General features: G+C 65.9%; 49 protein-coding genes and 2 pseudogenes (1 of these 51 running past the window's edge). 33 read left to right on the plus strand and 18 right to left on the minus strand.

Annotation, left to right across the window (positions count from 1 at the left end; all coding sequences use genetic code 11):
* Positions 1-122: 122 nt before the first annotated feature.
* Positions 123-2390 carry a TPR repeat region-containing protein gene (locus QSJ18_RS15300; protein WP_286327430.1) on the minus strand — a complete coding sequence of 756 codons (2268 nt, stop codon included), beginning with the start codon at positions 2388-2390 and terminating at the stop codon, positions 123-125.
* Between the two features lie 23 nt (positions 2391-2413).
* Positions 2414-2764 carry a type VII secretion target gene (locus QSJ18_RS15305; RefSeq protein WP_286327431.1) on the minus strand — a complete coding sequence of 117 codons (351 nt, stop codon included), beginning with the start codon at positions 2762-2764 and terminating at the stop codon, positions 2414-2416.
* A 212-nt stretch (positions 2765-2976) separates the two neighbouring features.
* Between QSJ18_RS15305 and trpC the strand changes: the two genes are divergently transcribed.
* The 9 genes and pseudogenes from trpC (at position 2977) to QSJ18_RS15350 (ending at position 16472) form a co-directional block, all read left to right on the plus strand.
* Entirely contained in the window at positions 2977-3795 is an 819-nt protein-coding gene (gene trpC, locus QSJ18_RS15310) for an indole-3-glycerol phosphate synthase TrpC (RefSeq protein ID WP_286327432.1), read from the plus strand.
* 20 nt (positions 3796-3815) lie between these two features.
* Positions 3816-5168 (plus strand): tryptophan synthase subunit beta, encoded by a 1353-nt coding sequence (trpB, locus tag QSJ18_RS15315; protein WP_462476093.1) that lies wholly within the window; start codon positions 3816-3818, stop codon positions 5166-5168.
* On the plus strand, positions 5165-5974 hold the full coding sequence (trpA, locus tag QSJ18_RS15320; RefSeq protein WP_286327434.1) for a tryptophan synthase subunit alpha: 810 nt from the start codon (positions 5165-5167) through the stop codon (positions 5972-5974). The genes trpB and trpA overlap by 4 nt, the downstream gene beginning before the upstream one ends.
* Positions 5975-6003: 29 nt before the next feature.
* Positions 6004-7146: pseudogene (lgt, locus tag QSJ18_RS15325) on the plus strand (prolipoprotein diacylglyceryl transferase); the annotation flags it as partial.
* Positions 7147-7412: 266 nt separating this feature from the next.
* The gene (gltB, locus tag QSJ18_RS15330; protein WP_286327435.1) at positions 7413-11984 is read left to right on the plus strand and encodes a glutamate synthase large subunit; all 4572 of its coding nucleotides are present in this window, start codon (positions 7413-7415) and stop codon (positions 11982-11984) included.
* A complete protein-coding gene (locus tag QSJ18_RS15335) occupies positions 11977-13479 on the plus strand; it encodes a glutamate synthase subunit beta (RefSeq protein WP_286327436.1) in 1503 nt (500 codons plus the stop codon). Before gltB ends, QSJ18_RS15335 begins: the two co-directional genes overlap by 8 nt.
* Before the next feature lie 92 nt (positions 13480-13571).
* Positions 13572-14996, plus strand: a complete 1425-nt coding sequence (gene pyk / locus QSJ18_RS15340; RefSeq protein WP_286327437.1) for a pyruvate kinase — start codon at positions 13572-13574, stop codon at positions 14994-14996.
* A gap of 49 nt (positions 14997-15045) precedes the next feature.
* Positions 15046-15924 carry an acyl-CoA thioesterase gene (locus QSJ18_RS15345; protein WP_286327438.1) on the plus strand — a complete coding sequence of 293 codons (879 nt, stop codon included), beginning with the start codon at positions 15046-15048 and terminating at the stop codon, positions 15922-15924.
* Between the two features lie 20 nt (positions 15925-15944).
* A complete protein-coding gene (locus QSJ18_RS15350; protein ID WP_286327439.1) occupies positions 15945-16472 on the plus strand; it encodes a hypothetical protein in 528 nt (175 codons plus the stop codon).
* Here QSJ18_RS15350 and QSJ18_RS15355 read toward each other — a convergent pair.
* Complete coding sequence (locus QSJ18_RS15355) at positions 16426-17175, minus strand: DUF998 domain-containing protein (protein WP_286327440.1); 750 nt, start codon at positions 17173-17175, stop codon at positions 16426-16428. The two genes, QSJ18_RS15350 and QSJ18_RS15355, sit on opposite strands and share 47 nt — an antisense overlap.
* A 203-nt stretch (positions 17176-17378) precedes the next feature.
* Between QSJ18_RS15355 and QSJ18_RS15360 the strand changes: the two genes are divergently transcribed.
* Both QSJ18_RS15360 and QSJ18_RS15365 read left to right on the plus strand, forming a co-directional pair.
* Positions 17379-17810 (plus strand): DUF6325 family protein, encoded by a 432-nt coding sequence (locus QSJ18_RS15360; RefSeq protein ID WP_286327441.1) that lies wholly within the window; start codon positions 17379-17381, stop codon positions 17808-17810.
* A 36-nt stretch (positions 17811-17846) separates the two neighbouring features.
* The gene (locus QSJ18_RS15365; RefSeq protein ID WP_286327442.1) at positions 17847-18161 is read left to right on the plus strand and encodes an SHOCT domain-containing protein; all 315 of its coding nucleotides are present in this window, start codon (positions 17847-17849) and stop codon (positions 18159-18161) included.
* A 12-nt stretch (positions 18162-18173) separates the two neighbouring features.
* Here the strand turns inward: QSJ18_RS15365 and eutC are convergent, their stop codons facing one another.
* The 3 genes from eutC to QSJ18_RS15380 are packed head-to-tail and all read right to left on the minus strand — an operon-like array spanning position 18174 to position 20969.
* A complete protein-coding gene (eutC, locus tag QSJ18_RS15370; protein ID WP_286327443.1) occupies positions 18174-18929 on the minus strand; it encodes an ethanolamine ammonia-lyase subunit EutC in 756 nt (251 codons plus the stop codon).
* Entirely contained in the window at positions 18926-20335 is a 1410-nt protein-coding gene (locus QSJ18_RS15375; protein ID WP_286327444.1) for an ethanolamine ammonia-lyase subunit EutB, read from the minus strand. The genes eutC and QSJ18_RS15375 overlap by 4 nt, the downstream gene beginning before the upstream one ends.
* Positions 20336-20348: 13 nt before the next feature.
* Positions 20349-20969, minus strand: a complete 621-nt coding sequence (locus QSJ18_RS15380) for a TetR/AcrR family transcriptional regulator (RefSeq protein ID WP_286327445.1) — start codon at positions 20967-20969, stop codon at positions 20349-20351.
* A 62-nt stretch (positions 20970-21031) separates the two neighbouring features.
* Here QSJ18_RS15380 and QSJ18_RS15385 point away from each other — a divergent pair, with 62 nt between their 5' ends.
* On the plus strand, positions 21032-21901 hold the full coding sequence (locus QSJ18_RS15385; RefSeq protein ID WP_286327446.1) for an alpha/beta fold hydrolase: 870 nt from the start codon (positions 21032-21034) through the stop codon (positions 21899-21901).
* Here QSJ18_RS15385 and QSJ18_RS15390 read toward each other — a convergent pair.
* Both QSJ18_RS15390 and QSJ18_RS15395 read right to left on the minus strand, forming a co-directional pair.
* Positions 21883-22728, minus strand: coding sequence for an MBL fold metallo-hydrolase (locus tag QSJ18_RS15390; protein WP_286327502.1), 846 nt, complete (start codon positions 22726-22728; stop codon positions 21883-21885). The two genes, QSJ18_RS15385 and QSJ18_RS15390, sit on opposite strands and share 19 nt — an antisense overlap.
* A gap of 38 nt (positions 22729-22766) precedes the next feature.
* The gene (locus QSJ18_RS15395) at positions 22767-22985 is read right to left on the minus strand and encodes a dodecin (RefSeq protein ID WP_286327447.1); all 219 of its coding nucleotides are present in this window, start codon (positions 22983-22985) and stop codon (positions 22767-22769) included.
* Between the two features lie 183 nt (positions 22986-23168).
* Between QSJ18_RS15395 and QSJ18_RS15400 the strand changes: the two genes are divergently transcribed.
* The 3 genes from QSJ18_RS15400 to QSJ18_RS15410 are packed head-to-tail and all read left to right on the plus strand — an operon-like array spanning position 23169 to position 25455.
* Positions 23169-23576, plus strand: a complete 408-nt coding sequence (locus tag QSJ18_RS15400) for a YchJ family protein (RefSeq protein WP_286327448.1) — start codon at positions 23169-23171, stop codon at positions 23574-23576.
* Complete coding sequence (locus QSJ18_RS15405; RefSeq protein ID WP_286327449.1) at positions 23573-24196, plus strand: TetR/AcrR family transcriptional regulator; 624 nt, start codon at positions 23573-23575, stop codon at positions 24194-24196. The genes QSJ18_RS15400 and QSJ18_RS15405 overlap by 4 nt, the downstream gene beginning before the upstream one ends.
* 32 nt (positions 24197-24228) lie before the next feature.
* Positions 24229-25455: an oxygenase MpaB family protein gene (locus QSJ18_RS15410; protein WP_286327450.1), complete on the plus strand. Its 1227-nt coding sequence runs from the start codon at positions 24229-24231 to the stop codon at positions 25453-25455.
* Positions 25456-25734: 279 nt separating this feature from the next.
* Here the strand turns inward: QSJ18_RS15410 and QSJ18_RS15415 are convergent, their stop codons facing one another.
* On the minus strand, positions 25735-26361 hold the full coding sequence (locus QSJ18_RS15415) for a DUF2461 domain-containing protein (protein WP_286327451.1): 627 nt from the start codon (positions 26359-26361) through the stop codon (positions 25735-25737).
* A gap of 149 nt (positions 26362-26510) precedes the next feature.
* Here QSJ18_RS15415 and QSJ18_RS15420 point away from each other — a divergent pair, with 149 nt between their 5' ends.
* The 4 genes from QSJ18_RS15420 to QSJ18_RS15435 all read left to right on the plus strand — a co-directional run bounded on the left by QSJ18_RS15420 (position 26511) and on the right by QSJ18_RS15435 (position 30871).
* Entirely contained in the window at positions 26511-27575 is a 1065-nt protein-coding gene (locus tag QSJ18_RS15420; protein WP_286327452.1) for a DUF6670 family protein, read from the plus strand.
* The gene (locus tag QSJ18_RS15425; protein WP_353507217.1) at positions 27547-28419 is read left to right on the plus strand and encodes an SDR family NAD(P)-dependent oxidoreductase; all 873 of its coding nucleotides are present in this window, start codon (positions 27547-27549) and stop codon (positions 28417-28419) included. Before QSJ18_RS15420 ends, QSJ18_RS15425 begins: the two co-directional genes overlap by 29 nt.
* 88 nt (positions 28420-28507) lie before the next feature.
* Positions 28508-29257, plus strand: a complete 750-nt coding sequence (locus QSJ18_RS15430; RefSeq protein ID WP_286327453.1) for a hypothetical protein — start codon at positions 28508-28510, stop codon at positions 29255-29257.
* Between the two features lie 33 nt (positions 29258-29290).
* Positions 29291-30871 carry an HD domain-containing phosphohydrolase gene (locus tag QSJ18_RS15435; RefSeq protein WP_286327454.1) on the plus strand — a complete coding sequence of 527 codons (1581 nt, stop codon included), beginning with the start codon at positions 29291-29293 and terminating at the stop codon, positions 30869-30871.
* Positions 30872-30878: 7 nt separating this feature from the next.
* On the opposite strand, the pseudogene QSJ18_RS15440 reads toward QSJ18_RS15435, so the two are convergent.
* Positions 30879-32292: pseudogene (locus QSJ18_RS15440) on the minus strand (amino acid permease).
* Between the two features lie 235 nt (positions 32293-32527).
* Here QSJ18_RS15440 and QSJ18_RS15445 point away from each other — a divergent pair.
* From QSJ18_RS15445 to QSJ18_RS15470, 6 genes are all read left to right on the plus strand, one after another.
* Positions 32528-33337 carry an enoyl-CoA hydratase-related protein gene (locus tag QSJ18_RS15445; RefSeq protein WP_286327455.1) on the plus strand — a complete coding sequence of 270 codons (810 nt, stop codon included), beginning with the start codon at positions 32528-32530 and terminating at the stop codon, positions 33335-33337.
* Positions 33338-33371: 34 nt separating this feature from the next.
* On the plus strand, positions 33372-34121 hold the full coding sequence (locus QSJ18_RS15450) for an SDR family NAD(P)-dependent oxidoreductase (RefSeq protein ID WP_286327456.1): 750 nt from the start codon (positions 33372-33374) through the stop codon (positions 34119-34121).
* A gap of 33 nt (positions 34122-34154) precedes the next feature.
* Positions 34155-35837 (plus strand): class I adenylate-forming enzyme family protein, encoded by a 1683-nt coding sequence (locus QSJ18_RS15455; RefSeq protein ID WP_286327457.1) that lies wholly within the window; start codon positions 34155-34157, stop codon positions 35835-35837.
* Positions 35838-35839: 2 nt separating this feature from the next.
* Positions 35840-37063, plus strand: coding sequence for an acyl-CoA dehydrogenase family protein (locus QSJ18_RS15460; RefSeq protein WP_286327458.1), 1224 nt, complete (start codon positions 35840-35842; stop codon positions 37061-37063).
* A 26-nt stretch (positions 37064-37089) separates the two neighbouring features.
* On the plus strand, positions 37090-38235 hold the full coding sequence (locus QSJ18_RS15465; RefSeq protein ID WP_286327459.1) for an acyl-CoA dehydrogenase family protein: 1146 nt from the start codon (positions 37090-37092) through the stop codon (positions 38233-38235).
* A gap of 78 nt (positions 38236-38313) precedes the next feature.
* Positions 38314-38988, plus strand: a complete 675-nt coding sequence (locus tag QSJ18_RS15470; protein WP_286327460.1) for a TetR/AcrR family transcriptional regulator — start codon at positions 38314-38316, stop codon at positions 38986-38988.
* Between the two features lie 15 nt (positions 38989-39003).
* Here the strand turns inward: QSJ18_RS15470 and QSJ18_RS15475 are convergent, their stop codons facing one another.
* The gene (locus tag QSJ18_RS15475; protein ID WP_286327461.1) at positions 39004-39852 is read right to left on the minus strand and encodes an aldo/keto reductase; all 849 of its coding nucleotides are present in this window, start codon (positions 39850-39852) and stop codon (positions 39004-39006) included.
* Positions 39853-39976: 124 nt separating this feature from the next.
* On the opposite strand from QSJ18_RS15475, the gene QSJ18_RS15480 reads away from it, so the two are divergent.
* Together QSJ18_RS15480 and QSJ18_RS15485 are read left to right on the plus strand one after the other, a co-directional pair.
* Positions 39977-40585, plus strand: coding sequence for a maleylpyruvate isomerase family mycothiol-dependent enzyme (locus QSJ18_RS15480; protein WP_286327462.1), 609 nt, complete (start codon positions 39977-39979; stop codon positions 40583-40585).
* 46 nt (positions 40586-40631) lie between these two features.
* Positions 40632-42992, plus strand: a complete 2361-nt coding sequence (locus QSJ18_RS15485; protein WP_286327463.1) for a LuxR family transcriptional regulator — start codon at positions 40632-40634, stop codon at positions 42990-42992.
* Here the strand turns inward: QSJ18_RS15485 and QSJ18_RS15490 are convergent.
* Both QSJ18_RS15490 and QSJ18_RS15495 read right to left on the minus strand, forming a co-directional pair.
* Complete coding sequence (locus QSJ18_RS15490) at positions 42920-45688, minus strand: helix-turn-helix transcriptional regulator (RefSeq protein WP_286327464.1); 2769 nt, start codon at positions 45686-45688, stop codon at positions 42920-42922. The two genes, QSJ18_RS15485 and QSJ18_RS15490, sit on opposite strands and share 73 nt — an antisense overlap.
* A 106-nt stretch (positions 45689-45794) precedes the next feature.
* Complete coding sequence (locus QSJ18_RS15495; RefSeq protein ID WP_286327465.1) at positions 45795-47198, minus strand: hypothetical protein; 1404 nt, start codon at positions 47196-47198, stop codon at positions 45795-45797.
* Positions 47199-47393: 195 nt separating this feature from the next.
* Here QSJ18_RS15495 and QSJ18_RS15500 point away from each other — a divergent pair, with 195 nt between their 5' ends.
* Complete coding sequence (locus QSJ18_RS15500; protein ID WP_286327466.1) at positions 47394-47900, plus strand: flavodoxin domain-containing protein; 507 nt, start codon at positions 47394-47396, stop codon at positions 47898-47900.
* 19 nt (positions 47901-47919) lie between these two features.
* Here QSJ18_RS15500 and QSJ18_RS15505 read toward each other — a convergent pair whose 3' ends face one another.
* Complete coding sequence (locus QSJ18_RS15505; protein ID WP_286327467.1) at positions 47920-48597, minus strand: DUF1345 domain-containing protein; 678 nt, start codon at positions 48595-48597, stop codon at positions 47920-47922.
* A 131-nt stretch (positions 48598-48728) separates the two neighbouring features.
* Here QSJ18_RS15505 and QSJ18_RS15510 point away from each other — a divergent pair, with 131 nt between their 5' ends.
* Positions 48729-49574, plus strand: coding sequence for an esterase/lipase family protein (locus QSJ18_RS15510; protein ID WP_286327468.1), 846 nt, complete (start codon positions 48729-48731; stop codon positions 49572-49574).
* Between the two features lie 28 nt (positions 49575-49602).
* Here QSJ18_RS15510 and QSJ18_RS15515 read toward each other — a convergent pair whose 3' ends face one another.
* Positions 49603-50298, minus strand: coding sequence for a M23 family metallopeptidase (locus tag QSJ18_RS15515; protein WP_286327469.1), 696 nt, complete (start codon positions 50296-50298; stop codon positions 49603-49605).
* A 257-nt stretch (positions 50299-50555) separates the two neighbouring features.
* Here QSJ18_RS15515 and QSJ18_RS15520 point away from each other — a divergent pair, with 257 nt between their 5' ends.
* Genes QSJ18_RS15520 through QSJ18_RS15535 form a run of 4 tightly spaced genes read left to right on the plus strand, consistent with a single transcriptional unit; the run spans position 50556 to position 54397 of the window.
* Positions 50556-50846 carry a hypothetical protein gene (locus QSJ18_RS15520; protein WP_286327470.1) on the plus strand — a complete coding sequence of 97 codons (291 nt, stop codon included), beginning with the start codon at positions 50556-50558 and terminating at the stop codon, positions 50844-50846.
* Positions 50843-51667, plus strand: a complete 825-nt coding sequence (locus tag QSJ18_RS15525; RefSeq protein WP_286327471.1) for a hypothetical protein — start codon at positions 50843-50845, stop codon at positions 51665-51667. Before QSJ18_RS15520 ends, QSJ18_RS15525 begins: the two co-directional genes overlap by 4 nt.
* Positions 51668-51720: 53 nt before the next feature.
* Entirely contained in the window at positions 51721-53649 is a 1929-nt protein-coding gene (locus QSJ18_RS15530) for a fumarate reductase/succinate dehydrogenase flavoprotein subunit (RefSeq protein ID WP_286327472.1), read from the plus strand.
* Position 53650: 1 nt separating this feature from the next.
* Positions 53651-54397, plus strand: a complete 747-nt coding sequence (locus QSJ18_RS15535) for a succinate dehydrogenase/fumarate reductase iron-sulfur subunit (protein ID WP_286327473.1) — start codon at positions 53651-53653, stop codon at positions 54395-54397.
* Positions 54398-54411: 14 nt separating this feature from the next.
* Here the strand turns inward: QSJ18_RS15535 and QSJ18_RS15540 are convergent, their stop codons facing one another.
* The 3 genes from QSJ18_RS15540 to QSJ18_RS15550 all read right to left on the minus strand — a co-directional run.
* Positions 54412-55302: an NAD(P)-dependent oxidoreductase gene (locus QSJ18_RS15540; RefSeq protein ID WP_286327505.1), complete on the minus strand. Its 891-nt coding sequence runs from the start codon at positions 55300-55302 to the stop codon at positions 54412-54414.
* Positions 55303-55325: 23 nt separating this feature from the next.
* Positions 55326-56147 carry a hydroxypyruvate isomerase family protein gene (locus QSJ18_RS15545; RefSeq protein ID WP_286327506.1) on the minus strand — a complete coding sequence of 274 codons (822 nt, stop codon included), beginning with the start codon at positions 56145-56147 and terminating at the stop codon, positions 55326-55328.
* An 82-nt stretch (positions 56148-56229) separates the two neighbouring features.
* On the minus strand, positions 56230-57671 hold the 3' portion of the coding sequence (locus QSJ18_RS15550; protein WP_286327474.1) for an HNH endonuclease. Its footprint extends 160 nt past the window's final position; 1442 of the gene's 1602 nt are visible here — the last part of the coding sequence; its start codon lies off the right edge, out of view; it ends in the stop codon at positions 56230-56232.

Raw genomic sequence — 57671 nt, forward strand, 5'->3', positions numbered from 1 at the left:
GTCGGAGCCACCGGAGCAGGCAGCGAGCAACACTGACAGCACGGCGGTCAGGATCAACACCGTCATTGGGCGACGCTCAAACTCGACGCGAAACGGAGTGCTTTGCATATTCATCCTCACCTTCACCCAACTGGAGCGGTGGGGTCTTTAGGCATTTGAGGGCCAGGCTGTCCAGGAATGTCAGGGGCGCGCCTTCCGTCGTCATAACCCTGGCTCCACGAATCGGAGATTCTCAGCATTAAATATTTCCAATCGGGATCACCGTGGACTGCGTTCCAATCGGGTTTTCCGTCGGTGAACCATTCTGGGTTTTCTTTGGCAATCTCCGGATGGATCTGTGAATATCCAACAAACTGGCTGAACTTCAGCACCTGCGGGTCATTGAGTGTGTCCACCCACGTGGCACTGTTTCCCTGAACAGCTCCGGATTGTTGACCTGGTGCTGTTCCTGCCAACGCATCGCTGAGGGGTGACAATCCCAGTGCAATCAGAGCGCCTGGCGGGAAAAGGCTGGCGGCATCTTTGGCTGTTCCGATGGCTTTCAAGCGATTTTCGTACTCGGCCATGCGGTGTGCATTCTGATCGTCAGAAAGTTGGTGGACTGCCAGTTGATTTCCATCGACCATTGCTTGAGCTAACACGCCCGTATATTGGCCGTAAACCCCATTGCCGGTGAGTCCGTAGCGATAAGCGAACTCATTCTCCAGACGTGATGCGGCCAAGTTTAGATTCGCCGCCGCAACACCGTCAGTATTCAGTGCACGAAATATGTTCTGGAGCTCCCCGGGGGTTCGAGTGTTAATATCGTGGCCTGGCAATGTTTGCAGATCGCCTTCAAGAACGAAATCGGCCAGATAAGGTTCGATAGCCTTCTCGACAATTCGTGCGGCATCAGCGTTGAGGACCTCAATTCTTCCGCCATCGCCGATGTTTGCACTGGTGCCGAGGTAGTGACCGAGCGCGTTGGCTGCATCATGTGCGAGTCCGGCGGAAGCCGGGTTTGGTGAATTGGCCTCCGCACCCACCCAGTCGTACAGCCCATGAAGGCCTGCGGTGTGCTTGCCGAAGGACTGCGAATTGAGGTCGTTCAGATGCGACCAGGCATTATAGTGTCCGCCATTATCGCAAGTGACGTCCATATTCTTGCCTGTAATGAAGTCATGCGTAGCGATGTGGTCTTGTGACGCTGTTACCAGTGCATCACTGAGGAGCTTATCGAGCTGATCTGTACCGAGCTTCATGCCAGGTGACATCGCACGACCGCTCTCTGCGGTGGCACCGTTGATCTCGGCAACTTGTTTCTCGATTCCTCGATTTATGTCCGATCCCTGTAATCCGGCATCTCCGTGAGAAATAAAGTCTGAGAGGGCTCGGAGATCACTTAGTCCATCAATATTATAGTAGTGATGGTAGGTTCCGGGGGCCTGCTCGTTCTCGTCAGGCAAGGCTTGATAAGCATTTGAAGTGAGATTTCGTGTCAACAACGAACGGATCTGATTCGGCACCTGCGCCATGCCTCCTCGGTCGCCGTCGGCTGTTCTGAGGTTGGGGATACCCATCATTTCGACTGCGGCTGCGAGGTTGTGTTGAATCTGTTTGTGATGGGGTCCTTCGCCGATCTTGAGAATATCGGACATCGACTTTCCGTCGAGTCCGCGATTGATCTTGGTGAGAAAGTCGAACTGACCCTGGCTTAATTCGAAAGGCTTCCCCGTTCGCATAGCCTGGAGTTGTTCTGGCGTGAGCATTGCGCCTGCCGCGAGTGCGCGGCGCTCGAAGTCTGTCAGGGCCGTACCTGCGGAGAGCTTCTTGGCGATCGTTTGGCCGAGGCCGCCGCCGAGTGCGGCACGTGCGGGAGCCAATCGATTGATATCTTGTGTCGCGGCATCGATCGCGCGGGCGCATGCTGTGTCTGCCGCGTCGAACTCGTGTGCGAGCCGGGTCAGCTTCGTCGTCGCGGTCTTGGCCTCGTTCAGACGCCTCGCCTTGAGGTCCGCGAGCAGTTGCATTCCGTTGGGTACGTCAAGCCCGTTGACTAGCAGTTCCGCGACCGCGTAGTTATAGCCATCGGTGACCGCCCAATTTTGTGCGACATCGAAGCCGTCGGCCACGTAGCCGCTCGTAAGCGACTTGAGCTTGCCCGTCAACCGCGACATGTCGTCCTTGCCTGCCGTGATTGCTGCGGCAAGGTCCTCCATTGCGAAGGCGGTACGGCGGAACTCTTGATTCTCGTCGACGGCGCGGATCTCGGCGGCGCTGTGGGTTTGGCCGGTCCAGTCCAATGCGGTGATGGTCTTCACGACATTCTTGCCGTCGTATTTTATCTGCGTCGCCAGTCGCGTGGCCTCGGTCGCGGCCTTCTCCATGTTGTGGAAATGAAGCGCTTCCACTTGCGATCGTGTGGGGGTAGCCATCAGCGGCGGCGTTGTGACGGATCCCAGGAACCGTTGAAGTCGCCCAGTGAGCCGACCCTCACTGAGGCGCGCTCATCGGTGTCTTGGAATGTGTCTGCGGCCTTCTTCAACACCGTCTCCCAGGCGCCGAGCCGTCCCCGAACGACCTCAACGGCGGTTTCCGCGGCGACCGAAGCCGCCCGGATCTTGGCGGCTGTATCGGTTCCCTTGATGCCGGCGGCGCCGAAATGAAGTGACATGGTCGCGCTTGACGCGCTCTGGTACATGCCTAATGCGTCGGCTCCGGTGGCCGGCAAGGTGGAAATGGTATTTGCTGCGGAACGCAGCGAATCTGGACTTACCTTGAGCACGTCAACTCCCCCTGTTAACTCACGCCTAAGCTCCACTGGAACCTCAAGGGTCACTTGGGTCACCGAGTGCAGCGATTGTAGCCGAGATCACTGAGATGGTCGGCAGCCGTCTCAGGGTGCCCTCTGGCGTGGTGTGACCCAGCCCGGTCGGATGTCGTGTTCACCACCCGTCTACCCTGATATCCACCGTCACGGAAAGGGGACCATTCGCCGTGAGTACGCCCACCGTTCTCGATTCCATCATCGAGGGAGTGAAAGCTGACGTCGCTGCTCGTGAAGCCGTGCTCGATTACGAGGCGGTGAAGGCAGCGTCTGCCAAGGCCCCCGCCCCCAGAGATGCCATGGCCGCGCTACGCCAGCCCGGCATCGGCGTGATCGCCGAGGTCAAGCGCGCCAGCCCGTCCAAAGGTGACCTGGCCACCATCGCCGATCCGGCCGAGCTGGCCAGTGCCTACGAAGCCGGTGGTGCGCGCATCATCAGTGTGCTGACCGAGGAACGTCGCTTCCGTGGTTCGCTCGCCGACCTCGACAGTGTGCGTGCCGCGGTCAACATCCCGGTGCTGCGCAAGGACTTCATCGTCGGGCCGTATCAGATTCACGAGGCTCGGGCGCACGGTGCGGACGTCATCCTGCTGATCGTCGCCGCGCTGGAACAGAATGTGCTGTCCGCGTTGCTCGATCGCACCGAGAGTCTGGGTATGACGGCCCTCGTCGAGGTGCACACCGAGGAAGAGGCCGACCGTGCGCTGGAGGCCGGGGCCTCCGTCGTCGGCATCAACGCGCGCAACCTCAAGACCCTTGAGGTGGACCGGGATTCGTTCGCGCGGATCGCTCCGGGGCTGCCCACCGAGATCATTCGGGTCGCCGAGTCGGGGGTGCGCGGCACCGCCGATCTGCTGGCCTACGCCGGTGCGGGCGCCGACGCGGTCCTCGTCGGTGAGGGCCTGGTCACCAGCGGTGACCCCCGTGCTGCGGTGAGTGAGCTGGTGACCGCCGGCGCTCACCCATCTTGTCCGAAACCTGTTCGCTGACAACGGGCATGGGCATGCCCATGTCGTGTGAACCCGATCGTGTGGGAGTTTTCGTGTCCTCTGCATCCCTGCCCGCGGCGAGCGTCGGTCTGACGACCCGCACCTCGGTCGAACCCGATGAGGGCGGCCATTTCGGCGTCTACGGCGGACGCCACGTGCCCGAGGCGCTGATGGCGGTCATCGAAGACGTGACCGCCACCTACCTCAAGATGCGCGCCGACGACGATTTCCTCAACGAACTCGACCGGCTGCAGCGGCATTACACGGGGCGGCCGTCACCGCTCTACGAAGCTGCTCGGCTGAGTGAATTCGCGGGTGGGGCACGGATCTTCCTCAAGCGTGAGGATCTCAACCACACCGGATCGCACAAGATCAACAATGTGCTCGGTCAGGCGCTGTTGGCCCAGCGGATGGGTAAGACCCGCATCATCGCCGAGACCGGAGCCGGTCAGCACGGGGTCGCCACCGCCACCGCGTGTGCCCTGCTCGGCCTCGAATGTGTCATCTACATGGGACGGGTGGACACCGACCGGCAGGCGCTCAACGTGGCCCGGATGCGGCTGCTCGGTGCCGAGGTGATCGCCGTGGACAACGGCTCGGCCACCCTCAAGGACGCCATCAACGAGGCGATGCGGGACTGGGTCACCAACGCGCACAACACTTATTACGCCTTCGGCACGGCTGCCGGACCGCACCCGTTCCCGATGATGGTGCGCGACCTGCAGCGTGTCGTCGGCCTGGAATCGCGGGCGCAGATCCTCGATCAGGCGGGACGTCTGCCCGATGCGGTGGTCGCCTGTGTCGGCGGCGGTTCCAACGCGATCGGCATCTTCCACCCGTTCATCGACGACGAGTCGGTGAAGCTGGTCGGTTACGAGGCGGCCGGCGACGGTGTGGAAACCGGCCGGCACGCCGCGACCTTCACCGGTGGCACGCCGGGTGCCTTCCAGGGCGCCTACTCCTACCTGCTGCAGGACGAAGACGGTCAGACCATCGAATCGCATTCGATCTCGGCGGGTCTGGACTATCCGGGTGTCGGTCCTGAGCACGCCTATCTGAAGGACATCGGCCGCGCCGACTACCGTCCGATCACCGATACCGAGGCGATGGATGCGCTCGCCCTGCTGAGTCGTCGCGAGGGCATCATCCCGGCCATCGAGTCGGCACACGCCGTCGCCGGTGCGCTCAAGCTGGGTGCCGAGCTGGGGGAGGGCGCCATCATCGTGGTGAGCCTGTCCGGCCGTGGCGACAAGGATGTGGATACTGCGGCCCGCTGGTTCCACTTGTTCGACCCGCCGCCCTCCCAAGACGAGGCCGCCGCCGAACACACCGCCGCCGCCGACAACGCCGCACAGACAGGAGCCGACGCATGACCGCGACCACCGGGCCGTCGAAGCTGGGGCCGGTCTTCGCCGGATGCCGGGCCGAGGGTCGTGCCGCGCTGATCGGTTACCTGCCCGTCGGTTTCCCGACCGTCGAGGATTCGGTGACCTCCTTCCGCACCATGGTCGACGCGGGCTGCGACATCATCGAGGTCGGCGTGCCGTATTCGGACCCGGTGATGGACGGCCCGACCATCCAGGCGGCCGCCGACACCGCTCTGCAGAACGGTGTCCGGGTGCGCGACGTCTTCACCGCGGTCGAGGCGATCGCCGCGGCCGGTGGCCAGTCGGTGGTGATGAGTTACTGGAATCCGGTGTTGCAGTACGGCGTCGACAAGTTCGCCCGCGACCTCGCCAACGCGGGCGGCGCGGGTGTCATCACCCCGAATCTGATCCCCGAGGAGGGTGCCGCCTGGCACGCCGCCTCCGACGACTATGGCCTGGACCGGATCTATCTGGTGGCGCCGTCGTCGACGCCCGAACGCATCGCCCTGACCGTCGACGCCTCGCGCGGCTTCGTCTACGCGGCGTCGACGATGGGTGTCACCGGCGCCCGCGACGCCGTCTCCGACATGGCACCTGACCTGTGCGCACGCGTGCGCGCCTACTCCGACATCCCCATCGGTGTCGGGCTCGGCGTCCGCAACCGTGAGCAGGCCGCCGAGATCGCCGCCTACTCCGACGGCGTGATCGTCGGTTCGGCACTGGTCACTGCGGCCCACGCCGGTCAGGACCGGTTGGCCGAACTGGTCGCCGATCTGGCCGAGGGTGTACGCGGCCGACACGCCACCGTCTGACCAAGGCGCCGGCACGCTAGGGTGGCTGCGTGACGCTGCCGACGACGACGCTGGCCTATATCCCGAGTCCGCCGCAGGGCGTGTGGGACCTGGGACCGTTCCCGCTCCGCGCCTACGCGCTGTGCATCATCGCCGGGATCGTCGTCGCCGTCTGGTGGGGAAACCGCCGGTGGGTGGCCCGCGGTGGCCAGCCCGGTGAAGTGCTCGACGTCGCCATCTGGGCGGTGCCGTTCGGTCTGATCGGTGGCCGGATCTATCACCTGATCACCGACTGGAAGACCTACTTCGGTGATGTTCCGGGCGGCAAGGATCCCATCGACGCCATTAAGATCTGGGACGGTGGTCTCGGTATCTGGGGTGCGGTCATCTTCGGCGCCCTCGGTGCCTGGATCGGTGCCCGCAGCCGCGGGATCCGGCTGCCGGCCTTCGGCGATGCGATCGCGCCCCCGATCCTGCTCGCCCAGGCGATCGGTCGGCTCGGCAATTACTTCAACCAAGAGCTCTACGGTCGGTCCACCGATCTGCCGTGGGGTCTCAAGATCTACGACCGCGTCGATGACAACGGGTATCGCGACCCCGGACTGATCAGCGGTGTCTCCAATGGGCACGTGGTCGACATCGTGCACCCGACATTCCTGTACGAACTGCTGTGGAACCTGCTCATCGTCGTGCTCCTGGTGGTCGTCGACCGCCGGTATCGGATCGGGCACGGCCGGCTCTTCGCGCTGTACGTCGCCGGCTACTGCCTGGGGCGCTTCGGTGTCGAACTGCTGCGCGACGACCATGCCTCGCTGATCGCCGGGGTCCGCGTCAACGTCTTCACCTCGGCCTTCTTCTTCGTGTGCGCGCTGATCTACTTCTTCCTGGCCACCAAGGGGCGTGAACAGGGGCTGAGCATCTACCACCCCGACCGTGCCGCCGAACTGGAACAGCAGGGTTTCGTCGGCTACATCGACGACCGCTACGACGACTACCCCGACGACACCGAGCTCGACGACACCGAGACCGAGCCCGACGAGGCTGAATCCGACGACACCGAGCCCGACGAGGCCCAGCCCGACGAGGCCGAGCCCGACGACACCGAGCCCGACGACACCGAGCCCGAAGCAGAAGCAGATGCCGAGGCGGACATCGCCGAGCCCAGCCCGGACACCCCAGACGCCTCCGACACCCCCGACGACTCCGACACGTCCCGTTCCTGACCCGACGCCCGTCGGATTTCTCACACCACCACCTGGGGATACGTCCATTTATGCAGCCGCGGTGTGACGGCGGTTCAGCTAGACTTGAATTTCGCGAAGTGCGGTCCGGCCACGCCGATCAGCCCCGGCGGTGAATCGACCTGGTTGCCGTGTTTCGCGCATTGTGCTCCACGGGCCAGCGCTGTCCCAGCGGACATCCAGCATGAGATTCGTCAGCGAATCGAGTGGAGGTAGAGATGTTGTTTTCTGCGCTTCCGGTCAAGCAGGGCCTGTACGACCCCGACAATGAAGTCGATTCGTGCGGTGTGGCGATGGTCGCCGATATCCATGGCCGACGCTCCCATTCGATTGTGGCCGATGGCCTTCTCGCGCTGGAGAATCTGGAGCATCGCGGGGCGGCCGGTGCGGAAGTCAACAGCGGTGACGGTGCGGGCATCCTGATCCAGCTCCCCGACGAGTTGCTGCGGGCGACGACCGACTTCGCCCTGCCTGCCCCGACCGCCGCCGGGGACAACACCTATGCGGCAGGCACCTGCTTCCTGCCCACCGACCCGGCTCTCCGTCGGGAGGCGATCGCCCGGGTGACGGCGTTGGCCGACGCCGAGGGCATCACGATCCTCGGCTGGCGGGAACTGCCCGTCGACGCCGCACGGGCCGACATCGGTCAGACCGCGGTCGACTGCATGCCGCAGATGACCCAGCTCTTCGTGACCGTGGATCCGCCGGCAGGTGGCGAGCGGATCGGCGGCATCGACCTCGACCGGTACATCTATCCGTTCCGCAAGCAGGCCGAGCGCGTGACCCCGGAGATCGCCGACGCCGGTACCGGCCTCTACTTCCCGTCGCTGTCGAGCCGGACCATCGTGTACAAGGGCATGCTCACCACGATGCAGCTGCCGCTCTACTACGACGACCTGCGCGACGAACGCTGCCTGAGTGCCGTCGCCATCGTCCACTCCCGGTTCTCGACCAACACCTTCCCGTCCTGGCCGCTGGCCCATCCGTTCCGCTTCGTGGCCCACAATGGTGAGATCAACACGGTGCGCGGCAACCGGAATCGGATGCGGGCGCGGGAGGCATTGCTCGAAACGGATCTGATCCCCGGCGACCTCAAGCGCGCGTTCCCGATCTGCACTCCGGAGGCCTCCGATTCGGCCTCCCTCGACGAAGTCCTCGAATTGCTGCACCTCGGCGGTCGCAGCGTGTCGCACGCGGTGATGATGATGGTTCCCGAGGCGTGGGAGAACGTCCCCGACCTCGAACCGAATCGGCGGGCGTTCCTGCAGTTCAACGCTTCGCTGATGGAGGCGTGGGATGGTCCGGCCTGTGTGACCTTCACCGATGGAACCGTGGTCGGTGCGGTGCTCGACCGCAACGGTCTGCGTCCGGGCCGCTGGTGGCAGACCCGGGACGGCCGCGTCATCCTGGCCTCGGAGGCCGGTGTACTCGGGGTGCCGGTCGACGAGGTGATCTCCAAGGGTCGGCTCGAACCGGGCCGGATGTTCCTGGTGGACACCGCGCAGGGCCGCATCATCCCCGACGAGGAGATCAAACGCGATCTCATCGGGGCCGAACCCTACGACGAGTGGCTGCACGCCGGGCTGCTCGACATCGCCACGCTGCCGCCGCGGCCGGTGTTCAAGCCCAACCACGACACGGTGATCCGCAGGCAGGTGTCCTTCGGTTACACCGAGGAGGATCTGCGCGTGCTGCTGACGCCGATGGCGGCGTCGGGGTACGAGCCGCTCGGATCGATGGGCACCGATACCCCGATTGCGGTGCTGTCCAAGCGTTCCCGGCTGCTCTACGACTATTTCGTCGAACTGTTCGCACAGGTGACCAACCCGCCGCTGGACGCGATCCGTGAGGAGATCGTCACCTCACTGGCGCGGGTGATGGGACCGGAACAGAATCTGCTGGCGCCGACGGCGGCGTCGTGCCGTCAGATCCTGCTGCATGCGCCGGTGATCGACAATGCCGACCTCGCCAAACTCGTGCATATCAACGACGACGGCGACAACCCCGGCTTGTCGGCCACGGTGCTGAGTGGCTTGTACGAGGTCTCGGACGGTGGTGCGGGTCTGGCCCGCGGTCTGGAGGATCTGCGTGCGCGCGCCACCCAGGCGATCGCCGAGGGGCACACGACGCTGGTCATCTCCGACCGGCACACCGATCGTGATCATGCGCCGATCCCGTCGCTTCTCGCGACGTCGGCGGTCCATCACCACCTGGTGCGGACCAAGGAGCGCACCAAGGTGGCGCTGGTGGTCGAGTCCGGCGACGCCCGCGAGGTGCACCACATCGCGCTGCTGATCAGCTTCGGCGCCGCCGCGGTGAACCCGTATCTGGCGCTGGAGTCCATCGAGGACCTCATCATCGAACGCGAGCTGATCGGCGTGCGGCCGTCGAAGGCGTTCCGGAACTACATCGAGGCACTGAGCAAAGGTGTGCTGAAGGTGATGAGCAAGATGGGCATCTCGACCATCAGCTCCTATACCGGTGCGCAGGCCTTCGAGGCGGTCGGGTTGTCGTCGGAGGTGGTGCGCGAGTACTTCACCCGCACGGTGTCGCGAATCGAGGGCGTCGGACTCGACGAACTCGCGCGCGAGGTGGCCATCCGTCATCATCGGGCGTTCCCGGAGAATCCGACCGAGCAGGTGTATCGGCGCCTGGAGATCGGTGGTGAATACCAGTACCGCCGTGAGGGTGAGTTGCATCTGTTCACCCCGGAGACGATCTTCCTGCTGCAGCATGCGACGAAGACCGGCCGCGAGGACATCTTCCAGAAGTACTCCGACGAGGTCGACGCACTGTCGGCCAAGGGCGGCACGCTGCGGGGTCTGTTCGAATTCGATCTCGATGCCCGCGAACCCATCCCGATCGAGGAGGTGGAGCCGGTCGAGGACATCATGAAGCGGTTCAACACCGGTGCCATGAGTTACGGGTCGATCTCCGCGGAGGCTCACGAGACGATCGCTATCGCGATGAATCGGATTGGTGCCCGGTCGAATTCGGGAGAGGGCGGCGAGGACGTCGACCGGCTCTACGACCCGGCCCGACGCAGCGCGGTCAAGCAGGTGGCGTCTGGGCGTTTCGGCGTGACCAGCGACTACCTCATCAACGCCACCGACATCCAGATCAAGATGGCGCAGGGCGCGAAACCCGGTGAGGGCGGACAGCTGCCCGCGTACAAGGTGTATCCGTGGATCGCCAAGACCCGGCATTCGACGCCCGGGGTCGCACTCATCTCGCCACCGCCACATCACGACATCTACTCGATCGAGGACCTGGCGCAGCTGATCCACGATCTGAAGAATGCCAACGCCGACGCCCGCATCCACGTGAAGCTGGTCAGTGCGGTCGGGGTCGGCACGGTCGCGACCGGTGTGTCGAAGGCACACGCCGACGTGGTGCTCATCTCCGGGCACGACGGTGGCACCGGTGCGTCGCCGCTGACTTCGCTCAAACATGCGGGGACACCGTGGGAGATCGGGCTGGCCGACGCGCAGCAGACGTTGATGCTCAACGGACTTCGCGATCGGATCACCGTGCAGTGCGACGGTGCGCTGCGCACTGGCCGCGACGTCATCATGGCCGCCCTGCTGGGCGCCGAGGAGTACGGTTTCTCGACCGCGCCGCTGATCGTGGCCGGCTGCATCATGATGCGGGTGTGTCACCTCGACACCTGCCCGGTGGGCGTGGCCACCCAGAATCCGGTGCTGCGCTCGCGCTTCACCGGGCAGGCCGATCATCTGGTGAACTTCTTCCGCTTCATTGCAGGCGACGTCCGTAAATACCTGGCGCAGTTGGGATATCGGACCCTCGACGAGGCGATCGGGCAGTCCCAGCGGCTGCGCACCGACACGGCGCTGGCGCACTGGAAGAGCAAGGGACTGGATCTGTCGCCGATCTTCGCCAAGGTCGAGGACAAAGGACCCAGTCGTCGCATCCGCGGCCAGGACCACGGACTGGACAAGGCGTTGGATCAGACGATGATCCAGCTGGCCGAGGGAGCGCTGGAGGACGCCCATCCGGTGACCTTGGAGTTGCCGGTGCGCAACGTGAACCGGACGGTCGGCACGCTGCTCGGGTCGCAGGTCACGCGCCGCTACGGTGCGGCCGGTCTGGCCGAGGACACGATCATCGTGCGGCTGAGCGGTTCGGCCGGGCAGTCGTTGGGTGCCTTCCTGCCGCCGGGCGTCACCATCGACCTGCGCGGCGACACCAACGACTACGTCGGCAAGGGGCTGTGCGGCGGAAAGATCATCGTCGCGCCGGATCCCGACGCGCTGTTCGTCGCCGAAGATCAGGTCATCGCGGGCAACACCATCCTCTACGGTGCGACCAGTGGTTCGGTGTACCTGCGCGGGCGGGTCGGTGAGCGGTTCTCGGTGCGCAACTCCGGGGCGACGGCCGTCGTCGAGGGCGTCGGCGACCATGCCTGCGAGTACATGACCGGCGGCCGGGTGGTCATCCTCGGCCCGACCGGACGCAACCTGGCCGCGGGTATGTCCGGGGGAATCGCGTTCGCCTACGACCTCGATCCGGCGAAGGTGAACATGGCGCTGGTCAAGCTGATGGTGCCCGACCCCGACGACCTGGCGTGGCTGCACGAGACGATCGCCCGGCACACCGAGTTGACGGGTTCGGCGATCGGGGCGTCGATGCTGGCCGACTGGCCGCGTCGCTGCCTCGGTTTCACCAAGGTGATGCCCACCGATTACAAACGCGTTCTGGATGCCGCCCGGATGGCCGAGGCGGAGGGACGCGACGTCGATTCAGCGATCATGGAGGCGGCTCGTGGCTGATCCACGCGGGTTCCTGGAGGTCCCGAAGAAAGAGGCGAAGTACCGTCCGGTCGGCGAGCGGGTGCAGGACTGGGATGACGTCTATCTGCACGATGAACCGTTGAAGGTGCTGGGGGAGGTGTCCACCCAGGCTCGACGGTGTATGGACTGCGGTATCCCGTTCTGCCACTCCGGTACCGCCGGGTGTCCGCTGGGGAATCTGATCCCGGAATGGAACGACCTGGTGCGGCGCGGCCGCTGGGAGGCGGCCAGTGCCCGCCTGCATGCGACGAACAACTTCCCGGAGTTCACCGGCGCGGTCTGCCCCGCACCCTGCGAGGCGGCCTGCGTGTTGTCGATCTCCGAGCAGTCGACCGGCGGTGCCGTGACGATAAAACGGATCGAGAAGACGATCGCCGACGAGTCGTGGGCGGAGGGCATCCTCGGCCCGGAGGCGCCCGGTGCACGGTCGGGGCGCTCGGTGGGCGTGGTCGGATCGGGGCCTGCCGGTCTGGCGGCTGCTCAGCAGCTGACCCGGGCCGGCCATGAGGTCACCGTCTACGAACGCGACGACCGGCTCGGTGGTCTGCTGCGCTACGGCATCCCCGAATATAAGTTGCAGAAGTCCGACATCGACCGCCGGATCGCCCAGATGCGTTCGGAAGGAACACAATTCGTCGTCAACTGCGATGTCGGGACCGATATCTCGGTGGCGCAACTGCGGTCCCGGCACGAAGCGGTGGTCCTCGCGATCGGGGCCCTGGAGGCACGTGACAACCCGGTGCCGGGACGGGATCTGGCCGGTGTGCATCTGGCGATGGAACATCTGGTGCCCGCCAACCGGGAATGTGAGGGCGACGGGCCGTCGCCGATCACGGCTGCGGGCAAACATGTCGTGATCATCGGCGGTGGCGACACCGGCGCGGACTGTCTGGGCACCGCGCACCGTCAGGGTGCGGCGTCGGTCGTCCAGCTCGATTACAACCCGGAGCTGCCCGGCGACCGCGACGACGTGCGGTCGCCGTGGCCGACCTGGCCGCTGATCATGCGGACCTCCAGCGCGCACGCCGAGGGTGGCGAGCGCAAGTATCAGGTGGCCGTGCAACGGTTCACCGGTGACGGCGCGGGCAACGTGACCACGATGGTGCTCGCCGAGGTGGAGGTGACCCGTGAGCCCGACGGCAGGCGGGTCGTCAGTCCGGTCGGCGAAGAGTTCGAAATCCCCTGTGAACTGGCGCTTTTCGCAATCGGTTTCGCTGGGGTGCAGCCGTCGGTGTTGCTCGACGACCTCGGGTTGGCGACAAACCGGCGCGGGGTGCTCGGCTGCGGCAGTGACTGGCAGACCGACACGCCCGGTGTGTTCGTCTGCGGTGACGCACATCGGGGTGCATCGCTGGTCGTGTGGGCGATCGCCGAGGGACGCTCGACCGCCCGCGCGGTCGACGAATTCCTCATGGGTGCTTCCGATCTGCCGTCGCCGGTACGACCGTCCGCGTTGCCGCTGTCGGTGCTGTGACGGCTGACATCGGGACGAACATCGGATGGCCGATCGGTGCGCACCGGTTCGGGGGGTCAACGTCGGATTCGGGACGGGACTAAGGTGGGTTTGTGACTCGGCGAACGAAGATTGTCTGCACCATGGGACCGGCGACCAACTCTGACGAGCGGGTCAAGGAGCTTGTCGAGACCGGAATGGATGTCGCTCGACTGAACTTCAGTCACGGCGCCCACGAGGACCACGCCGACGTGTACGCCAAGGTTCGGCGCGCGTCGGACGAGGCGCAGAAGGCCGTCGGTGTGCTCGCCGACCTGCAGGGACCCAAGATCCGACTCGGCCGTTTCGACGGCTGCGGCGGTTCGACGCAGTGGGAGACCGGTGACGTCGTGCGTATCACCGTCGACGATGTCGAGGGCACCCACGATCGGGTCTCGACCACCTATCCGCATCTGGCCGAGGATGCCACCCCCGGGGATCGCCTGCTCGTAGACGACGGCAAGGTCGGGTTGGTCGTGTCGTCGGTGGACGGCTCGGACGTGGTGTGCACCGTCACCGAGGGCGGCCCGGTCAGCAACAACAAGGGGCTGTCGCTGCCCGGCATGAAAGTGTCGGTGCCCGCACTGTCGGAGAAGGACATCGCCGACCTCGAGTTCGCACTCGAACTCGGCGTCGACATGATCGCGCTGTCCTTCGTGCGCAGTCCCGCCGACATCGAACTGGTCCACGAGGTGATGGATCGGGTCGGACGGCGGATCCCGGTGATCGCGAAGCTGGAGAAGCCCGAGGCCATCGAGAATCTCGAGGCGATCGTGCTGGCCTTCGACGCGATCATGGTGGCGCGCGGCGACCTGGGCGTCGAACTCCCGCTCGAAGAGGTCCCGCTGGTGCAGAAGCGTGCCATCCAGATGGCGCGGGAGAATGCCAAGCCGGTGATCGTGGCGACACAGATGCTCGACTCGATGATCGAGAACTCGCGCCCGACCCGCGCCGAGGCCTCCGATGTCGCCAACGCCGTGCTCGACGGTGCTGACGCGGTCATGCTGTCGGGGGAGACCTCGGTGGGCAAGTATCCGCTGGAAACGGTCGCCACCATGGACCGGATCGCACGTGCGGTCGAGGGCGGCAGCCGCGACGTGCCGCCGCTGTCGCATGTGCCGCGGACCAAGCGTGGCGTCATCTCCTACGCGGCGCGCGACATCGGCGAACGACTGGAGGTGAAGGCGCTTGTCGCGTTCACCCAGTCCGGCGACACCGTCCGGCGCCTCGCGCGGCTGCATTCGCGGTTGCCGCTGCTGGCCTTCACCCCGACGCAGGCGGTGCGCAGCCAGCTGGCCCTGAGCTGGGGTACCGAGACCTTCATCGTCGACCGCGTCGACACCACCGACAACATGATCGACCAGGTCGATCATCAGTTGATGCGGATCGGGCGCCTCAAGGAGGGGGACGTGGTGGTGGTCGTCGCGGGTGCCCCACCCGGCACGGTCGGTTCGACGAACATGATCCACGTGCACCGGATCGGCGAGCAGGACCACTGATCTGCCCGGTCGCCGGGACGCCTCGGGGGCACCCGTAGGGTTGTGTGTCATGACTGCCGAACAATCCGAGGATCTCGGTCAACTGCTCACGTTGCTCGACGTGGAACGACGCGACGAGGATCTGTTCATCGGACAGCATCCCGAGCAGGTGACGGCGCGGACCTTCGGTGGTCAGTTGCTCGGACAGGGTGTGGTCGCCGCGGCGCGCACCCTGACGCGGGGTAACCCGCCGATCCATGCGCTGCACGCGCACTTCATCCGGGGCGGAGACGTCAAGCAGCCGATGGAGTATCACGTCGCCCGGTTCCGGGACGGTAAGTCGTTCGCGAACCGGCAGGTGACGGCGATGCAGAATGGCGAGGAGATCTTCACGATGCTCGTCGCCTTCCAGGACAACGCGGCAGGCCTCGAACATGCGGTGGAGATCCCGCAGGTTCCATATCCGGAGGAATTGCCTTCTCTCGGTGAGCATTTCAAAGGTTTCGAGGATCGCATCGCGACGTTTGTCAATGCGTTGCACCCGATCGACATCCGTTTCGCCAACGACCCGACCTGGAAGGTGCGAGAGGCGGGACGCAAGCTCACCGACAACCGCGTGTGGATGAAGGCCGACGGCGTCATGCCCGACGATCCGATCATGCACGTCGCCGCGATGTGTTACGCCTCCGACACCACGGTGCTCGACTCGATCATCACCACGCACGGATTGTCCTGGGGTATCGATCGGCTGTTCGCCGCGACGGTGAATCACTCGATGTGGTTCCATCGCGAGTTCCGCTTCGACGACTGGATGCTGTACGCGACCCGATCGCCGGTCGCCACCGGATCACGGGGCATGGGTTCGGGTCGGTTCTGGATGCGTGACGGCACGCTGGCGACGTCGGTCGTGCAGGAGGCACTGATCAAGTACTTCCCGCCGAAGAACTGAGCTTTGGCACACTGGACGGCATGACCACACCGCCGGGATATGAGCCGGTCCCCGGGGGCTATTCGTCCCAGTGGGGATATCAGGCGCAGCCGCCGACATTCTGGCTGGACCCCGGGCCGAGTCTGCCGCGACGGTCCTGGCAGCGGCGCAGTCGCCGTCCGGTGATCGCGCTCAGTGTCGTCGGTGCGGTGCTGCTCGCGGTGCTGGCCGTGCTCGCGCTGTCCGTCGGGGTGATACGCGGGCTGAGTTTCGACGCCGACGGTCAGGTTGCGGTCGACTGCGAGACCCGGACCGCGACCGTGGCCGGTGGCGGACGGATCGCGGCAGGCGACGAGGTGACGATCTTCGCGGCGACCGGCGCCCGGCTGGGGTCGGCGAAACTGGTGGACCTCGGATCGGGACCGGGCGCGCGGGATTGCGTGCTCGGGTTCACGGTGTCCGATGTCGATGTGGTCGACGGTGGTTATGTGGTCGCGCTGGGGAAGGTCTACTCCCAGACGGTCACCGAGGATGCGCTTCGATCGGGTGTGGTTCTGCGCCCGGTGTGAGGCCGATTCGGGCGGGATCGTCGGGATTGATCCGGGCGAATGCCGAGCGGATCAGCGCCGCACCCCACAGCATCAGCCACACCGACATGCCGCCGACCTGTATCCGCTGCGCCAGGCCGAGCCGGTAATTGCCGGTCAGATTGTCGGCCACCAGCATCCATACCGTCGCCAGGGCGACGATCACCAGTATCGCGGTGCCCGCGATGCGCAGCAGCGGCCATGCGTCGCGCCGCAGTGCGGCGACACTGCCTGCGACCATCACGGTGAAGATGGCGAAGACGGCCAGCGTACTGGTCAGGGCGTGGACGTGATGGAGCTGAGGGAGCAGTCCGCTCGGCTCGGTGCGGCAGCCGGGGTCGAGTCCGGCGATACATTCGATCGGCAGAAGTGCATCGGCGATGGTCGCCGCCCCGAAAGCGGCCAGTGCCGCGATCGCGGTGATCGGTATCGCCCGGCGCACGGCCGGACGGGGAACCAACAGCAGGATGCCCGCCAGTAGCGAGCACACCCCGGTGGTGACATCGCCGGCCACGTACACCAGTCGGTGGGGACGGTGCTCCGAGTCGAGCTCGCTGAGGAAGGTGCGCATCGGGTCGAAGGGTGAGGGCCAGCAGAACTCGAGAACCCACGACGAATAGCAGATGCCTGCGATGGCGATCAGGACGCCGGCAACGATGACGCGCGGTTTGACTGTGTCGGACACCCGACCAAGGCTAGTCGCAGGCGATAAGCGGAAGTGCCTGGTAGGAGCCCTGATCCGACGAATCGGATAAGTCCGGCAATGCGGTGGCCCGGGTTTGCCGCCAGTGCGCGCGGAATCCTCTGCTCGGTCCCGCATGGCGGTTTACACTCGCACTGTCGGCCGCTCGGTCGGCTGTAGATCCGCCCCAAACAGTGGAGGCCGGTATGGCAAATCCTGACCCGACCAGTACCGAACTGGGCCCCGTCGACTATCTCGTCATCGAGTGGACCGACGGTCGTCCGACCGGCGAGGCCATTCCCTATCTGATCGATCTCGTCGATCGCGGCATCGTGCGGATCATCGACATCACCTTCGTGCAGAAGGACGACGCCGGTGTCGTCACCGAGATCGCGATCGATGAACTCGGGGCCGATTTCGCTGTATTTGACGGTGCTGCAACAGCTTTGCTCGGGTCCGATGATGTGTCCGAGGCGGCTGCGGTACTCGCCCCGGGAACTGCTGCGGCCATCGTCGTCTGGGAGAACGTCTGGGCGGCACCCTTCGCCGCGGCGGTGCGCCGCAACGGCGGGCAGGTGGTGGCCTCGGGTCGGATCCCGGTGGATGCGCTACTCGCCACCCTCGAACCGCAGGTCTGAACAGGCCGCCCCGCTCACCACTTGAAGGAGGACGTCATGCCAGGATTGCTTCGCGGAGTGGTACGTACCGCTGCCGTCGCCGGAACCGCGACCGCCGTGCGCAACGGGGTCAGCAGGCGCCAGGCGAACCGATGGGCACAGCAGGATTCGCAGCAGGCGCAGGCTGCGGTCGACCCGGGCCAGTTCCCGCAGGCGCAGACACCGGTGACCGGTGCACCGCCTGCGCCGCCCGCACCGGTGGCGGGCCCGTCGACCATCGACCAGCTCAAGGATTTGGGCGCGCTCTATCAGCAGGGCATTCTCACCGAGGATGAGTTCGCCGCGCAGAAGGCCAAGATTCTCGGTTCCTAGGGTCGGTGCTTTCTACTGAAGCGCCCCGCGCGACGTGTCCTTGACGTCGACCCCGGACCGGCCGAGCATGCGGGCGCTGCTGAGCAGCCCGGCCACGATCGCGGCCGCGGCGGCATACCCGAGTCCGTCCGGCGGATGAATGTTGGATACGCAGTTGCGGTCGGCATCGCTGGGATTCGACGGTGCCCCGTGGGTCAGGTAGACCCCCAGGCTGTCGGCGACCGACAGCCCGGGGCGTTCGCCGATCACCACGATGACCGTCGATACGCCGAGAGCGACGCCGATCGGGTCACCGATCGCGACGCGCGACTGGGTGGCGATCACCGGCGCTGCGATCCGATATTGCGGTCCTAGGATGTCGACCAGTGCACCGAACAGTCCGGGACCGTGGGTGTCGAGGGCTCGCGGGGAGAGTCCGTCGGCGAGCACGATGGCGAGGTCGGCGGTGCCTGCCGGCAGGGCGGTGAGATCGCGGGGGAGCCGACCGAGATCGGGCCGTCGTAGATACTCCGCGCGCGACGCCGCGCGGCTGGCGATGTGCACCGGGTCGCCGACGCCGAGGCCGGCGATCCGGGATGTCAGTTCGTCGACGTCGAGCGGATCGTGGACGGCGTCGCGGGCGGCGGCATGTGCGGCCTGGAACTCCAGAACCCGTTGGGTGGGGAGAGAATTGCCGCTGCGGCCCAATCCGATCCGCGCCTGGGTGGTGCGACGCAGATCCGCCCAGAGGTCACCGCCGCGGCTTTCCGGTACCGCTTCTTCGCTCATGAACCGGCCGCCAGTGCCCGCAGCGGGGAGTGTGCCGCGTCCACCGGCAGCACGCGTCCGGCGTCGTCGGCCATTCCGAGCCGACGCAGCCATTCCTCGAATTCGGGTGCGGGGCGCAGGTTGAGCGCTTGACGCACATACAGCGCGTCGTGAAACGACAGGCTCTGGTAACCGAGCATCACGTCGTCGGCACCGGGCACGGCGATGACAAAGGCGGCGCCGGCGACCCCCAATAGCGTGAGCAGGGTGTCCATGTCGTCCTGGTCGGCCTCGGCGTGGTTGGTGTAGCAGACGTCGACGCCCATCGGGAGCCCGAGCAGTTTGCCGCAGAAGTGATCTTCGAGCCCGGCCCGGATGATCTGTTTGCCGTCGTAGAGGTATTCCGGGCCGATGAAGCCGACGACGGTGTTGACCAGCAGTGGATCCAGCTTGCGAGCCACCGCGTACGCGCGCGCCTCCAACGTCTGCTGGTCCACCGGTTTGCCGCCGACGCCCCGGTGCGCGCCGGCCGACAGCGCCGATCCCTGCCCCGTTTCCAGATACATGACGTTGTCGCCGACAGTGCCGCGCCGCAAGGATCGGCCCGCCTCATTTGCGGCACGCAGCAGAGCCAGATCGACGCCGAATCCGCGATTGGCGGCCTCGGTTCCGGCGATCGACTGGAACACGAGGTCCACCGGCAGGCCTTGCTCGATGAGGTCGACCGTGGTGGTGACGTGGGAGAGGACACACGACTGCATCGGTATGGCATAACGCTGCCGGATATCGTCGAGCAGCCGCAGCAGGTCGGCGGTGGCGCGTGGCGAATCGGTGGCCGGGTTGATCCCGATCACCGCGTCGCCGCACCCCATCAGCAAGCCGTCGAGGGTGGCGGCGGCGATACCTCGCGGATCGTCGGTGGGATGGTTGGGTTGCAGTCGCGTCGAGATCCGGCCGGGCAACCCGATCGTGGTGCGGAAGGCCGCGGTGACCGAGGTCGCCGCGGCAACCAGGACGAGATCCTGGTTGCGCATGATCTTGCTGACCGCCGCCACCATCTCCGGGGTGAGGCCGGGCGCGACCGCGCGTAGCCGGGAGGCGCTGTCGGGCGCGGTCGACACGGTGAGCAGCCAGTCGCGGAACCCGCCGACCGTCAGGTGTGCGATCTCGGCGAAGGCGTGCCGGTCATGACTGTCGATGATGAGCCGGGTGACCTCATCGGTTTCGTAGGGCACGAGTACCTCGTCGAGGAACGCCGATAGCGGCACGTCGGCCAATTGCCATGCGGCGGCGGCGCGTTCGGCGTCGGATTCGGCGGCGCAGCCGGCCAGTTCATCGCCGGACCGACGCGGTGTCGCCTTGGCCATGAGTTCGACGAGCCCGTCGAAGGCGTAGGTCGTACCGGCGATGGTCTGGATGAACGTCATGGTGGCAGCCAGTTTAGGGTGGACCGCCGGAGTGTGCAGGCGGGAGCGTGGGAGTTGCGGCGGTGAACAGCGTGCGCGCGTAGGCCGACATCGCCGCACCGGCGGCGAGGAGGGGCTGCGTCGACCGGGTGGTCCGGGCGAGAATGAACCCGCCCTCCAGTGCTCCGACGACCGCCTCGATCAGCGAGCGAGCATCTTCGTCGGCCAGTCCCCGGCCGACGAAGAAGGCGGTGCCCCCGGCGAACCAGGCGTCGATCACCTCGGCGGCCGCGGCGCGGACCGTCGGTTCGGTGTCGGCGACCTCGCCGGCGATCGTGCCGACCGGGCACATGTTCATCCAGCCGCTGGACTCGACGGTCTCGGCGGCGGCGGCGAAGGCGGCCTCCACGGCGGTGGGAATGTCGTCGTACGGGGAGAGCAGCCCGACGACGAGTTCGCCGTACGCAGCTCCCGATTGCCGCAGCGCGGCAGCGGCGATGTCGCGTTTGCCGCCCCCGAAATGGTGATAGAGCGAACCGATGGGGGCGTCGGAGGCGTCGGCGATCTGTTTCATGCCGGTGGCCGCGTAGCCCTGCCTGCGCATGAGCTCCGCCATCGCGACCACGATCCGGTTTTCGGTCTTCACCCTGGTCATTCTAGAACATTCATTCTAGAATGGCTGTTCTAGCCACTCATTCACGACTGTTCGGAGGACGGATGCGCGCGATCGAGATACCTGCCGGAACTATCGAGTACGTCGAAGAGGGTCAGGGTCCGCCGGTGGTGCTGCTGCACGGTCTGCTGATCGACCACACGGTGTGGGATCGGGTGATCCCGTTGCTGCCGAAGGGGTTTCGGTATATTCGACCCAATCTTCCACTCGGCTCTCACCGGGTGCCGCTCCGCGCCGACGCAGATCTGTCGTTGGCCGGGCAGGTTGCGGTCGTTGCCGACTTCCTGGCGGCCCTCGACCTGGCGGACGTCACTCTGGTGCACTCCGACTGGGGTGGCGGCCTGTTTCTGACCGCACTCGGTCGCGACGATCGGGTGAGCCGGATGGTGATCCTGCCTTGCGAAGCCTTCGACAACTTCCCGCCGGGGCTCCCCGGGAAGATGATCGGCATCGCCGTCCGCATCCCCGGCGGCATGGTGTTCGCCGCCCGCCAGTTGCGGGTGGGCTGGCTGCGCCGGTTGCCGATCCTCTACGGGCAGATGATCGCCAAGCCGATGCCGAGCGCGATGATGCGGCACTGGACGGATCCGATGCTGCAGGACAAGGACATTCGGCGCGACATGATGAAATACCTCGCGGTGTTCACCTCCGGTGAGATCGACGACGCCGACGATCTGGTCGCCAAGACTGAGGCTCTCGCCGGCTTCACCGGCGATGTGCTCGTGTTGTGGTCTCCGGACAACAAGGTGATGCCACCCGAACACGGGCCGCGGCTGGCCGAACTGATCCCGGGTGCCCGGTACCGGGAGATCCCGGGCGCGCGTGTGCTGTCGATGCTCGACGACCCGGAGGCTGTCGCCGCGGAGATGTCGTCATTCTTGACCGCTTCGCGCGATCAGTCGACCCGACGGTAGCGGGTCGGGTCTGGATGGACCGCGACTTGCCCGGCGGCGATCAGCCGCTCCAGGTGCAGGGTCGCGGTCCGTTCCTCCACGGCTTCGACGTACGGTGCGCGCACATGGGCGCGATAGACCAGTCGGTGGTCCACGATCTCGGCGAGGCTGCGCGGTTCGCCGAGGAATTCCAGCAACCGGGTCTCGCGACTGAGCAGTTTGTCGCGATACGCCCGCAGGCGCACCTGGAATTCGGGGCGACCTTCCACCACCCCCTTCTGGTGGAAGGTGCCGTACCAGCGGGCATCGATCGCGTCGACCACATCCATCGACGTCAGAAAGTCGTCGACGCTACTGTCCCGGTCGCCGTACATCGGACCGAAAGAGGTCAGGTCGATGTCGGCGAGGTACAGGAAACCGTCCGGCTCGACCAACAGACCGCAGTGGCCGGGAGTGTGCCCCGGCAGATGGATCAGCGTCGCGGTTCGGTCACCCAGGTCGAAGGCGTGTCCGTTCGGCAGCGGACCGACCTCGCGGGTCGGCGGCAGGGCGAACTGCGAGTCGATGAACTGCTCGACCACGCGGCGTTCGGGTGGCGCCAACCCGTACTGGGACACCATGACCTCGGTCGAGGCGACCGCGGGCGCGTCGAGGTGGTGCGCGTACGCGGGGGTGTCGAAGTATTTGAGTCCCGCGATGTGATCCTCGTGCGCATGGCTGATCAGCACGGCATCGGCGCCGACCGGGTCGTGGTCCAGTGCGAGTGACGGGTCGACGACCAGCACGCCGTCGGAACCGTGGACAACCACGGAGTTGCCATAGGGGACGGCGCCGAGATTGTCCGCCATCAGAACGGACACCTGGCCGAACCGGCGGTCGGTGAAACTCACGTCTGGAGTTCGTCGATGGTGAATCCGATCTTCACGGTGACCTGGAAATGCGCGATGGCCCCGTCGCTGATGTGACCGCGCGTACCGACGACCTCGAACCAGTCGAGGTGATCCACCGTCTTCGACGCGCGGCTGACGGCGTTGCGGATGGCATCGTCGATGCTGGTCGACGAGGATCCGACGACCTCGATGACGCGATAGACGTGATCACTCATGGCGTTTGTCCCTTCCGTCCCTGGCTCAATCCACCCGGTGTCGATGTTGTCCTGTGTCGATGCCGTCCTGGGCAGATGCGTACTGCCCTCAGGTCTACCAGCACGCGTCGGTCGCGACGTCCGGATTGGATGGCTGGACGGATCGGCCGGTGGCGTGCGCGCCGGTGCCTATCATCGACACCCATGACCACATCTGCCGACGCTGACCGGGGGAGCCGACGATGCCCGTGTCTGTCGGGGCTCACGCTCGACGACTGCTGCGGCCCGATCCTGGCCGGGCGTCGACGCGCACCGACCGCGGAGGCCCTGATGCGGTCCCGGTTCACCGCCTTCGCCGTCGGTGATGTCGACTATCTGATCCGTAGCTGGCATCCCGACACCCGGCCGGCGCAGCTCGATCTCGACGACTCCCTGATCTGGTACCGGTTGGACATCGAATCAGTCAGTGCTGGAACGCCGTTCGACTCGGTCGGGCGGGTTTCGTTCGTCGCCTATCATCGCGGTCCGGGTGGGCGGGGCGAACTGCGCGAGTTCAGCCGGTTCGTGAAGGTCGACGGCGAGTGGCTCTATGTCGACGGGGACGTCGGTTGACCTCGCCGGGCGGTTCGGCGCGGCGCGGGCGTGGACGTCCGCCGGGACCTCCGGTCGATCCGGAGGTCCGTCGCGAGCGATTGCTCGACGCCGCCGAGGCGGCGATCCGCGAGTCTGGTGCGGCGGTCGGGCTCGCCGAGGTGGCGGCCACCGCCGGGCTCACCAGATCGGCGGTCTACGCGGCCTTCGCCGATCGCGACGCGGTGATCGATGCCCTGGCACACCGGCATGCCCGGGCGATCATCGCCAGGCTCGGTGAGATCCTCGCCGATGTCGACGATCCGATGGAACAGACCCGCGCCAGTCTGGACATCCTGGCCTCCTGGTTCGATGACGAACCAGTGCTCGCCCGACTGTTGGCCGGACGGTTGGATGGCCCGGTGCGGGCCGGTGGCGGGGTGATCGTGTCCGCGATCGCCGACATCTTGCGCGCCGGATTCCGGGCGCGGGGTGGGGACGAGGCTGCCGCCGAGCCGTGGGCGCATGCGCTCGTCGGTGCGGTCGCGTCGACGATCGCCTGGTGGTCGGAGACGCGCACGATGAGTCGCGGTCAGGTGGTCGAGTATCTGTTCGTGCTGGTCTGGGGCGGCTTCTCAGGAGCGGAACGTGGCGGTGATTGACGCCGCCGCATGAAAAAGACACACTGTGTTTTATGATGACTGTGACTGCTCAAACCGCCGCGTCGATCACCGGCGCGCAGAACTGGTCGTCGGTTCGTGAGGAGTTTCCCGACCGGGTCGACGCGATGGCGAGCGGCCTGATGGTCGGCGACCCGGCCGCCGACGCGGTGATCGCGGAGATGTTCTCCGAGGTCGGCTGGTCATGGTCGGACATCGTTGCGGCGCTGGATGATCCGGACGGTCTCGACTCGGCGCCACCGGCACTTCGGGCGTTCGGAAAGCAGGCGTGCTCACCGCCGGAGTGGTTCGACGACGCGTTGCTCCGGGCTGGGGCAGACGCCTGGTGGCGGTTCGGTTCGTTGCAGTCGAGCACTCTCTATCAGTCGCTCATCTACGGATATCAGGCGCGCGGCTTCATCAAGCCACTCGTCTCCACCGGGCGGCTCACCGAGGGGACCTGGGATCGCGTGCAGGCGACGGCCCGGTGGGTGACCCTGGCGACCGCACCCGGACTGATGACCCCCGGAGCCGCCGGTTGGGTGGAGACGCTGCGCATCCGGCTCGTGCACGCGATGGTCCGCCACCATCTGCGGTCGGATCCGGACTGGGATGACGCGGCGTGGGGTGTTCCGATCAACCAGACCTACGCGCAACTGACCATCACCGCCGGCTTTCTGGTGTTGCCCATGCGCATCGCCAAAGACTTCGGTATCCGCTACTCGCGGGCCGAGCTGGAGGCGATCACCCACATGTGGCGGTGGATCGGCTGGGTGATGGGCGTGGACGACGAGTTGCTTCCGACCAGCTTCGGCGACGCCCAACTGACCTACCGGATCTCACAGCAGTTCCGCCTGCAGCCCGACGAGGAGTCGAAGGTGCTGGTCCGCGCGCTGTTGGACGACGGCTACCGAACCGATCTCGGGTTGCCGGGGCCGCTCAACGGGGCAGTTCATGCGGTGTCGCGGCCATTCCTGCGGGCACTGTTCGCGGCCATCTCCACCCGGTGGGTGGATGAGGACATCGCCGCTGCGATGGGGTTGCGGGCCACGGTGCTGCACCATGTCGTCGACCTTGCCCGGCCGATTGTGTGGTCGCGCGAGATGGTCCGCGCCACCGGTCTACTCGGCTCCGAACGGGTTGTCGCCCAGCGGGAATTGCGGCTCGTCACCGGCCGCCTGGGTCTGGACCTGCAGGATCTGCAGGTCGTCGGCAGCAGATATGCGGGCGCCGACAAGGGCTGCCTGGAAACCGTGGCCTGATCGGGGGCACTTTGATCTGACGCGCGCCTACGTGGTCTGGGCCGTTGGCTCAGACCTGTTCGGGTGCAGCTGATTTCAGTCGTCGTTGCCGGGGAGTCCGTAAATGAATCCCAGGCCGATGATCACGCACGAAACAAAGGCCACAGCCGGCATCACCCACATTGCGCTCATAGCCTCGAGCCTACCGGCGGCGGTGTTCGGCGGTAGGGGATTTGGTCCCAATCCCGGGTATTCACAGACGGGTGGGCGGCGGCCGGAGAGGTCGAACGATCCGCCCGTTCAGCCGTGGCGGGTGACCCAGTCGAGCAGCCCGGTGGTCTCGCGCCAGTCGGCGCGGATGCGGTCTACGAGTTCAGGAGTGTGGATGACCGGATCGAAACCGTATTCCTTGCTCACGGTCAGGCTCTTGTGCCGCAGCAGATCGATACGGGGATGGTCGGCCGACCACCCGCGTGGAGCAGTCTTGACCCGGTCGCCGCCGATGGTCCAGCCGGCTTCGGCGAGGGTGTTCAGGATGCGTTCGAGTTCACCGCCGCGGCGGTCGTCGTCGATCGCGGTGCGGATGGCGGCAAGACGCTCGGGTGTCGCCTGGTAGAAGCCGGACGCGATCATCACCCCGGGGGCACCGAGCTGTACGTAGTAGCCGGTCGCGGGGCCGACCGCGACGAACGCCCCCTGATGGGTTTTGTACGGTGTCTTGTCCTTGGCGAACCGCACGTCGCGGTACGGCCGGAAGATCTTCGCGGAGCCGAACTCTTCGGCGAGATCGTCGCCGAGCGCGATCATCGGTGTCGCGACCGCGTCTTGATAGACATGCTTGTTCGCGTCCCAGAACACCTTGGAGTTGTCGATCTCGAGGTCGTCGTAGAAGTCGAGCGCGGCTTCGGTGAAACCCTGGAACGTCATGAGGTCCGAGCCTACGCCGGGTGTCTGCGATGTGGTGGCGGTCACTGGCTGCGCGGCATCCTCTACGATGACCCCAACTTGGTCAGGAGAAGGACGACGGTGCGCTGCCCCCGGCAGATGGATGCTGTTGCGCTAGGGGGTTCGAGGTCATGCACCCGAGGGTTGCCGCCGCACTGCGCGTCGGGCTGGGTGGGCTCATCCGGACGGTGGACCGGGCCGCGGCCGCCGACGGTCGAGCGTTCGATCCCGCCGAAATCTTTGCACCACACACTGATTCACGCCGATTCGGGTGGACGCATTACGGCGTCATGATCCCGGACCTGCCGGCACCACACAACTTCTTCTCGGTGATGTCGCTGATCGGCGCCACCGGCTCGGTGGCCTTCGACGACGACGCCGCACTGGTCGCCGAACCCCGCCGAAACGCGTCGGTGGTCGCGGGCACGGCGGCCAGTCACCCCGCTCATTTCGGCAACTACCGGATCGGGTCGGACTTCCGTTCGCGCCCGGATGGTTCGCTGGTCGCCTTCGGTGAGGACCTACTGCTCACCGGTACCTACCCGGATCGTCGCCTCACCGGGAGCCTCGACGGCGTCGACATCGATCTGCGGCTCCATCACACCGACAAGGTGTCGTGGTTCTTCCGGACCCCGGTGTACCGGCATCTGAGCCTGTTGACGGAGTACTCCGGCACCTTCACCCACGCCGGCGAGGTGACTGCCGCATCCGGTCTGTGTGCCTTCGAGTACGGTGCCTGCCCCAGCCCTTACGTCCTGCGCTCATGCCCGCTGCCGACAGCGGTGAAGGCGCCGTTGGACTATTTCGTCTACCACGTCGTCAATCTCGACGACGACAATCAAGTACTACTGAGCCAGTATTCGATCGATGGTGTGCCGTTGATGACCACGGCGTTGCACCGGTCCCGTACGAGTTACGGCACCAGGTTCGCCGACGTCGATTTCAGCGTCGTCGAGTTGCGGGACGAGCCGGAGCCGACCCCGTACGGGGTGCCGATGCGGTTGCCCGCGTCGACCAGATTCGTCGTCCGTGATCGTGATGGTGGGTGCTGGCTCGATCTGACCACCGAGATGGACAGCCCGTTCATCTTCGGGTTGGGCACCGGTTTCGTGAGTGGTTTCCGGCATACCGCGACCTGGCGTGGTGAACACGTCGAGGGTCGGGGATATGTCGAATACATCGATCGGCGACGGTGATCGGTCGGTGGTGGCGCTGAAGAGGAGTGAGATGGAGATTGCGGGCAAGGTCTTCGTGGTGACGGGGGCGGGGAGCGGCATCGGACGTCAGGTGGCGATCGGGCTGATCGAGCGCGGCGGTATCGTCGCCGGTGCCGATCTCAACGAGGCCGGTCTCGCCGAGACGGCAGCGTTGGTCGCCGACCCGGACCGGTTCTCCTCGCACCGCCTCGACGTCTCCGATCACGAAGCGGTGCAGCGGTTCCCGGACGAGGTGTCGGCGACGCACGGGCAGGTCGACGGTCTGTTCAACATCGCCGGGATCGCGCAGGATTTCGAGACGGTCGCCGAGGTCACCGATGAACGCATCGAGAAGCTGATGCGGGTGAACTTCTGGGGGACCGTGTGGATGACCCGCGCGTTCCTGCCCCTGCTGGAGGCCCGACCAGACGGCGCGGTGATCATGAACACCTCGAGCCTGTCGGCGCTGGTACCGGTTCCCGGTGCGGCGATCTACGGCGCCTCTAAGGCTGCGGTGGCGCTGTTCGGCTACGGTCTCGCACAGGATCTGCGCAAGCGGTCGAAGGTCACCGTGACCACCGCGATCCCCGGCACCATCTGGACCGAACTCGTGCGAAAGAGTGCGGTCGCACTGGGCACCCCGGAGTTCGTGGCCCGCTCCTTCGCGATGAAACCGGAGAAGGCGGCGCGACGGATGATCGAGACCACCCGGAAGGGGCGTATGCGGGTGGTCGTCGGCAAGGACGCGCATTTCTACGGGGTGACCCGACGCCTCAGTACTGTCGTGGCTGAGCGGATCTCATATCTGCAGGTGGGTACCTTCGTCTACCGACACAAGTCCTAGCCGCCTCGGCGGGTGGTGGCGGGTGCGCCGGTCGGAATGAGGCGGATGCCCCATGCGGCCGGTGCCGGCGCGGGCCGACACTTGGTCCATGAGTACAACCAACACCCCCCGGCAGGTGGTCGATGACCTGCGCGCACATTCGGCACTCCCACGCGGCGATGGTGATCGGTTCGCCGGATACGGCGTCATGGGTATGCCGTTCGCGTCGGGGCACTACCTTGCCCTTCGCGACCTGAACAGTTCCATCGGCGATCCGTATCGCAGCGTCTGGCTTCGGGATCCCCAGGGACAGTGGACGTTCTATACGACAACGTCGCCACGGACGAGTTGTCCGCACTACTTCGCGACCGGTGACGACGGTGTGCGGCAGATCGAGCGCATCGAGGTCGACTGGGCCGATGAGTGGACCCTGCGGCTGCGTATCGCCGACGTCCTGGACTGGCGAATCGGGCTTGCGGCGTCACCGGCGACGCGGGCGATGACGACGATGAGCGCGATGATGCCGGGGGTGGCGTGGCGCAGTGGCCCGGTCCTTTCCTCGATGGGGCCGATGGCTCATGCCGTGTTGCGGTCGGGACGGATCCGCCTGTGTGGGCGGGCGCCCAGCGGAGCCCGCTACTTCGCGGCGCCGCTGCACGTCTGGCGGGTGCGGACCAGTGCCGCGGAGTTGTCCGGGCAGACGTTGGGCCGCCCGGCGCCGCTGTCCGAGCAGATCCGGTTGGGGAGTTTCTGGTTGCCGCAGCGCGGGCTGTTCTTCGCGGGCAACGCCCGCTTTGTCGATGCGGTGGGCAGTGCCCGCGTTGTCGATGCGGCCGCTGTCGATGCGGCCGTTGAGTGACGGTGGCAGTCGGCACGGGCGACAATGGATGCCATGGTCGGTGACGATGCGGTGGCCGCGCGCCAGCCCTTGCCGCGACGAGTCGAGGTGCTGGCGGGTCTGTCGGTGGCCATCGATCTCGGTCTGGGGCAGCCGGCCGAACATATGTTGCGGTCGGCGGTCATCGCGTGCCGCCTCGCCGAGCGGCTCGGTCTCGATCGTGCGCAACGCGACACCGTCTATTACGCGACGCTGGTCATGTGGATCGGGTGTCATGCTGATTCGGCCGAATATGCGCGTTGGTTCGGCGACGACATCGCGGTCCGGCGGGACGCGTATCTGATCGACTGGTCTGGGTTGCCGTATATGCGGTTCCTGGTGGGGAATGTCGCGCGTGGTGAGCCGTTGACCCATCGGATGCGGACGATGGCCGAATTGTTCCGCGATGCGCGCGGTCAGTTGTCGGCGATGATTCACTCGCATTGTCTGTCCGCGGCGGCGTTGGCCGATCATATCGGCTTGGGTCCGGCGGTGGAGCGGGCGATCACGTACACCTTCGAACGCTACGACGGTGGCGGTCTGCCGAATGGTGCTGCGGGGGAGGATATCCCGGTCGAGATGAGGGTTGCCCAGGTCGCCGACATGGTTGAGGTGCATCAGCGTCTGTACGGCGCCGACGGCGCGATCGCGATGGCGCGCAGCCGTCGTGGCGGTCAGTTCGACCCGGTCGTCGTCGACGCATTCACCGAGGCTGCGGCGTCGTTGTTCCCGGCGCCGGGCGCCGACCCGTGGGCACTGGCGCTGTCCGTCGCGCCGGATGCGGAGGTGCGTCTGGACCGTGGGGAACTGGATGCCCTGCTGGCGGCCATCGGCGACTTCACCGATCTGAAATGTCCGTTCGCGCTGGGGCATTCACGTGGGGTCGCCGATCTCGCGGCCGCTGCCGCCATACACCTGGAGATGTCTGGCGATCAGGTCGATATGGTTCGCCGCGCGGGGCATCTACATGATGTCGGACGGATCGGGGTGTCCAGCCAGGTGTGGTCGAAGCCAGGTGAACTCTCTGCCGAGGAATGGGAGCGCGTCCGGATGCATCCCTATCTGACCGATCGGGTGCTGACCCGGATTCCCGGTCTCCGCGACGTCGCGCGCGTCGCGCGTGGCCATCACGAACGCCTTGACGGGACCGGCTATCCGCTGGGGGTGAATGGTGCGGCGCTGCAACGGCCGGAGCGGGTGCTCGCCGCGGCGGTCGCCTATCGGTCGGCGCTGGAACCGCGGCCGTACCGGCAGGCGATGACCGCGCGTGATGCGGCGATGCGGCTCGACCGGCGGGTCGCCGACGGTGCGCTCGACGGTGAGTGTGTCGTCGCGGTGCTGAGTGCGGCCGGACATGTGCGTCCGAGAGCGCGTCGCACCGATACGCTCACCCCGCGTGAGACCGAGATCCTCGGTCTTGTCGCACGCGGGATGACCAATCGGGAGATCGCCGCCCGGCTGGTCCTCAGTGAGAAGACCGTCCGGAATCATGTCGAACGCACCTACGCCAAGATCGGCGCGTCGAACCGGGTGGGGGCGAGCCTGTACGCGTTGGCGAACGGTTTGGCCGGACCGGCGCCCGACCCGTCGGGCTGAGGAGCGCTCAGACCTCGCGGTCGGCGAGGTCGCCTGCCGACCGGGTCCACACCATGTAGCCGATTCCGACGCCGGCGAACCACACCGCGCCCACGGCGAGGGCTATCCGGCCGTCATGGTTGAAGAACAGCAATACGAACACCATCACCAGGAAGGCGAGCGCCAGCCAGGTGGTCACCGGTGCGCCGGGTACGCGATAGTCGGAAGCGGGTAGTTCGCCGCGTGCGACCTTGCGACGATAGGCGAGCTGGCACATCAGGATCGTCGACCAGATGACGATGATGCCGACGGTCGACACCGCGGTGATGTAGGCGAAGGCGTGCTCCTCATCGAGCACGTTGACGAGGACACCGATCGCCATGACGGCCGCGCTGAGGGCGATGCCCGCGGCGGGAACCTTCCGGCTCGACAGTCGCGTGAGCTGTCGCGGCGCGTCGCCGGTGTGCCCGAGTGAGCGCAGCATGCGTCCGGTCGAGTAGATGCCCGAGTTGCATGACGAGAGCGCCGCGGTGAGCAGGATGAAGTTGACGATGCCCGCGGCACCGGGGATGCCGATATAAGAGAACACCGATACGAACGGGCTCTCGCCGGCGTGGAAATCTTTCCAACTGCGCACCGACAGGATGACCAGTAGGGCGCCGACATAGAAGATGCCGATGCGGAAGGGAACCGTGTTGATGGCCTTGCGGAGGGTGACACGCGGATTCTGCGCTTCGCCTGCGGTGACGCCGACGAGTTCGACGCCGACGTAGGCGAACATCACGATCTGCAGGCTCAGGAGCGCGTTGGTGAATCCGGTCGCGAAGAAGCCGCCCTCGTTCCACAGGTTGGTCACCGACGGTCCGGTGTCGGGGCCGAGGCCGGAGATCGGGAGCAGGACGCCGATGCCGACGATGATCATGCCGAGGATGGCGGTGACTTTGATGGCGGAGAACCAGAATTCGGCGCGCCCGAAGACGCCGACCGAGATGAGGTTGGCGCCGAAGAGTACGACGAGCGCCACCAGCGCGGTCACCCAGACCGGGATCGACGGCCACCAGTAGTTGACGTACTTGCCCGCGACGGTGATCTCGGCCATGCAGGTGGTCGTCCACACCGCCCAGTAGGTCCAGCCCTGACTGAACCCGGCGAATCGGCCGAGGAACTCGTCGGCGTATTCGCTGATGCCGCCGGAGATCGGGCGGTAGATGAGCAGTTCGCCGAGTGCGCGCATGACGATGAAGATGGCAAGGCCGGCGAGCGCGTAGGGCCAGGATCAGCGCGGGGCCGGCTTTCTCGATGGCTCCGCCCGCGCCGTAGAACAGGCCCGTTCCGATCGCGCCGCCGATGGCGATCATCTGCACTGTGCGCGCGGTGAGGCCGCGTTGGTAACCCTCGTCGGTGTCGACGCCGGGGTCGGCGATCTGCTGCTCGGTCGTCACGGGGACTCCTGACCACGGGAAGCATTTAGCGTGTCTAAGGCTAGCGTCAGGTGCTTCGTCGTCGGTGACCACGCGGGCCTTGCGGACCACTTTGGCACCCTCGCACCGCATCCCGGGCCCATCTACCTGCGTTTTTCCGCGAAAGGGTTGACCCGAAGATCGTGTGAACGTACATTCATTCACAGTGAATGGGTAATCACAATCACAGTTTGCCCACATCTGAGAGGAGCGGCACATGAGCCACGGAAACTTCGACTACGAGGACATCGACTACCAGGTGGACGGGCCGACGGCCGTCATCACGATGAACCGTCCGCAGCGGTACAACGCGTTCCGGGCGAAGACGGTCGAGGAGATGATCTCGGCCTTCCGCCGCGCCTGGGCCGACAAGGATGTGCAAGCCGTGATCCTCACCGGTGCGGGCGAGAAGGCGTTCTGCACCGGCGGTGACGTCAAGCAGCGTGCGGAGACCGGCGACTACGGTCCCAGCGAGAGTGGCATGTTCGAGATCGGCAACCTGCACAAGCTGATCCGTGACATCCCCAAGCCGGTCATCGCGGCCGTCAACGGACTCGCGATCGGCGGTGGTCACGTGCTTCACGTGCTCTGTGATCTGACCATCGCGGCCGACACCGCCCGCTTCGGACAGTCCGGTCCCAAGGTGGGCTCCTTCGACGCCGGCTTCGGCTCGGCCTACCTGGCCCGCACCGTCGGTGAGAAGCGCGCCCGCGAGATCTGGTACCTGTGCCGCCAGTACGACGCGGCGACCGCCGAGCGCTGGGGGCTGGTGAACTGGGTGGTCCCGGCCGCGGATCTGCTCGACGAGGCTAAGAAGATCGCCGCGGAGATCGCCGAGAAGTCGCCGACCGCGATCCGCTTCCTCAAGCAGAGCTTCAACGCCGACACCGACCATCAGGCGGGGCTGTCGAATCTGGCGATGAGTGCGCTGGACCTCTTCACCCACCACACCGCCGAGGGTGCGGAAGGTGCGAGTGCGTTCGCCGAGAAGCGGATGCCCGAATTCAACAAGTTCGCCGCCATCTGAGCCGCCCCGTCCATCGACAAGGATCCGAATAATCATGAGCACCAGCAGCATTGCCGTCGTCACCGGAGCCGGATCGGGAATCGGCAAGTCCATCGCCGAGGCCTTCGCCGCGCAGGGGGTCACCGTGGTCGCCGCCGACCTCGATCTCGACGCCGCCAAGCGCACCGCGGAGACCAGCCCGAAGATCATCCCGATGGCCGTCGACGTCGCCGATCGCGCCACCGTCGACGCCCTGCGCGACGCGGTGAACAGCGAGGTCGGCGTCCCCGACATCCTCGTGAACGCCGCGGGCTGGGATCGCACCGACCAGTTCCTCAACGCGACAACCGAGTTCGCCGAGAAGGTGGTGGCGATCAACTATCTGGGACCGGTCCACATGGCCAGTGCCTTCCTGCCCGGCATGATCGAGGCGTCCAAGTCCGACGGCTGGCGGGGTGGTCGCGTCGTCAACCTCGCCTCCGATGCGGGTCGCGTCGGCTCGGCCGGTGAGTCGATCTACGCCGGCGCCAAGGGTGGCGTCATCGCACTGGGCAAGTCGCTGGCACGGGAGATGGCCCGCTACCAGATCACGGTGAACTCGGTCTGCCCGGGACCCACCGACACCCCGTTGTTCCGCGCACAGCCGGAGAAGCTGCAGGAGGCGCTCGTCAAGGCCATCCCGTTCCGTCGACTCGCACGACCCGACGAGGTCGCCGCGCCCGTCCTCTTCCTCGCCTCGGACGCCGCCTCGTTCATCACCGGTCAGGTGATCAGCGTCAGCGGTGGACTCACCATGGCCGGCTGACCCGGCCGCAACGACCATCATCGGAGATAAGTCGTGACCGACAACTATGACGCGACCGCATATCGGGCCTTCTTCGAGCAGGAGTTCACCTACCTGAACGGCTTCCGCCGCAACACCCATCGCTATGCGAACTCGCCGGCCATGATCGACCCGACCGACGACACGGTGTGGACCTACGCCCAGTTGGGTGACCGGGTCGATCGGATCGCCACCGCACTCGTCGGTTTCGGCGTGGCACCGGGCGACGTGGTCGCCTACCAACTGCTCAACGGTCCGGAATTCGCCCAGCTCTACCTGGCCACCCAGGCGGCAGGGGCGGTGGGCTCGCCGGTCAACTTTCGTCTGGCGGCGGGGGAGACGGCGGTGATCCTCGACCTCAGCCGACCGAAGGTCTACGTCTACGACACGGACTACTCCGAGATGGTCGCCGCGGCATTCGACATCGCCGAGCACACACCGGAAGTCGTGGTCGCGGTAGGTGACGGACCTACGGTGCCCGACCGGGTGATCGGTGGCGCACGGGCGGTCCGGTTCGCAGAACTCCCGGAGTCTCCGGCGCAGCCGCCGGTGGTCAGCCGTGGTGTATTCGATGAGACGACTCGCCTGTATACATCGGGAACCACCGGCATGCCCAAGGCGGTTCCGATGAACAGCGCGATCGAGATCTTCTCCGCACACGACGTGATCATGCACTTCCCGCTGAGCCCCGAGGACCGCACGCTGAACATGACCCCGTGGTTCCACCGCGGCGGACTGTACTGTGCCGGGCCGAATCCCACGTTCTACCTCGGCTCGTCGTTGGTCCCGATGCGCACCTTCGACGCGGCGACGACCCTCGATCTGGTGGAGCGCCACCGACTGACGTTCTTGATCGGGGCGCCGACGAATCTGGCGATGTTGACCGCCGAGCAGGAGCAGCGTCCCCGCGATCTGTCGAGCCTCAACGGGGTGGTCACGATGGGCGCCCCACTGGAACGGGAAGCGGCGCTGCACTATCAAGATGTGCTTACGCCGCGCATCTTCAACGGCTACGGCAGTACCGAGGGATTCTGGAATACCTTCCTGCGGCCCGGCGATCTGCCGGACGGGGCGGGTACCGCCGGTCGGGCCTGCATCGACGATGACGTACTCGTGGTGCGGGTTCGGCCCGACGGTGTCCTCGCCGGCCCCGACGAGACGGTGGCCCGCGACGGATCCGAAGTGGGTGAGGTCATCGTCAGGTCGCCCAAATGCGCTGGCCAGTACTACGACTCACCGGAGCAGGACAAGGCCAAATATGCCGGCAGCTGGCTGCATATCGGCGATCTGGCGACGTGGGATGCCGACGAGTTCGTCACGATCGTCGGCCGCAAGGACGACATGCTGATCTCTGGCGGCGAGAATGTGCATCCCGTCCAGGTCGAGGAGGCGCTCAACGGCCATCCCGACGTCGCCGACTCGTTGGTCGTCGGGGTGCCCGACACGCAGTGGGGGCAAAGGGTCGTCGCCTACATCCTGCCCGTCGATGGTGCGAAGCCCTCGCCGGAGGTCCTCGACGACTACTGCCGCGCTCATCCGATGCTTTCGCAGTTCAAACGTCCACGCGCCTATCGGTTCGTCGACTCCCTGCCGGTGTCGGCGACCGGAAAGAAGTTGCACTACAAAGCCGCCCAGTCGGCGACAACCGAGATGGCCGCCGGTGACTTCATCGCGCCCGCCCCGACCTCAGGAGTCTGATCATGACTACAACCACCACCGCGCCCAAGTTCTCCGTTCTTGATCCGTTGAACTTGGATCTGGGCTATTCCGACGACGAGTTGGCAGTGCGTGATGCGGTGCGCGGCTTTTTGGCCGAGCATGTGACACCGTCCGTCGCGGGGTGGTTCGAGGACGGTGGCATCCCGGTTGCGCGTGAGTTGTTCGTGCAGTTCGGTGAGTTGGGTTTGTTGGGTATGCATTTGGACGGCTACGGGTGCGGTGGGTCGTCGGCGGTGCACTACGGGTTGGCATGTCTGGAGTTGGAGGCGTGTGATTCGGGTATTCGGTCGATGGTCTCGGTGCAGGGGTCGCTGGCGATGTTCTCGATCTACAACAACGGTAGTGAGGAGCAGAAGCAGCGGTGGTTGCCGTCGATGGCGGCGGGGAAGACGGTGGGTTGTTTCGGTTTGACGGAGCCGGATGCGGGTAGTGATCCGGCGTCGATGACGACGCGTGCGCGGCGGGACGGGTCGGATTGGATTCTCGATGGCCGCAAGATGTGGATCACGAATTCGCCGATCGCGGATGTGGCGGTGGTGTGGGCGAAAACCGAGCTCGACGGTGGCGAGGTGGCGGTACGTGGATTCATCGTGCCGACGGATACGCCGGGGGTGAGCACGCCGGAGATCAAGCACAAGCTGTCGTTGCGGGCGTCGACGACGGGTGAGATCGTCCTCGAGGGTGTGCGGTTGCCCGCGGACGCGTTGATGCCCGGCACCGACGATCTGACGAAGGGCACCGGGATCAAGGCGCCGCTGGCGAGCTTGTCGGAGGCGCGGTACGGGATCTTGTGGGGTGCGGTGGGCGCGGCCCGGTCGGCGTGGGAGACGGCGCGGGACTATGCGGTGGCGCGGACGCAGTTCGGTCGGCCGTTGGCCGGGTTCCAGTTGACGCAGGCCAAGTTGGCCGACATTGGGGTGGAGTTGGCCAAGGCGAATCTGCTGGCGCAGCATTTGGGCCGGTTGAAGGATTCGGTGGGATTGCGCCCGGACCAGGTGAGTTTCGGGAAACTCAACAACACGCGTGAGGCGATCGAGATCTGCCGGACGGCGCGCACGATTCTGGGCGGAAACGGTATCTCGTTGGAGTATCCGGTGATTCGGCACATGGTGAATCTGGAGTCGGTGCTGACCTACGAGGGGACGCCGGAGATGCATCAGTTGGTGCTGGGTCAGGCATTTACCGGCGAGAACGCCTTCCGCTGAAGACACTGAAGTCTAGGAGACACCCGATGAGTGCCATCGCATATGAGTCAGAACACCGTCAGTTCCGGGAATCGGTCGCGCGCTTCGTCGCCGAGAACATCACCCCTGCGCATGAGGAATGGGAATCGGCAGGTCAGTGGGATCGCGGGCTGTTCGTCGAAGCAGGCAAGGCGGGAATGCTTGGCTTCCCGGTCGCCGAAGAGTTCGGCGGCCCCGGGGTCGAAGACTTTCGGTACCACGCCATCGTGATCGACGAGGTCGCGAGGTCGGGTGCGGCAGCCGAGGCGATCGCCTTCTCCCTGCAGAACGATGTGGTACTGCCGTACCTGACCGAGCTGGCGACCCCGGAACAGCAGGCGCGGTGGCTGCCGGGTGTGGTCACCGGCGAGACGGTGCTGGGGATCGCGATGACCGAACCGGGTGCGGGCAGCGACCTGACCGGTATTCGTACCAACGCTGTCCGGGACGGCGATCACTACGTGATCAACGGTGCGAAGACCTTCATCAGCAATGGACGCAACGGAGATCTGTTCGTCGTCGCCGCCCGGACATCATCGGATCCGCACAAGGGGCTGACGCTGTTCGTGGTGCCGGCCGACACCCCTGGCTTCGAACGCGGCCGCAAACTCGACAAGATCGGGCTGCAGGCCCAGGACACCAGCGAACTCGCCTTCACCGACATGCGGGTGCCGGTGGCCGACCGGCTCGGCGAGGAAGGGCAGGGCTTCTATCAACTCGTCCGCAACCTCCCGCAGGAACGGCTGTCGTTGTCGGTGGGGGCTGTCGCCGCGGCCGAGGGTGTGTTCGCCCGCACCTTGGACTACATCCGCGAACGAACCGCCTTCGGTGCTCCGATCTCCTCCTTCCAGAACACCAAGTTCGTGGCGGCCGAGATCGCCACCGAACTCGACATCGCCCGCACCTTCCTCGACGATTGCATCGCCGAACACGTCGACGGAAAACTGACCGCGGCCCGGGCTGCCCGGCTGAAGTGGTGGGCCACCGAACTGCAGGTGCGAGTCGCCGACCGCTGCCTGCAACTGCACGGGGGCTACGGGTATATGCGGGAATACCCGGTGTCGCGGGCGTTCGTGGACGCCCGGATCCAGACCATCTACGGCGGAACGACCGAGATCATGAAGACGATCATCGCCAAGGATCTGGGCATCTAGCCGCGCCGCGTGTCGCGGTGCTACGAGGCGTCCCGCGACGCGACGATAAGCTGTGACGTCATTCGGGAAGGAGGGGCAATGGTCAAGAGTTCGAGTACGCGGACCGCGGCCGACGTGGATGTAGAAGAAGCGGTACGGGCGCTACGCGCGTCGTCGCGTCGCCGCCAGCTCCTCGACGCCGCCGTCGCGGTCATGGGCCGCACCGGTTTTCATCAGATGTCGATGCAGGCGCTCGCCGATGAAGCACAGGTCAGCGTCGGCCTCTTCTACAAGTATTTCGGCGGCAAAGAGGAGATTCTCTACGCGGCGATCGTCGACATCCTGGAGGCATTCCGGGATCAGCTGCAGCCGGCGATGGACCTCGTCGGTGACGATCCGGTCGTCCGCCTGATCGCAGGTTTCCGGGAGTACGCGCGCATCGTCGACGAGAACCGCGACGCTGTCGTGCTGACCTATCGGGAGAGCCGGACCCTCGATGCGACCGGGCGCGAGCGAATCAAAGAACTCGAGGTCGAGACGTCGAAGCCGATGCGGCAGGCCATCTCCGATGGCATCGAGGCTGGTGTCCTGCGTGATGTCGACGCCGACCTCGTCGTCTTCGACCTCATGATGATCGCGCACGGGTGGGCGCTGAAACACTGGCATTTCGCGCCGGGGTCGGACCTGGACGGATATGTCGATGCGCAGTTGCGCTTCGCCCTGACCGCGCTCATCGTGCCGGAGCGGCAGGCGGAGTACCTCGACCGGCTGTAAATGCCGTGCCGCTGTTCAGGGCACCCAGTTGAACTCGTCCGGGTTCGGGCCGCGCCGGCCGCCGACATCGAGTCCGTCGATCGCCGAGACTTGCTCGTCGGTGAGGCTGAAGTCGAACAGTGCCAGGTTGTCGGCGATGCGGGATCGGGTTACCGACTTGGGGAACACGATGTCACCGCGCTGAATGTGCCAGCGCAGCACGATCTGTGCCGGTGAGCGATCGACGGCCTCGGCGATGCGCACCACGGTCGGGTCGTCGAGAACGGCGCCTTGTGCGATCGGCGACCATGCCTCGGTGTGAATACCGTGTTCGGTGTTGAACTGCCGCAACGCGTTCTGAGCGAAGTACGGGTGGACCTCGATCTGGTTGACGGCGGGTACGACATCGGTCTCGCCGAGCAGGCGGGTCAGATGCTGCTCGGAGAAGTTCGAGACGCCGATGGACCGCAGGTCGCCCGACCGGTATGCCTGCTCCAGGGCTCGCCAGGTCTCGACGAAGCTGCCGACCGCGGGTAGCGGCCAGTGGATCAGGTAGAGGTCGATCGGGCCGATGTCGAGGGCGTCGCGACTGCGTGCGATGGCGGCCGAGGTGTCGGCGTCCGGTGCGTGGCCGTTGTTGTTGAGTTTGCTGGTCACGAAGATCTCGTCGCGGCTGATACCCGAGGCCCGGACGGCCCGACCGACCTCGCGCTCATTGCCGTACATCTGCGCGGTGTCGATGTGGCGATAGCCGAGCTCCAGGGCGGCCAGTGTCGCCTCCTCGGTCTGCTCCGGCGGAATCTGGAACACGCCAAGCCCCACCTGGGGAATCGCGACGCCGTTGTTGAGGGTGAGATCGGGAACCTGAGGTGCGTTGGAGGCCATAACGACTTCCAAGGCGCGAGCGTGGGGTTCTTATTCCCGGCTCCGGGAATCGGGGAGTTCCTCCGGATCGTCCCGAATGGGACTAGAATTTCCGGGACCGGCGAGCGTTGCGGCGAGGTGTGGCATGGACTCCGATGAGATCTGGCGACATATCGATGAGCAGCGTGCCGACCTCGCCGATCTGGCCGACGACTTCGACGACGCGCAATTGTCCACGAGTTCACTCTGTGACGGCTGGACGGTGCGCGATGTGATCGTGCATCTGTCGCAAGCGCATATGCCGCCCGCACGGGCGGTGCTTCTCGCCGCACGATCGGGATTCCGGTTCAACACGATGATCCGGCGGGCGGCGATCGCGGAGACGATCACCCCGAAGGAGGCGACCGCCCGGATTCGCGCGATGGCGGGCTCGCGACGACATGCCATCGGAACTGGCGAGATCGAACCGCTCGCCGATATCCTCGTGCACGGCCAGGACATCGTCGTGCCACTGGGCATCGCGCGGCCGATGCCGTCCGACGCCGCTGCGGTCTGCGCGGACCGGTTGTGGCACATGCGTTATCCGTTCCATCCGCGCCGTGATTTTCGCGGCAGGCGGTTCATCGCCACCGATGCAGACCTCGACCGCGGGGAGGGCGAGCCGGTCGAGGCGCCAGTCCGCGACATTCTGATGCTGTTCGCGGGCAGGCGTTCGGCGGCAGGGACTCTGTCCGGGGTTCCAGGCCCGCGCTGACGATCGGTCTCCCATTCCTGCCCCCGCATAGTTACTGGGCAGTAACGTGAGTGCATCGCAGGTGGAGGTCGATGTGGTGAGCGTGTTCCCGGGTTCCGGGTGGGTCGAGTCGGTAGAGGTTGATTCGATAGAGGTTGGGTCGGTGGATGCCGAGTCGGCGACGGTGACCCTGCCGCGAGGGCTGACGCTGATCGTCGGTGATCGGACGCGCGCATCGGCGCAGGGCATCGATGCGGCGGTGGCCGCGGCCCGGAGGTCGGGCGCGCTGGTATTGCGCCACCGCTTCACCGCCGACGGCGCACGACCATTCGGTGCGTTGCAGTCGCTGCTGCATCATGTCGTCCTGCCCACCGGCGTGCCAGAACCGCGGATTGCGTTGCGACGTGTGCGAAGGCTCGTCGGATCGCATGCGCCGGACGTTCTTGCGGTCATCGGCGGCCTCGTGGAACTGTGTCGTGCGGCGGAACCGATCGGCCCGGTGGTGGTTCTGCTCAACGACCTCGATCTGATCGACCGGGCCAGCGCCAATGTGTTGGCAGGCGTCGCGCGCCGGTTGCACGATCAGCCGATCGCGATCGTGGCCACGGCATCTGCCGACGCCCCGATCGATCATCGGATCGTGACCCGCGTCCGGCGCTCGACCGCCGACGATTCCGTGGCGATCCCACCCGATTCCTGCCCGGACACCACCGAGGCCACCCGACGCGCCCTGGCTGAGCTGCGCTCCGGTGAGATCGACCGGGCCGCAAACGAACTCGAAGGTGCCGTGGGTGCGGCCACGGATTCGGGTACGCGTGGTCGGTTGCTGGCCGCGGCCGCCGGGGTGGCGGCCGACCTGACCGGCAATCTCGATCAGGTCGCGCTCCTGCTCCGCCAGGCGCTCTCCGCGGACAGATCCGCATCGACCTCGCTCGAAGCTCAGGTGGCCTATGTACATCTAGGTCTGGGGGACGGTTCGCGACTCACCACGCTGGCACAGTCGATCGCGGCGGGACTGCGAGACCACGATCGGATCGCCGGACGATGGGTGCTCGACGAGGCGCTGTGGGCGATGTTCCTGGTGGCCTGCTCTGCCGAATGCGACGATATCTGGGAGATGTTCCGGAACAAGACATCCTGGCTCGGAGACCGTTGCCCGCCCTGGGCGCGGGTCGCCGCGTCGGCGGCGTCGACGGTGAGTGCCGGCCCGCCCGGGGCCACTCGTGTGATGCGTACCCTGGCCCACACCGACGATCCGGCGCAGATCATTCGGATCGCCTTCGCGACCAGGGGTGGCGAGCGCGACTACTGGTGGCGGAATGGGCTGGAACGCATCTGGTCTCGTCGATATCCGACTGCGTCGGCGATCTACGCCGGCGTCATGTTGTCGGCTGACGCGCTCGACGCAGGCGATTGGCGGCGGGCTGAGTCGATTGCCTCGGAAGGTCTGGGCCTCTGCGGGAACCGGGATCATCATTCGTGTTCGGAGGTGTGGATGCACCATCTGCTCGGCATCCTCGACGCACACCGTGGCCACCACTCCACCGCCCTCGAACACTCCGCATTCGTCACCTCCTGGTCGACGACACGCGGTGCACATCGATTGCGGGATCGGGCGGTACACATCCGGGCAGCTTGTGCGCTCGCCGCCGATCACCCGCGGCGCGCGCATCGACTCCTCGCCGGTCTAGGTGGCGGCGCTGACTACGGGATTCTCGCCGACATCGACGACCGCACCGCAGTCGATCTCGCCGAGGCCGCGCAGCGGGCCGACGACCAGGCGCACCTTGGTGTCCTACGGAAGCGGCTTACCGTGGCGCTCGACCGGATCGGGGCCGGGGACATGGCATCCGGCATTGGGAAACCGCGGTCGCGGGCCGCCATGTCGTACCTGGCGGCACTGGCGATCACCACTTCCGACGTCGACACCTTCGCCCGTGCACTCGCTGTGCCCGACAGCGACCGCTGGCCGTTCGTCACCGCTCGCCTCCGTCTCGCCTTAGCCCGGGTCCTATCTGGTCGACGAGCACCAGGGGACGCCGGACGCGCGGCCGAACACCTTCGTCAGGCGGCCCTGACCTTTCAGCTTCTCGACGCATCACCCTGGCTGGCGCAGGTCCGGCGGGAACTGCGGACATTGGGCGTCGACGTCGGATCATCATCCCGTGCGGGATTCGTGCGGCTCAGTGCGACCGAGCAGCGGATCGCCGAGATGGCCTCGTCGGGTCGCACGAACCGCGAGATCGCGGCTCAGCTGGTGATGTCGCCGAGTACGGTCAGTACGCATCTGCATCACGTCTACCGGGTCCTCGGCGTCCGATCGCGGGTAGGGCTGCGGGAGGTGTTACGTCCCGCTCAGGTGTCCGGCGGGCAGTCGACCAGTGCGTCGCGGAGCCCCAGCCGCGAGGTCACCGACAGTTTCGCGTAGACGCGGTGTAGGTGATTGCCGACGGTACGCGGTGACATGACGAGGCGGGTGGCGATGTCCTTGTTGCTCAGTCCTTCCGCCGCCAGACCGGCGATGTGGCGCTCGCGTGGGGTCAGCAGTTCGGGGGAGCGGTCGGGTGCGGCTCCATTCGCCGACGCCGGACGTCGGCGTCGAGTGGAGGCGGTGGCCTCCAGTTCGCTTCGTGCCCAGGCGATCCACGGTGTCGCACGTAGGGCGGTGAACGTGTCCACGGCGTCGGTCAGCAATGGTCGCGACCGCGTCGGGGCATGGGTACGCCGCAATTGGGCGCCCGCCAGAACCTGGACGCGTGCCCGGTCGAATGCCCAGCGCTCGGTCTCCGGCACCGAGAGAGCGGCGGCGAAGAGGGCCCGGGCGGTCTCGCCGGTCTCCAAGAGTGCGCACGCGGTCAGATACAACATCCGCGCCACGGGAGATCTGTCCGGGTAGCCGGCGGCAGCCATCGCCCGCACATGCGCACCGGCCACGTCCTGGCGGCCGGTTCGGATCGCCGCGTGGACGAGCTCGAAGTCCACGGCCGTCGCCCACCAGCTGGGTTCCAGCGAGACGCCGGGGGTCGTGATCGCGGTGAGATGGGTGTACGCGGACTCATGGTCCGACTGCGCGTTGGCGCAGATCGCCAGCAGGTGTTCGGCGCAGCACATCACCATCCGCGCGCGTCGCGGAAGTGCCCAGGCCGCAATGGATTCGGCGATGGTGACGGCCATCTCCAGATCGCCACGGCGGGCGTGGGCGATGCCGAGGTGATAGTCGGCCGCCCAGCCGAGCATATTCGGCGCGGTCGCGAGCGTCTCGACGTCGCGATGCGACCCGCCATGCGTGGCGATGACGGCGTCGTAGTGCCCTTGGGTGAGGTCGTCGAGCGAGAGCTGGAGGTCGGCCCACATCGTGATGATGGGAATGTCGGCGTTCGTCGCGAAGGTGGCGACCGACTCGAGGGCGACTCGGCATTCGCTCAGGCGGTCCACCGCCGAGGCTGTCTCGCCGATCAGGATGACCTCGATCGGCTGCACCGACGGATCGGCCAACCGGGTGATCAGTTCGTCGATCCGGGTTGTGTCGATCCGGCCGTCGGCAAGCGCGTCGTCGAGCGGATGTCGGGCTTGCGGTGACAATCGCTCCATTGTGGCGTGATAGTAGGCCCAGGCGTCCGGGCGTCGGCCGAGCCAGCAGATCCAGCGCAGCCCTCGCAACGCGTCGGTGACGACGGGGCCCGCAGTGGGATCTTCCGGGAAGTGTTGCGCCGGTTGGCGATCGAGGGCGGTGGAAAGGATACGATAGGCGGCGTCGATATCGCCTCGTGGGCCATGTGCCAGCACCCCGGCGGCGGCGGTGGCAGTCAGCAGGGAGCGGCTGAAATGTGGATCGTCGAGCCGAAGCTGTTCCACCAGCTCGGTCGCCAGGGGGACATCGGTGGCCGACGCGACCGCAGCCGCGCGTCCGATCAGCTGAGCCCGATCGGCGGAACCGTTCGCGAGTGTGATCGCCTCTCGAAGCAGAGCAACTCCGGCTTCCCATCCGCCGGTGGCGAAGTCGGCCTCGGCGAGCAACGACATGACCAGGACCTGTTCGGCGCGCATCGCCGACGATGTTCCGAAACATTCAACTGTGCAACGTAATGCGGACAGTCGGTCCCGAAGGTGCGTGAGCGCGTTCGGATCGATCCCGGCGGCCGCGATCCGCAACAGCGCATTCCGGGTGTCCATGTCGCAGGCCGCCCAGGCCAGCGAGTCGGTCAGAACATGGAGCCGCGGTGAGAACCGTGCGGCCTCGGATTCGGGCTGTGTGAGGGAATGGAGGAAGTTGATGAGTCGCGTGTGGTGATCGTCGTCAGGCGTCCCGGTGTTCGCCAACTCACCTAAGCGTCTACTGACGGGAATCACCCGAGGGAGTGGGGCGGCTCCGGCTCGCTGACCGGGAGTGAGCGTGGCCGCGGTCTCGATGAGTGCCAAGGGGTTTCCCTGCGCCCAGGCGATCGTCGCGGACCGGACGCGGTCGGTGATGTCGGGATGACGGGACATGAGTAGCTCAGCGGCGCATTCGTCGTCGAGCCGGGAGATGGTGATCAGCTGCCGCGCGGGGAGGTCGGGTGCGGCGGTGTCGTGTGTGCCGAGCACGATGCCCAGCCGTGGTAGACCGGCCATCGCGGCGATGATCCGGCGCGACATCGGATCGGCGAGATGGTGGTCGTCGACAACGACGACGAGACCACCGGATTCGGCGAGCCCATTCAGCAGAACACGAGTGGCCGTGACGATCGCCGTCTCGTCCACGCGCGGACCGTCGGCGAGACCCAACGCGACGCGCAGCGTGCTGACTTTCAGCTCGGACCCCGGATCAGACTCGGGCCCCGCATCAGAGTCGGACCCCGGATCAGATAGTGCCTGTAGCAACAGTTCTTGCAACGTGGCGAGGTCGAGGGTTCGCTCGGCCTCGGCCCCCGATGCCCGCAACACCGCAACTCCCTGCCCGCGTGCCGATCGCACGCAGGCATCGAGCAGTGCTGTTACACCGACGAGGGCGGGTCCGGCGATCACCAGGACGGGCGCCCCGCCGTCTGCGATGGTCCCGACGAGCTCGTCGATTCGGTGGAGTTCGGCGGACCGACCGACAACATGGTCGGCGCGCGCACCGGTGGCGGCATCGTCGATGGTCATCGGTACGTGTGCACTCGCTATCTCGGGTGGCAGCCGCGCGCTGCCACGAGGGCCAGATGATCGACGGTAGTCGACCATCTGGCCCCTATCGGTCGTGATGGTGGGATCAGTCCGAACTGCCCGAACCCGACGAATCCGAACCCGACGAATCCGAACCCGACGAATCCGAATCGCCCGAACCCGAGTCGTCCGAATCCGAAGCGCTGGAATCCGAACTGCCCGAACCCTCCGAGCTGCCCGAGCCTTCCGCGCTGCCCGAGCCTTCCGCGCTGCCCGAATCCTCCGAACTGCCGGAGTCCTCGGAACCTGATCCTGAGCCTTCGCTCCCGGACTCGGTGACTGCCTCGCCGTCTGACGACGCTTCGGGACTGTCCGCCTCGGACTCGTCGTCGGCTTCGGACACCACCGGCGTCTCGACCGGTGCCGGCGCCTCGGTCTCGGTGACCGGCTCGGTGACCACCGGGGCCGATTCGCTCTCGGCTTCTGGAGTCTCTGTGGCGGCCAGGGTCGACTCTGTGGTGGGCAGGGTGACGGTGATCGAACGCGTGGTCGTCGTCTTCGGGTGCGGGCTGAACGGTGAGGTGCCGTCCAAGATCGACGCGATGTCATGGGTCAGCGACTGGAGGGCGGGAACGCTGCCGAACAGCGACAAGCCGGCTCCGGCGACACCGCCGATCAGACCACCGGAGGTGATGGTGAGACCGGGGATGTCGAGTCCGATGAGGGCACCGAGGTTGGGGCCGACACCGCCGTTGAGGAAGCCGTTGACGGCCTTGCCCGGCGCGTTCAGCAGAGCGTTGAACACCGACTCGACGTCACCAGCCTGGGCTGCGTCGACGACCCCCTGAATGCCCTGTCCGACACCGCCATAGAGTCCGAAGATCGGGCTGATCACGGCGATACTGCCGATGAGGATGGCATTGGTCAGCTGCCACTTCACGACCGCGTTGAGATTCTCCAGCGGTTCGGACAGTGCCGCGATGATCGGCTGGAGTGTCCCACCGAAGAGATCGAGTCCCTTGAGTGCCGGGACGAGCACGGCGATGAATGCGTTGTTGAGGGCTTCGTCGATATTGCCCGCCGCCAACTCCTCCTGCGCACGTGTCAGATACTTCGGGAGATCGGTCTGCAGTGATGCGACGAAGTTCGGCCCGATCTTGCCGAGCGCCTCACCGACGGCCTCTCCGTGCTCGCGCTGGTTGTTGAGGATGGCGGTCAGGATGGGTGCGAATCCATTCGCGTCCGAGGTGGCGCCGATGGCCTCGAGGTTGGTCAGCGTATCGGCCAGAACGCTGCGGTAGTAGTCGGCGGGGGACGGCTCGGTGGCGGTTGCCGCTCCGGCCTCGAACGCCCGCGCCTCCACGACCGCGGGGGCCGCGGCCGAGGCGAACGGGGTGGTCACCACGGCCGACATACCGACCGCCGCCATACCCATCATCAATGCTGCCCGCTTCTGCGGTAAACGTGCGACCTGCACTTGTTGCTGCTCCTTGTTCGCAGTGATCGACACCGGACCCGTCCCCCTACGGGCCGTCGTCCGTGTCCGTCCTCAGGACGGTCACAGGGTCGAAGTCTGCGACCGCGGCAACATCCGTTGGCAAGAAATTCGAATCAAATGGACAAATGACTCATGTTGTCCGGCTCACTGTTCGGGTGAGGACGTCCGACTCTGTACTGGTCGAGGCGATCGCGCGATCATGGGGATATGGGCACGATTCTGGTTGTCTATGCCAGCGCTGACGGATCCACTGCGGAGGTGGCGCAGCGGTTGGGGGAGCACCTGGAGGCGGCGGGTCGGCAGGTCACCGTCTCGCCGGTGGCCGACGACCCCGATCCGGCGCTCTTCGATCTGGTCGTGGCGGGCAGCGCGATCCACGATGGTGCGTTCCTGCCGGATTTCACCGCCTTCGTCGACGCGCACGCCGATCGACTTCGCAGTCGGCCGGTGTGGTTGTTCTCGCTCGGGATGGGGCCCGCCCTGCGTGGCCCGATCGGGGCGATCTTTCGGGGCAAAGTGCCGCCGGAGATCGGCAAGGTGCGAGATCAGTTGGGGGCGGGCGACTATCACCAGTTCGGTGGCCGCTTCGATGTGCCACCGGACCGCGGGGTTCGGGTGGTGATGTGGTTGATGGGGGCCAAGCCCGGCGATCATCGTGATTGGTCGGAGGTGGCGCAGTGGGCGGACACCATCGCCGCCGCGGCGGCCGGCTAGGTCCCGGCGCGGAGCGAAGTCAGCCGCCGAGCAGGTTGACGGCGTTCGCGATGACGAGGCTGAGGATCACGATCGAGAGGATCGACTGTCCGGCCATGGCCGATTTCGCCCATCGTGCGAGTGGCATGACGTCGGTGGGGCTGAACGCTGTCGCATTGGTGAGAGCGAGATAGAGGTAGTCGAAGAAGATCGGTCGCCATCCGGGTGCCGCGATGCTCGGGTCGAGTTGCTGCGGGAACGCCAGGTCGGGGTGGCGACGTGGTCGCAGATGACGGTTGACCGGACCGCCGCTGTCGAGTTCCCAGTACAGGAATGCGAACGCGATGATGGTCTGCAGCCACACCAGCGCGCCGGAGATGAGCAACTCGGTTGCCTCGGTGGTCTGCGGATTGCCGTGCAGCAGATCCCACACCAGTCGCGCCGCACCCCAGGCTGCGCCTGCGGCGATCACTACGACCAGTGCGATCGACAACGCGCGCACCCACCGGCCCGGGCGGTCGATGCGACCCGGGTCGACGACGATCAGCGCGACCAGCACCGCGCCCTCGATCGTCGGCAGCACCCAGTCGGTACCCGGCGAATAGCGCGACGGCAGCAGGAATGGCACAGCCATCGAGACGAGCACGAATGCCGATGCCGTCCATCGGCGTTCGGCCCGCGGACGACCATCGGACGCGGCGGCGGGGTCCTCGCTCATGTGGTGTCCTTCCGCACCCCCGCATCGAACATATATTCACGATGTCGGTGAGGTACGACAATTCTGACCATGAGGGCCGGGCACCGCCGACTGTACCGACTGTGCAGGCTTCGTCGCCTACAGTTCTGACCATGGGCAGCATTCAGCGAATAGGTGTGATCGGGGTCCTGGCCGCGATGGTGGTGGCAATCGGGTCGGCGACGGCCGGATTCGCGACGGCCGGGCCGTACCCGGTCGTCACCGATGCGGGCGTGGCAGTGACCACCGGCCTTCAACAACCGGGAAGCGTCAGCCCGGCGGGGGCCAACCGGCCTGGCTGCCACGATTCCCGACACCGCAATCCGGTGGTTCTGATCCACGCGACGGTGCTGAACCAGCAGGCGAATTGGGCATATCTCGCACCGACCCTCGCCAACGCGGGCTATTGCGTCTACAGCCTCACGTATGGAAAGACCACGTGGAGCGGCAATCTCGCGGCCCTCGCCCCCACCGCGCGATCGGTGCGACAGGTGGGGGAGTTCGTGGAGCGGGTCCTGGCGAGCACCGGTGCCCGCAAGGTTGACCTGATCGGGCACTCGCAGGGTGGCGCGATCGCCCATCGGGTCACGCTACTGCCCGGTCTGACCGATCGGATCGGGACGGTTGTCGGGGTAGCCGCACCCGATGCGACGAACCTGGGCTACCTGGAAACTCTCACCGGGCGACTGCCCGCGGCACGAGCGGGCTGGAATCTGCCGTCGACGGTCCACTTCGTCAATCTGGTCACGTTGCTCGACAAGGTCGTCTCGCCGCCGGAGACCTCACTGATGCCGCCGGCACCGAACGTGACCAACATTCGGGTGCAGGATGTGTGTCCTCGATCGATTGTCGGCCACGTCGGTATGGCCTACTCGCCGACGGTGGCTGCGCTCATCCGTAACCACCTCGACCCGGCGCAGCGGGTGCCGGTGCCGTGTGGTTCGGACTTCCCCAGCTGAGGTTGCACCTGTCCGACGTAGAGCACGGTCAGGGGTGGACGCCGCGCTTGTTCAGCCAAACCTGGGGGTTGATCTTGGTGCCGTTCTTGTCCCAGACCTCGTAGTGCAGGTGGGGGCCGGTGGACTGGCCACGATTGCCGACGGTCGCGATCTTCTGACCGGCGCGGACCTTCTGCCCGGCCCGGACGAAGCTCTGGTCGACGTGGCCGAAGACGCCGGTGGTGCCGTCGTCCTGGCGGACCCGGACCCACTGGCCGAAGCCCGACGCCGGTCCGGATTCGATGACGGTGCCGTCGGTGACGGCGTACACCGGGGTGCCGATGCTGTTGGCGATGTCCACACCATTGTGGCTGGCGCCCCAGCGTGGGCCGTATCCCGAGGTCACGGTTCCGGTGGTCGGTGCGACGGCGCGGCCCTTGCCCGGCGCCGCCGGATCCTGCGGCAGCAGATTGCGGGCCAACTCCTCGAGCTGCGGTGGCAGGTTCAGATTGGACGGCAGCACCGGCTTCGGCGCGGGCTGCGCGGTCGCGTGGGCGGCGCCGCCGACGGTGAGTCCGATCGTGCCCGCGAAGGCTGCGACGACGCCGGCCTTCATCTTGGCGGTCCAGACGCTGCAGGTGGCCGCACGGTGTTGACCGCGACGTCCGGAGCGGGACGCCGAGTCGAGCAGGACGCGCGTGGCAGGCAGGGTGGAGTTATGGGCAGTCAGTCGGTGTCGAGGCACAGCGTTGTCCGTTCATGCGTTTGGTAACAGTTTGATATCGGCAAGGACACGGCGAGATTACCCATACCTCCCTGAACTGACGCTGAGAGAATGTCGGATGGTGACCGATGGCACATCGGATGGAGTGGCTTGCGCACTCGGCCTCCGGTGCAGGCCCGTCGCGGATGTGCAACACGCGCGGGGATCGCCGGAAATCGTTGACTCAAGGTGCCCTACCGGTACTGTGTTGCATATCACACAGTGATCGGAGGACCGTCATGATTACCGCCGAGATGAATGAGCTCCATCGCAGCATCAAAACGCTTCGGCACCATATCGTGACGCTGAAGGCGATGTACGGCGATGTGGACGGCGTCAAGAGGATGACCAACGATCTCGATCGGCTTGAGATCGACCTGCATGACTTTGAGCACAAACCGCCTCCGCTGAAGGCGAGTGCCCACGAAGAAGCGGTCATCTACGTTCCGGACAGCAAGTCGGATGAGTCGGCCTGGCTCGGCGCGCAAGACGAAGGGCTGGGCTTCCATTCGCGTGAGCGCACGAAGTGAGTGCGCCCGCGGCTGAGCGGGATTCGGTCGGGGTCTTCTCATCAGGCCGGGCGCGGCTGGCGGCACGAACTCTCCGGACAGATCGGTGGTGGCTGTCGCCGCTGCTGACCGTCATCGGTCTGGGCATCTTCGTCGTCTATGCGACGGTGCGGTCCTTTGTCCGCAGCGCCTACTACGTCGCGGACTATCATTATCTGACGCCGTTCTACTCACCCTGTCTGAGTGAGTCGTGCGTACCGGGGTCCAGTCACTTCGGGACCCCGCTCCCGGAACTCCCGATGTGGATCCCGCTCGCGTTTCTCTCGCTGCCGTTTCTCCTGGGCTTCCGGCTGACCTGCTACTACTACCGCAAGGCCTACTACCGTTCGGTTTGGTTCTCGCCGCCGGCCTGTGCGGTCGCCGAGCCGCACACCCGCTACACTGGCGAGACCCGACTGCCGCTGATCATCCAGAACGCGCACCGCTACTTCTTCTATGCGGCCGTGATCGTGTCGGTGATCAACACCTACGACGCCGTCGTCGCCTTCCACGGCAAGGACGGCGGGTTTGGCTTCGGGCTCGGCAACGTGATCCTCGTGGTGAACGTCATCCTGCTGTGGGTGTACACGGTGTCGTGTCACTCGTGCCGACATGTCACCGGCGGTCGACTCAAGCACTTCTCCCGCCATCCGATTCGCTATCGGATATGGACTCAGGTCTCGAAGCTCAACACTCGGCACATGCAGTTCGCCTGGATCACGCTCGGCACGTTGATCCTCACCGACTTCTACATCATGTTGGTGGCCAGCGGCACCATCGCGGATCTGAGATTCGTGGGTTGATCTACCGCACCATACCGCCTGTTGTACAAACGATTTGAGGGAGTCGCCGGCAGATGACCGAACCGGAACGTTACGAATACGACGTTGTTGTGATCGGTGCGGGAGGTGCTGGTCTCCGGGCGGTGATCGAGGCCCGTGAGAAGGGCTATTCCGTTGCGGTGGTGTGTAAGTCGCTGTTCGGCAAGGCGCACACGGTAATGGCCGAGGGTGGTTGCGCGGCCTCGATGGGTAATGCGAATTCCAAGGACAACTGGAAGACGCACTTCCAGGACACGATGCGCGGTGGGAAGTTCCTGAACAACTGGCGGATGGCCGAACTCCACGCGAGGGAAGCGCCGGACCGGGTGTGGGAGTTGGAGACCTACGGCGCGCTGTTCGACCGCACCGCAGACGGACGGATCGCCCAGCGCAACTTCGGGGGCCACACCTATCCGCGGCTGGCCCACGTCGGCGACCGGACCGGGCTGGAATTGATCCGGACGATGCAGCAGAAGATCGTCTCGCTGCAGCAGGAGGACTACGCCGAGTCCGGCGACTACGAGTCGCGGATCAAGGTGTTCGCCGAATGCACCATCACCGAACTGCTCAAGGACGGCGACGCCATCGCCGGCGCCTTCGGATACTGGCGGGAATCCGGACGATTCATCGTCTTCGAGGCGCCGTCGGTCGTCGTCGCAACCGGTGGAATCGGCAAGTCGTTCAAGGTGACATCGAACTCGTGGGAGTACACCGGCGACGGTCACGCACTCGCACTTCGTGCCGGCGCGAGTTTGATCAATATGGAATTCATCCAGTTCCATCCGACCGGAATGGTCTGGCCGCCGAGCGTGAAGGGAATCCTCGTCACCGAGGGGGTTCGTGGTGACGGTGGTGTCCTGAAGAACACCGACGACAAACGATTCATGTTCGACTACATCCCCCCGGTGTTCAAAGGGCAGTATGCCGAGACCGAAGAAGAGGCCGACAAATGGCTCGCCGACAACGACAGTGCGCGTCGCACACCGGATCTCCTCCCGCGCGATGAAGTGGCCCGGGCCATCAACGAGGAGGTCAAGGCCGGTCGCGGGACCGAACACGGTGGGGTCTTCCTCGATATCGCATCCCGGATGCCCGCCGAGGAAATCATCAGACGACTGCCATCCATGCATCACCAGTTCAAAGAGCTTGCCGACGTGGACATCACGAAGGAGCCCATGGAGGTCGGCCCGACGTGCCACTACGTGATGGGTGGGATCGAGGTGGACCCCGACACCGCGTCGTCGCGGGTGCCGGGACTGTTCGCGGCCGGTGAGTGTTCGGGCGGAATGCACGGATCGAATCGGTTGGGCGGCAACTCATTGTCGGATCTTCTGGTGTTCGGCAGGCGCGCCGGGCTGGGGGCGGCATCATACGTCGGCTCGCTGGATCGGCGGCCGACGATCTCGCAGGACGACATCGATCGAGCCGCTCGGTATGCGTTGGCGCCGTTCGATCCACCCGCCGAGGGGAAGCCGGAGAATCCGTACACCCTGCACATGGACCTCCAGCAGTCGATGAACGATCTGGTGGGGATCATCCGCAAGGAGAACGAGATGCGGGAGGCCCTGGGTGTGCTCGCCGAGCTGCGAAAACGGCTCGGCAGCATGCAGGTCGAGGGGCACCGTCAGTTCAACCCGGGCTGGCATCTGGCCATCGACCTACGAAACATGCTGCTGGTCAGTGAATGCGTGGCCAAGGCGGCACTCATGCGGACCGAGAGCCGTGGCGGACACACCCGCGACGACCACCCGGCGATGGACCCGGCGTGGCGCAACACTCTGTTGGTGTGCACCGCCGACACACGGGCCAACGCGCCGGTACCCGACGTCGACGTCGTCGCCGAGGAACAGATACCGATGCGGCCGGACCTGCTCGAGGTGTTCGACTACGCGGAGATCGAGAAGTATTACTCCGCGGCCGAGATCGCCGGGCATCCGGACGCCGCGGGGAAACGGGAGAACTGAGATGGGCTACGACGCGAAGTTCCGGGTGTGGCGCGGAGACGGCGACGGTGGCGGCCTGCAGGACTACACCGTGCTCGTCAACGACGGTGAGGTGGTGCTCGACATCATTCACCGCATACAGGCGACTCAGGCGTCCGACCTGGCCGTGCGGTGGAACTGCAAGGCGGGGAAATGTGGTTCCTGTTCAGCCGAGGTGAACGGTCGTCCGCGGCTGCTGTGTATGACCCGGATGTCGACGTACACCGCGGACGAAGTCATCACGGTGACACCGATGCGGACGTTTCCGGTGATCCGCGACCTTGTCACCGATGTCTCCTTCAATTATGCGAAGGCCCGCGAGATCAAAGCTTTCACCCCGCCGCCGGGACTGGGGCCGGGGGAGTACCGCATGCAGCAGGTCGACGTGGAGCGGTCGCAGGAATTCCGCAAGTGCATCGAATGCTTCCTGTGCCAGAACACCTGCCACGTGGTCCGCGACCACGAGGAGAACAAAGCCGCCTTCGCCGGCCCGCGCTATCTGATGCGCATCGCGGAACTGGATATGCACCCACTCGACGTCGCCGAACGTCGGGACACCGCGCAAGCCGAACACGGTCTCGGCTTCTGCAACATCACCAAATGCTGCACTGAGGTATGTCCGGAGAACATCAAGATCACCGACAACGCCCTGATCCCGATGAAGGAACGCGTCGTCGACCGCAAATACGACCCACTGGTGTGGCTGGGGAACAAGCTGTTTCGGCGGTAGGCGAAGATAGTTGCTCAACCGTCGAATCGGCCGGACAACCGTTGGACACCGCGGAACAGGGCCCCGTGATCGAGACCGCCGTCGCCGTTGGCGCGTGCCGAGGCCATCAACGTCGCCATCAACGAGCCCACGGGGATGACCACCCCGGCCTCGCGGGCCGCGGTGGTGACGATCCCGAGGTCCTTGTGGTGCAGGTCGATCCGGCCGCCGGGCTCGAAATCACGGCCGATCATGCGGGCTGCCTTGTGGTCGAGGACCGCTGACCCGGCCAATCCGCCTGCGAGTACCCGCACCGCCGTCGAGGTGTCGACCTGATGGGCTTCGAGGAACACCATCGCCTCCGCCAGTGCCTCGATGTTGGCTGCGACGATCAGTTGATTGGCGGCCTTCACGGTCTGCCCGCTGCCGCTCGGGCCGACGTGTGCCACGGTGCGACCGACAGCGTCGAGGACGGGTGCGACGGCCGCAAAGGCGTCGGCGGAACCGCCGATCATGATCGACAACGAGCCCGCCACCGCACCCTCCTCACCGCCGGAGACGGGCGCGTCGAGGAACACGAGGCCGCGGTCACGGGCCAGGTCGGCCATCCGGATCGCGACATCGGGCCGGATGGTCGAGAAATCGATGATCGTCGTACCCGCCGCAGCGTGGGCGAAGACCCCGTCGTCGCCGGTGAGGACCAATTCCACATCGCTGGAGTCGGGGACGTTCAGCATGACAATATCCGTGGTCGATACGGCCTCGGCGATGGAGACCGCCGCCGTACCGCCGGCTTTCACCAGATCGGCTGTGCGCGAGAGGGTTCGGTTGTATCCGATCACGGTGTGCCCGGCGCGCACCAGATTGATCGACATCGGACTGCCCATGACGCCGAGTCCGATGAATGCGATTGTGGCCATGGTGATCCTTTGCGGTTGGTCGTCTGTCGTCAGGGGTCGCGCGGGGGCGACGCCGGAAATTCCGGTATCCAGTCGAACGGGTCGGGACGCGTCGCACGGTACTCGAGGCTGATCCAGCCGGGATACGACTGCGCGTCGAGGGCGGCGATATGCGCGGCGAGATCTGACGTTCCGGTGCCCGGTTCACCGCGACCGGGGGCGTCCGCGACCTGGATGTGACCGATACGGTCGGCGAACTGGACGATCACACGCTCGACGTCGTCGCCGTTGATCGTCAGGTGATACAGATCGGCGAGGAGTGTCACGTTGTCGACGTGGTGGTCACGGCGGACGCGATCCCCGACGGCGACCGCGTCGGCAGCACGTGTCAGTGGGTAGGTAGGTATTCCGCTGATCGGTTCGACGAGGATGTCGGCGCCGATGGTCGCGGCGGCCCGGGCGGCGACGGCGAGATTCTCCGCGGCGAGCTCGTCCTGGGCGTCGACGTCGAGGCCTTCGAGTCGGTTCCCGTACAGCGCATTGAAACCCACGGTGCCCAGCTGTCCGCCGATCCCGATCGCGACCTCGACACTGTCGGTGAACTCGCGCGAGGTCTGCGGATGGGATAGCAGCCCACGGTCCCCGGCCGCCAGGTTTCCGGCCGCCAGATTCAGATGCGTGAGGCGAACACCCGCGTCGTCGATTGCCGCGACGAAGGCGGTCACCTCCCGATCGGACGGGACCGCGGAGCTGAAGGGCCACCAGAACTCGACGGCGCCGAAGCCGGCGTCGCGCGCTGCCTGCGGTCGTCGCAGGAGCGGGAGGTCGGCGAACAGGATCGAGCAGTTGACGGTCAATCTGCGGATATCGATGCCGCGCCTCCTTGATCTATGGCAGCGCCCGCTGGTGCGGCTGGGGAACAGCCTATTCCGGGTGGTAGGGCGAAGCCACCTATCAGTTCGAGCTCCACGGGTGGGTGATGATGACCGTGCCGGTGGGGTTGTGGCGCCAGATGACGGCGCGTCTGGTGCCGAGGGTGGGCGTCCAGGTGCCGAGGTGTTTGAACTCGTGGCATGGGATGCACAACGGGATGAGGTTGTCGAGGATGGTCCACCCGCCGTCGAGTGGATTGTCGTGGTCGAACGGTGCGACGTGGTCGAAATGGCAGTCTTCAACCTGACGTCCGCAGTAGGGTCCGCGGCAGTGCCGGTCGGTGTGGGCGATGGTGCGCCGCAACGCATCTGCCGGAGCGTAGATCAGGGCTCCCGGTGGTGGGAGGGTGAGTCCGCCGTGGCCGGCGGGATCGATCGGCTCTGGATTTGGTGGCCGTGAGCGCATCTGGAGTGGCCCGCTGCCACCTCCGCTACCGGTGTCGGTGCCGGTCAGGTGGGCGGGTGCGATGACGTTTCCGGCGCTGCGGGGACGACCGACCGCGAACGGCTTCGTGATTCGGTTGGTGGTGTCGCCGCGGCGGGCGAATCGTCGGCTCTCGCGATAGAGGCCCTGCCAGCTGGCGTTGGCGGCCAGTTCGCGGGCGTGAGCGGGATCGATCACTCCGTACCCGGGCACATAGGGGACCAGGTCGCCGGTCAGTCCGGCGAGCGTGGGGGCGTCGGTGACCACCTGCACGACGACCTGTGGGTCGACCACTGCCACCGCCGTCAACGGTGTGTCGTCCGACTGCTGGCTGCCCGTGCAACGGGTTGGTTCTTCATGTGGCGGTTCAGGTTCGGGCGCTTCAGGCTCGGTTGGCTCGGGTTGTTGGTTGGCCGCCGACTGGCAGGTGTCCCCGTCGCTGCACTGGCAGGTCATTGTGGTGGCGCCCCGCATGATCGCTGCGAGCGCAGCCACTCGTTGTTCGCCGAGCTCGCGCGGGTCGTTCGGGCACAGATGATGGGCGAGTAGGCCGGTGATGCGCGATTGCAGGTAGCGGGCGTCGGCCAGTCCGACGACGGCGGTGATCGACGCCTGTCCGTACAGCTCCTTGCCGAAACGTACGTTCTGGTTGCGAGCGGCATACTCGGCACGTGCGCGGGCAGCGGCCTCGGGATCGAGTGCGATGAGCAGTTCCTCAAGCCGCTCGGCCAACACCGCGTTGGTCGAAGCCTGCGCAGACAACGACAGCGCGGCCTCCTGCACGGTGGTCGACACCGAGCCGTCGTCGTCGGCGGTTGTGGTGATGGCGCACAGTGCGTGCGCGATGACCGAGGCCCGCGATTCGGCGAGGTCGCCTGCCAGGAATGCGGCGCGGACGACCGGCAGGTCGGCGAGTAGGGAACCCAACGACATCCAGCGACCGGCGGTCGCGGCCGGAACTGCGAAGTGCCAGGCCACTTCCCGTAGTGCCGCCTTGTCTGGCATCTTCTTGCGGTAGCGGTCGTGATCGGCGCTCATCA

The sequence above is a fragment of the Gordonia heveisoli genome (assembly GCF_030315745.1).
Lineage (GTDB): Bacteria > Actinomycetota > Actinomycetes > Mycobacteriales > Mycobacteriaceae > Gordonia.

Coding starts and splice junctions, on each gene's coding strand:
- trpB (WP_462476093.1), top strand. CDS start 3,816: ATGTCGTGTGAACCCGATCGTGTGGGAGTTTTCGTGTCCTCTGCATCC.
- trpA (WP_286327434.1), top strand. CDS start 5,165: ATGACCGCGACCACCGGGCCGTCGAAGCTGGGGCCGGTCTTCGCCGGA.
- gltB (WP_286327435.1), top strand. CDS start 7,413: ATGTTGTTTTCTGCGCTTCCGGTCAAGCAGGGCCTGTACGACCCCGAC.
- QSJ18_RS15345 (WP_286327438.1), top strand. CDS start 15,046: ATGACTGCCGAACAATCCGAGGATCTCGGTCAACTGCTCACGTTGCTC.
- QSJ18_RS15350 (WP_286327439.1), top strand. CDS start 15,945: ATGACCACACCGCCGGGATATGAGCCGGTCCCCGGGGGCTATTCGTCC.
- QSJ18_RS15360 (WP_286327441.1), top strand. CDS start 17,379: ATGGCAAATCCTGACCCGACCAGTACCGAACTGGGCCCCGTCGACTAT.
- QSJ18_RS15365 (WP_286327442.1), top strand. CDS start 17,847: ATGCCAGGATTGCTTCGCGGAGTGGTACGTACCGCTGCCGTCGCCGGA.
- eutC (WP_286327443.1), bottom strand. CDS start 18,929: ATGAGCGAAGAAGCGGTACCGGAAAGCCGCGGCGGTGACCTCTGGGCG.
- QSJ18_RS15375 (WP_286327444.1), bottom strand. CDS start 20,335: ATGACGTTCATCCAGACCATCGCCGGTACGACCTACGCCTTCGACGGG.
- QSJ18_RS15380 (WP_286327445.1), bottom strand. CDS start 20,969: ATGACCAGGGTGAAGACCGAAAACCGGATCGTGGTCGCGATGGCGGAG.
- QSJ18_RS15385 (WP_286327446.1), top strand. CDS start 21,032: ATGCGCGCGATCGAGATACCTGCCGGAACTATCGAGTACGTCGAAGAG.
- QSJ18_RS15390 (WP_286327502.1), bottom strand. CDS start 22,728: ATGGCGGACAATCTCGGCGCCGTCCCCTATGGCAACTCCGTGGTTGTC.
- QSJ18_RS15395 (WP_286327447.1), bottom strand. CDS start 22,985: ATGAGTGATCACGTCTATCGCGTCATCGAGGTCGTCGGATCCTCGTCG.
- QSJ18_RS15400 (WP_286327448.1), top strand. CDS start 23,169: ATGACCACATCTGCCGACGCTGACCGGGGGAGCCGACGATGCCCGTGT.
- QSJ18_RS15410 (WP_286327450.1), top strand. CDS start 24,229: ATGATGACTGTGACTGCTCAAACCGCCGCGTCGATCACCGGCGCGCAG.
- QSJ18_RS15415 (WP_286327451.1), bottom strand. CDS start 26,361: ATGACGTTCCAGGGTTTCACCGAAGCCGCGCTCGACTTCTACGACGAC.
- QSJ18_RS15420 (WP_286327452.1), top strand. CDS start 26,511: ATGCACCCGAGGGTTGCCGCCGCACTGCGCGTCGGGCTGGGTGGGCTC.
- QSJ18_RS15425 (WP_353507217.1), top strand. CDS start 27,547: ATGTCGAATACATCGATCGGCGACGGTGATCGGTCGGTGGTGGCGCTG.
- QSJ18_RS15430 (WP_286327453.1), top strand. CDS start 28,508: ATGAGTACAACCAACACCCCCCGGCAGGTGGTCGATGACCTGCGCGCA.
- QSJ18_RS15435 (WP_286327454.1), top strand. CDS start 29,291: ATGGTCGGTGACGATGCGGTGGCCGCGCGCCAGCCCTTGCCGCGACGA.
- QSJ18_RS15445 (WP_286327455.1), top strand. CDS start 32,528: ATGAGCCACGGAAACTTCGACTACGAGGACATCGACTACCAGGTGGAC.
- QSJ18_RS15450 (WP_286327456.1), top strand. CDS start 33,372: ATGAGCACCAGCAGCATTGCCGTCGTCACCGGAGCCGGATCGGGAATC.
- QSJ18_RS15460 (WP_286327458.1), top strand. CDS start 35,840: ATGACTACAACCACCACCGCGCCCAAGTTCTCCGTTCTTGATCCGTTG.
- QSJ18_RS15465 (WP_286327459.1), top strand. CDS start 37,090: ATGAGTGCCATCGCATATGAGTCAGAACACCGTCAGTTCCGGGAATCG.
- QSJ18_RS15470 (WP_286327460.1), top strand. CDS start 38,314: ATGGTCAAGAGTTCGAGTACGCGGACCGCGGCCGACGTGGATGTAGAA.
- QSJ18_RS15475 (WP_286327461.1), bottom strand. CDS start 39,852: ATGGCCTCCAACGCACCTCAGGTTCCCGATCTCACCCTCAACAACGGC.
- QSJ18_RS15480 (WP_286327462.1), top strand. CDS start 39,977: ATGGACTCCGATGAGATCTGGCGACATATCGATGAGCAGCGTGCCGAC.
- QSJ18_RS15490 (WP_286327464.1), bottom strand. CDS start 45,688: ATGACCATCGACGATGCCGCCACCGGTGCGCGCGCCGACCATGTTGTC.
- QSJ18_RS15500 (WP_286327466.1), top strand. CDS start 47,394: ATGGGCACGATTCTGGTTGTCTATGCCAGCGCTGACGGATCCACTGCG.
- QSJ18_RS15505 (WP_286327467.1), bottom strand. CDS start 48,597: ATGAGCGAGGACCCCGCCGCCGCGTCCGATGGTCGTCCGCGGGCCGAA.
- QSJ18_RS15510 (WP_286327468.1), top strand. CDS start 48,729: ATGGGCAGCATTCAGCGAATAGGTGTGATCGGGGTCCTGGCCGCGATG.
- QSJ18_RS15520 (WP_286327470.1), top strand. CDS start 50,556: ATGATTACCGCCGAGATGAATGAGCTCCATCGCAGCATCAAAACGCTT.
- QSJ18_RS15530 (WP_286327472.1), top strand. CDS start 51,721: ATGACCGAACCGGAACGTTACGAATACGACGTTGTTGTGATCGGTGCG.
- QSJ18_RS15535 (WP_286327473.1), top strand. CDS start 53,651: ATGGGCTACGACGCGAAGTTCCGGGTGTGGCGCGGAGACGGCGACGGT.